At 64.8% G+C, this 57671-nt stretch carries 47 protein-coding genes (1 of these 47 running past the window's edge); 28 read left to right on the top strand and 19 right to left on the bottom strand.

Translation table 11 applies throughout. From position 1 onward, the window contains the following. The 3 genes from RIN79_RS02990 to RIN79_RS02980 all read left to right on the top strand — a co-directional run. Positions 1-196, top strand: partial view of a neutral zinc metallopeptidase gene (locus RIN79_RS02990; RefSeq protein WP_309083139.1) — the 3' end only. 701 nt of this gene lie to the left of the window's left edge; 196 of the gene's 897 nt are visible here — the last part of the coding sequence; its start codon lies beyond the left edge, outside the window; the stop codon is at positions 194-196. Between the two features lie 41 nt (positions 197-237). Continuing rightward, positions 238-765 carry a DUF2937 family protein gene (locus RIN79_RS02985; RefSeq protein ID WP_309083138.1) on the top strand — a complete coding sequence of 176 codons (528 nt, stop codon included), beginning with the start codon at positions 238-240 and terminating at the stop codon, positions 763-765. 74 nt (positions 766-839) lie between these two features. After that, a complete protein-coding gene (locus tag RIN79_RS02980; protein ID WP_309083137.1) occupies positions 840-2483 on the top strand; it encodes a pilus assembly protein in 1644 nt (547 codons plus the stop codon). Between the two features lie 129 nt (positions 2484-2612). On the opposite strand, the gene carA is transcribed toward RIN79_RS02980, so the two are convergent. After that, complete coding sequence (gene carA / locus RIN79_RS02975; RefSeq protein ID WP_309083136.1) at positions 2613-3815, bottom strand: glutamine-hydrolyzing carbamoyl-phosphate synthase small subunit; 1203 nt, start codon at positions 3813-3815, stop codon at positions 2613-2615. A 289-nt stretch (positions 3816-4104) separates the two neighbouring features. Between carA and RIN79_RS02970 the strand changes: the two genes are divergently transcribed. Genes RIN79_RS02970 through RIN79_RS02960 form a run of 3 tightly spaced genes read left to right on the top strand, consistent with a single transcriptional unit; the run spans position 4105 to position 6039 of the window. Continuing rightward, positions 4105-4554 (top strand): GatB/YqeY domain-containing protein, encoded by a 450-nt coding sequence (locus RIN79_RS02970; RefSeq protein WP_309083135.1) that lies wholly within the window; start codon positions 4105-4107, stop codon positions 4552-4554. 23 nt (positions 4555-4577) lie between these two features. Beyond that, positions 4578-5120: a GNAT family N-acetyltransferase gene (locus RIN79_RS02965; RefSeq protein WP_309083134.1), complete on the top strand. Its 543-nt coding sequence runs from the start codon at positions 4578-4580 to the stop codon at positions 5118-5120. Positions 5121-5142: 22 nt separating this feature from the next. Further along, positions 5143-6039, top strand: a complete 897-nt coding sequence (locus RIN79_RS02960) for an aminoglycoside phosphotransferase family protein (RefSeq protein ID WP_309083133.1) — start codon at positions 5143-5145, stop codon at positions 6037-6039. Positions 6040-6044: 5 nt separating this feature from the next. Here RIN79_RS02960 and RIN79_RS02955 read toward each other — a convergent pair whose 3' ends face one another. Further along, entirely contained in the window at positions 6045-6353 is a 309-nt protein-coding gene (locus RIN79_RS02955) for a type II toxin-antitoxin system RelE/ParE family toxin (protein ID WP_309083132.1), read from the bottom strand. After that, positions 6341-6568: a hypothetical protein gene (locus RIN79_RS02950; protein WP_309083131.1), complete on the bottom strand. Its 228-nt coding sequence runs from the start codon at positions 6566-6568 to the stop codon at positions 6341-6343. The genes RIN79_RS02955 and RIN79_RS02950 overlap by 13 nt, the downstream gene beginning before the upstream one ends. 128 nt (positions 6569-6696) lie before the next feature. Between RIN79_RS02950 and dnaG the strand changes: the two genes are divergently transcribed. The 5 genes from dnaG (at position 6697) to RIN79_RS02925 (ending at position 12417) form a co-directional block, all read left to right on the top strand. Beyond that, positions 6697-8616, top strand: a complete 1920-nt coding sequence (dnaG, locus tag RIN79_RS02945) for a DNA primase (protein ID WP_309083130.1) — start codon at positions 6697-6699, stop codon at positions 8614-8616. Positions 8617-8924: 308 nt separating this feature from the next. Beyond that, positions 8925-10934 (top strand): RNA polymerase sigma factor RpoD, encoded by a 2010-nt coding sequence (gene rpoD, locus RIN79_RS02940; RefSeq protein WP_309083129.1) that lies wholly within the window; start codon positions 8925-8927, stop codon positions 10932-10934. Between the two features lie 43 nt (positions 10935-10977). After that, on the top strand, positions 10978-11625 hold the full coding sequence (locus RIN79_RS02935; RefSeq protein WP_309083128.1) for a Uma2 family endonuclease: 648 nt from the start codon (positions 10978-10980) through the stop codon (positions 11623-11625). Between the two features lie 33 nt (positions 11626-11658). After that, positions 11659-12078, top strand: coding sequence for a secondary thiamine-phosphate synthase enzyme YjbQ (locus RIN79_RS02930; RefSeq protein WP_309083127.1), 420 nt, complete (start codon positions 11659-11661; stop codon positions 12076-12078). A gap of 57 nt (positions 12079-12135) precedes the next feature. Then, the gene (locus RIN79_RS02925; RefSeq protein ID WP_309083126.1) at positions 12136-12417 is read left to right on the top strand and encodes an HlyU family transcriptional regulator; all 282 of its coding nucleotides are present in this window, start codon (positions 12136-12138) and stop codon (positions 12415-12417) included. A gap of 41 nt (positions 12418-12458) precedes the next feature. On the opposite strand, the gene RIN79_RS02920 is transcribed toward RIN79_RS02925, so the two are convergent. Continuing rightward, positions 12459-13055 carry a TetR family transcriptional regulator gene (locus tag RIN79_RS02920; RefSeq protein WP_309083125.1) on the bottom strand — a complete coding sequence of 199 codons (597 nt, stop codon included), beginning with the start codon at positions 13053-13055 and terminating at the stop codon, positions 12459-12461. Positions 13056-13124: 69 nt separating this feature from the next. Between RIN79_RS02920 and RIN79_RS02915 the strand changes: the two genes are divergently transcribed. Continuing rightward, entirely contained in the window at positions 13125-13550 is a 426-nt protein-coding gene (locus RIN79_RS02915) for a VOC family protein (RefSeq protein WP_309083124.1), read from the top strand. Positions 13551-13598: 48 nt separating this feature from the next. Here the strand turns inward: RIN79_RS02915 and RIN79_RS02910 are convergent, their stop codons facing one another. The 6 genes from RIN79_RS02910 to RIN79_RS02885 all read right to left on the bottom strand — a co-directional run bounded on the left by RIN79_RS02910 (position 13599) and on the right by RIN79_RS02885 (position 18505). Then, positions 13599-14057 (bottom strand): peptidylprolyl isomerase, encoded by a 459-nt coding sequence (locus tag RIN79_RS02910; RefSeq protein ID WP_309083123.1) that lies wholly within the window; start codon positions 14055-14057, stop codon positions 13599-13601. Positions 14058-14274: 217 nt separating this feature from the next. Next, a complete protein-coding gene (locus tag RIN79_RS02905; RefSeq protein ID WP_309083122.1) occupies positions 14275-14691 on the bottom strand; it encodes a VOC family protein in 417 nt (138 codons plus the stop codon). A 134-nt stretch (positions 14692-14825) separates the two neighbouring features. Beyond that, positions 14826-16406: an MFS transporter gene (locus tag RIN79_RS02900; protein ID WP_375165863.1), complete on the bottom strand. Its 1581-nt coding sequence runs from the start codon at positions 16404-16406 to the stop codon at positions 14826-14828. A 170-nt stretch (positions 16407-16576) separates the two neighbouring features. Further along, positions 16577-17287 carry a thioredoxin family protein gene (locus tag RIN79_RS02895; RefSeq protein ID WP_309083120.1) on the bottom strand — a complete coding sequence of 237 codons (711 nt, stop codon included), beginning with the start codon at positions 17285-17287 and terminating at the stop codon, positions 16577-16579. A 111-nt stretch (positions 17288-17398) separates the two neighbouring features. Then, complete coding sequence (locus tag RIN79_RS02890) at positions 17399-17788, bottom strand: YciI family protein (RefSeq protein ID WP_309083119.1); 390 nt, start codon at positions 17786-17788, stop codon at positions 17399-17401. 96 nt (positions 17789-17884) lie between these two features. After that, positions 17885-18505: a glutathione S-transferase family protein gene (locus RIN79_RS02885; protein WP_309083118.1), complete on the bottom strand. Its 621-nt coding sequence runs from the start codon at positions 18503-18505 to the stop codon at positions 17885-17887. Between the two features lie 87 nt (positions 18506-18592). On the opposite strand from RIN79_RS02885, the gene RIN79_RS02880 reads away from it, so the two are divergent. Next, the gene (locus RIN79_RS02880) at positions 18593-19039 is read left to right on the top strand and encodes a MarR family transcriptional regulator (RefSeq protein WP_309083117.1); all 447 of its coding nucleotides are present in this window, start codon (positions 18593-18595) and stop codon (positions 19037-19039) included. A gap of 166 nt (positions 19040-19205) precedes the next feature. Here RIN79_RS02880 and RIN79_RS02875 read toward each other — a convergent pair whose 3' ends face one another. The 3 genes from RIN79_RS02875 to RIN79_RS02865 all read right to left on the bottom strand — a co-directional run bounded on the left by RIN79_RS02875 (position 19206) and on the right by RIN79_RS02865 (position 21325). Continuing rightward, positions 19206-19580 (bottom strand): YciI family protein, encoded by a 375-nt coding sequence (locus RIN79_RS02875; RefSeq protein WP_309083116.1) that lies wholly within the window; start codon positions 19578-19580, stop codon positions 19206-19208. Positions 19581-19667: 87 nt separating this feature from the next. After that, positions 19668-20939: an RNA polymerase sigma factor gene (locus RIN79_RS02870; protein WP_309083115.1), complete on the bottom strand. Its 1272-nt coding sequence runs from the start codon at positions 20937-20939 to the stop codon at positions 19668-19670. Then, entirely contained in the window at positions 20936-21325 is a 390-nt protein-coding gene (locus tag RIN79_RS02865; protein ID WP_309083114.1) for a YciI family protein, read from the bottom strand. The genes RIN79_RS02870 and RIN79_RS02865 overlap by 4 nt, the downstream gene beginning before the upstream one ends. Before the next feature lie 134 nt (positions 21326-21459). Here RIN79_RS02865 and pyrC point away from each other — a divergent pair, with 134 nt between their 5' ends. The 4 genes from pyrC (at position 21460) to RIN79_RS02845 (ending at position 24541) form a co-directional block, all read left to right on the top strand. Next, the gene (gene pyrC / locus RIN79_RS02860) at positions 21460-22500 is read left to right on the top strand and encodes a dihydroorotase (protein WP_309083319.1); all 1041 of its coding nucleotides are present in this window, start codon (positions 21460-21462) and stop codon (positions 22498-22500) included. A 116-nt stretch (positions 22501-22616) separates the two neighbouring features. After that, positions 22617-23321 carry an orotate phosphoribosyltransferase gene (locus RIN79_RS02855; protein WP_309083113.1) on the top strand — a complete coding sequence of 235 codons (705 nt, stop codon included), beginning with the start codon at positions 22617-22619 and terminating at the stop codon, positions 23319-23321. Positions 23322-23377: 56 nt separating this feature from the next. Further along, positions 23378-24244 carry an NAD(P)-dependent oxidoreductase gene (locus RIN79_RS02850; protein WP_309083112.1) on the top strand — a complete coding sequence of 289 codons (867 nt, stop codon included), beginning with the start codon at positions 23378-23380 and terminating at the stop codon, positions 24242-24244. A 72-nt stretch (positions 24245-24316) separates the two neighbouring features. After that, complete coding sequence (locus RIN79_RS02845) at positions 24317-24541, top strand: DUF378 domain-containing protein (RefSeq protein WP_309083111.1); 225 nt, start codon at positions 24317-24319, stop codon at positions 24539-24541. Between the two features lie 55 nt (positions 24542-24596). Here RIN79_RS02845 and RIN79_RS02840 read toward each other — a convergent pair whose 3' ends face one another. The 3 genes from RIN79_RS02840 to RIN79_RS02830 form a co-directional block, all read right to left on the bottom strand. Next, positions 24597-25538, bottom strand: a complete 942-nt coding sequence (locus tag RIN79_RS02840; protein ID WP_309083110.1) for a metallophosphoesterase — start codon at positions 25536-25538, stop codon at positions 24597-24599. Between the two features lie 150 nt (positions 25539-25688). Further along, a complete protein-coding gene (locus RIN79_RS02835; protein WP_309083109.1) occupies positions 25689-27470 on the bottom strand; it encodes an SLC13 family permease in 1782 nt (593 codons plus the stop codon). Between the two features lie 166 nt (positions 27471-27636). Next, the gene (locus RIN79_RS02830) at positions 27637-28194 is read right to left on the bottom strand and encodes a hypothetical protein (protein WP_309083108.1); all 558 of its coding nucleotides are present in this window, start codon (positions 28192-28194) and stop codon (positions 27637-27639) included. 124 nt (positions 28195-28318) lie between these two features. On the opposite strand from RIN79_RS02830, the gene RIN79_RS02825 reads away from it, so the two are divergent. Then, positions 28319-29302 (top strand): alpha/beta hydrolase, encoded by a 984-nt coding sequence (locus tag RIN79_RS02825; RefSeq protein WP_309083107.1) that lies wholly within the window; start codon positions 28319-28321, stop codon positions 29300-29302. 43 nt (positions 29303-29345) lie between these two features. Here the strand turns inward: RIN79_RS02825 and RIN79_RS02820 are convergent, their stop codons facing one another. The 3 genes from RIN79_RS02820 to RIN79_RS02810 all read right to left on the bottom strand — a co-directional run bounded on the left by RIN79_RS02820 (position 29346) and on the right by RIN79_RS02810 (position 31390). After that, entirely contained in the window at positions 29346-29552 is a 207-nt protein-coding gene (locus RIN79_RS02820; protein WP_309083106.1) for a sugar phosphorylase, read from the bottom strand. 93 nt (positions 29553-29645) lie between these two features. Next, positions 29646-30401, bottom strand: a complete 756-nt coding sequence (locus RIN79_RS02815) for a sulfite exporter TauE/SafE family protein (protein ID WP_309083105.1) — start codon at positions 30399-30401, stop codon at positions 29646-29648. 326 nt (positions 30402-30727) lie between these two features. Further along, the gene (locus RIN79_RS02810; protein ID WP_309083104.1) at positions 30728-31390 is read right to left on the bottom strand and encodes a Pycsar system effector family protein; all 663 of its coding nucleotides are present in this window, start codon (positions 31388-31390) and stop codon (positions 30728-30730) included. Positions 31391-31434: 44 nt separating this feature from the next. On the opposite strand from RIN79_RS02810, the gene RIN79_RS02805 reads away from it, so the two are divergent. The 10 genes from RIN79_RS02805 to RIN79_RS02760 all read left to right on the top strand — a co-directional run. Beyond that, the gene (locus RIN79_RS02805) at positions 31435-35106 is read left to right on the top strand and encodes a tetratricopeptide repeat protein (RefSeq protein ID WP_309083103.1); all 3672 of its coding nucleotides are present in this window, start codon (positions 31435-31437) and stop codon (positions 35104-35106) included. Then, positions 35106-36953 (top strand): adenylate/guanylate cyclase domain-containing protein, encoded by a 1848-nt coding sequence (locus RIN79_RS02800; protein ID WP_309083102.1) that lies wholly within the window; start codon positions 35106-35108, stop codon positions 36951-36953. The genes RIN79_RS02805 and RIN79_RS02800 overlap by 1 nt, the downstream gene beginning before the upstream one ends. Positions 36954-37180: 227 nt before the next feature. Continuing rightward, positions 37181-38197, top strand: a complete 1017-nt coding sequence (locus RIN79_RS02795) for an ABC transporter substrate-binding protein (RefSeq protein WP_309083101.1) — start codon at positions 37181-37183, stop codon at positions 38195-38197. 50 nt (positions 38198-38247) lie between these two features. Beyond that, positions 38248-39000: an ABC transporter ATP-binding protein gene (locus RIN79_RS02790; RefSeq protein WP_309083100.1), complete on the top strand. Its 753-nt coding sequence runs from the start codon at positions 38248-38250 to the stop codon at positions 38998-39000. Position 39001: 1 nt separating this feature from the next. Further along, on the top strand, positions 39002-39817 hold the full coding sequence (locus RIN79_RS02785) for an ABC transporter permease (RefSeq protein ID WP_309083099.1): 816 nt from the start codon (positions 39002-39004) through the stop codon (positions 39815-39817). A 13-nt stretch (positions 39818-39830) separates the two neighbouring features. Further along, complete coding sequence (locus tag RIN79_RS02780) at positions 39831-40550, top strand: GntR family transcriptional regulator (RefSeq protein ID WP_309083098.1); 720 nt, start codon at positions 39831-39833, stop codon at positions 40548-40550. Beyond that, complete coding sequence (locus RIN79_RS02775) at positions 40547-41461, top strand: Ldh family oxidoreductase (RefSeq protein ID WP_309083097.1); 915 nt, start codon at positions 40547-40549, stop codon at positions 41459-41461. The genes RIN79_RS02780 and RIN79_RS02775 overlap by 4 nt, the downstream gene beginning before the upstream one ends. After that, positions 41458-42786: an acyl-CoA thioesterase/BAAT N-terminal domain-containing protein gene (locus tag RIN79_RS02770; protein ID WP_309083096.1), complete on the top strand. Its 1329-nt coding sequence runs from the start codon at positions 41458-41460 to the stop codon at positions 42784-42786. Before RIN79_RS02775 ends, RIN79_RS02770 begins: the two co-directional genes overlap by 4 nt. Before the next feature lie 22 nt (positions 42787-42808). Beyond that, complete coding sequence (locus tag RIN79_RS02765; protein WP_309083095.1) at positions 42809-43699, top strand: DUF1684 domain-containing protein; 891 nt, start codon at positions 42809-42811, stop codon at positions 43697-43699. Between the two features lie 426 nt (positions 43700-44125). Beyond that, positions 44126-57671: DUF6923 family protein (locus RIN79_RS02760; protein ID WP_309083094.1), on the top strand; the 13546-nt coding region annotated here is incomplete at its 3' end.

The following is a 57671-nucleotide window of genomic DNA, read 5'->3' as shown; positions in this document are numbered from 1 at the left end:
TGAGCAGGGCGACCTCGAGGAAGCCCTCAACGCCGCCTTCCAGATCGGCGATGACACGCTGCAGCGCCGTACGCAGGGCTATGTGGTGCCGGACAGCTTCAATCACGGCACGTCGGAGCAGCGGCAGACGTGGTTCCGGCGCGGCTACGAAGGCGGCGATGTCGCCGACTGCGACACGTTCAGCGGACCCGTTTGACGCCTGCCGCGTTATCGCCGGAGGAGAGATCCGGAGGCAGGATGATCAGACCCGGCACAATCATTGCCCTCGTGCTGTCGCTCGCCGGCGGCATGACCGCCTCGCAGGCGCCGGAGCTGGCGCAGCAGTACCGCCAGCGGCTGGAGGGCGCGCGGCAGGAGTTGACCCAGGTGGTCGCCGATTTCGACGCCGACGCTGCGCGCAACGATATGGGTCGGGACGATGCGCTGGCGCTGCAGGACAGGTCGGAGGAGCCGTTCATCCGCGACCGGTCGCAGTCGATGCGCCGGGTCATCGCAAGGGCGGAGCATCTCGACCGGCAGGCCGAACGGCTTGCCGAGCTGCCGCCGGCGCTGCGGCCGGTGCTGGTCCTCGTCGATCCGGACGGGCAGGTGTTTTCCGGCGCGTTGCGCGACTTCGAGCCGGCCGTGCCGCTCACCTCGCACGGGCTGATCTGGACGGCGGTGGGGCTGCTGTTCGGGCTTGGCCTCTACCGGCTCGTAACGTTCCCCTTCCGCTACCGCAGGGCTCACCGTGCGCAGCGGCTCTCGGGCCGGCAATTAGATTAAAATCGATGGATCGTGCTAAACGGCCCTTAATCGGCGCGTGCTAGGGTCGCTCCGCAATTGGGGGTTGCGGGGCAATGCGTTCCTTGAACAGGGTCTGCCGGGCATTGGCCGGCTTGTGGCACGACCGCGGCGGCAATTTCGCCATGATAACGGCATTGGCTGCCGTGCCGATGGTGGGCGCGGCGGGGCTTGCCGTGGACTACGCGAATCTGAGCCGCACGCGGACGGAATTGCAGAACGCGCTCGACGCCGCGGCGCTGGCGGTGGCGCAGCGCGGCGATGACATTTCCGACGCTGAGGCGCGCAGCATCGCCGGCGCGTTCCTGACTGGCAATCTCACGCCCGCCTACCGGAACCTGGAGGTGGCACGCAACGGCACATCGGTAACGTTGAGGGCTGAGGCGCCGACGCCGCTTTCCTTCGGCGGACTGTTCGGCTGGAGCGAAATGGCAATCAGCGCTTCATCGACTGCCGACATGGCCTTTGCCAATTATGAAATCGCGCTTGTGCTCGACACCACGCGCTCGATGCGGGAGAACGGCAAGCTCCAGGCCATGAAGGACGCGGTGAACGGGCTAATCGACGACCTGTCGGCGCGTGTCACAGATCGGGAGCGGCTGAAATTCGCCCTGGTGCCCTTTGCCACATTCGTCAATGTCGGACCGCAATTCGGGCCGAAATTCGACTCTGACGGCAAGATCAAGCCGGGGACCGGCGCGGAGTGGCTGGATTTGGAGGGCGAGAGCCCTATCCGGTTCGATGGCGCCCGAGGCCTCAGCCGCTTCGAGATCGCCCATGAACTCAGGCAGGACTGGAAGGGCTGCGTAGAGACGCGCTGGCAGCCCGACGCCGGCAAGCCGGCCCATGATGTTTCCGATACGCCGGCCGAGGGGAGCGACTCCTCCAGCCTCTTTGTCCCGGCTTTCGCGCCCGACGAGCCAGACTCGTATGGCAACAGCTATATAAGCTATTCTTCCGATCCCCTGCGGGACCCGACCAAATGGGACGTCACAGCGAAGAAGCTCGACAAGTACGGGCTTAAAAACGCTGCCGCCGAGATGAGGAAGAGGCGGACGACGGACCTCCGTGGTGTCGCCAATATCGGGCCTCAGGGATGGACGAAGCCCACGACCAACTATTCGAGCGGCAGGGGCCCTTCGCACTCATGCGGAACCCAACCGATCACGCCGCTTTCGAACGACTATGCCGACCTGAAGCGGAAGGTGAACGCCTTCGTGGCGGACGGCAACACCAACATCATGGAAGGTGTGGCCTGGGGCATGCGTGTGCTCTCGCCGCAAGAGCCGTTCACCGAAGGCAGAGAACCGGCTCCCGATGTCGAGAAGATCATGATCGTGTTGACTGATGGCGCCAACAATCTGGGCGTGACCGGCAGTTCGAACGTCTTCCGCTCCGCCTATTCGAGCTTCGGCTACCTGATCGACAACCGCCTGACCACACGGCGCTCGACGCGCGACGTCACGGAGGCCATGAACCAGAAGACGCGCCAGGCCTGCGAGAATGCCAAGGGCGAGAACAACGACGAGATCATTGTCTATACGATCCGGTTGGAAGAGCCGGACGTGGCGACGGGCACGCTTTTGCGCGACTGCGCGACGAGCCCCGGACATTACTTTGATTCTCCCTCGCGAAGTCAGCTCGATGAGGTCTTCAAGAGAATCCGTGACGGAATCACCAAGCTGCGCCTTTCGTCTTGAGCGTGGTGTAATTTGGGGCGGCTCAGGGCCGCCCGCTTTTTTTGGGTGAGTTTCAGTTGGCGCAGCCGAAACTGGCGTTCTCCGCACCCCCTGCGGCCAACTTCACCGGATGGGTGACGAGACCGGCCTTCACGCCCGCTCCGCCAGCGCCGGCTCACCCTTCCTCTGGCGGATCAGATTGACGAAGCGGCGGAAGAGATAGTGCGAGTCCTGCGGGCCTGGCGAGGCTTCCGGGTGGTGCTGCACCGAAAAGACGGGCCGCCCGACCAGGCTGATGCCGCAATTGGAGCCGTCGAAGAGAGAGACATGGGTTTCCTCCACGCCGCTGGGCAGAGTGTCGCTGTCCACCGAGAAACCGTGATTCATGGAGACGATTTCCACCTTGCCGGTCGTGAAATCCTTGACCGGATGGTTTGCGCCGTGATGGCCCTGGTGCATCTTCACGGTCTTGGCGCCCAGCGCCAGCGCCAGCATCTGGTGGCCGAGGCAGATGCCGAAGATCGGCGTTTCGGTCTTGAGCAGGTCGCGGATCATGGGAACGGCATATTCGCCGGTCGCCGCCGGATCGCCCGGCCCGTTGGAAAGGAACACGCCGTCCGGCCGCATGGCCAGGATGTCCTCCGCCTCGGTCTTGGCGGGAACGACGGTGACCTTCGCGCCGAGGCTCGCCAGCATGCGCAGGATGTTGCGCTTCACGCCGTAATCCACGGTGACGATGTGGTAGGGCGTTTCGGCCGCCGCGCCATGGCCCTCGTTCCAGATCCATGGCGTTTCCGTCCAGACGGAGGACTGGCCCGAGGTGACGTCCTTGGCCAGATCGAGCCCGACCAGCCCGTGCCAGCTGCGCGCCTGTTCCTTCAACGCCTCCACATCGAAGCGGCCGTCGGGCGCGTGGGCGATGACGGCGTTGGCCGCGCCCTTGTCGCGCAAGAGGGCGGTGAGAGCGCGCGTGTCGATGCCCGCCAGGGCCACTATGCCGCGGCGCTTCAGCCACTGATCGAGATCCTCGTGGGCCCGGTAGTTAGAAGGCGATGTGATGTCGGCCTTGAAGATGGCGCCGACCGCGCCCGCGCGCGCGGCGGGATTCAAATCCTCTATATCCTCGGCGTTGGCGCCGACATTGCCGATATGCGGAAAGGTGAAGGTGACGATCTGCCCGGCATAGGAGGGGTCGGTGAGGATCTCCTGGTAGCCGGTCAGCGCCGTGTTGAAGCACACCTCGCCGACGGCAGAGCCGGTCGCGCCGAGCCCGCGGCCCTCGATGACCGTGCCGTCGGCCAGGACCAGAAGTGCCGTCGGCCTGGCTTCGCTCCAGGGCGCGGTGGTTGCCATGATCGTCTCCATTCTCGTCTACAGGCTTGAAAAAAGACCCGCTTGGGGCCATATCGCGCGGCGAAATGCCGACCGTGACGGCCATGCCGCAACTTTCGCCCGCCAGGCACATTTAATGTTCATGCAGGGCGCGGACAATAGAGGATGGCCGGGACCGGGTCAATTGCCCGTCCGACAAGCTCACGCGATAGTTTATCGCAGGTTTTCCAGCTACTTAGCGGAAAAGAAAGGGTTTGCCTCGCAGGAGGGTCGGCGCTATTGTCGCGCACGCGACGGGAGATAAAAAGCCATGCGCGAGAAAATCGCTCAGGCGCTGAAAGACGCAGTCAAACAACAGGATAAGCGGCGAATCTCAACGCTGCGACTGATCCAGACAGCCATCAAGGATCGCGACATCGCCAATCGCGGGGCGGGCAAGGACCCGGTCAGCGACGACGAGATACTCGAGATCCTTCTGCGGATGATGAAGCAGCGCAAGGAATCGGCCAGAAGCTTCGAGGAAGGCAACCGCCTGGAACTCGCCGAGCAGGAACGGCAGGAAATCGGCATCATCGCCGAGTTCCTGCCCAAGCCGCTGGGCGAGGACGACATGAAGAAGGTCTGTGCCCAGGTGGTGCACGAGGTCGGGGCCGGCGGTCTGCGCGACATGGGCCGCTGCATCAACGAATTGAAGAAAAAATTCCCCGGCCAGATGGATCTCGGCAAGGCGAGCGGCATCGTCAAGACGCTGCTGCAGTAGGGGGCGGCGCTCCGCTGGGGCCGATGCAGCTCGAATTCCGCGAAGCCGACCTGAGCCGATGGGCCGATTTCGAGCGACTCTTCGAGGCGCGCGGCGGCCCCAAATATTGCTGGTGCATGGCGTGGCGGGCGGAGAAGGCCGAAACCGGCCTGCGCGGGCCCGAGCGCAAGGCGGCGATGCGCCGCCGCGTCGAAGCCCGCGTGCCGATCGGCATCCTCGGTTATCTCGAAGGAGAGCCGATCGCCTGGTGCTCCATTGCCCCGCGCCCGACCTTCCGGGGGCTCGGCGGGCCGGAAATTCCCGGCGAACGGCCGGAGGAGGTCTGGTCGATCACCTGCTTTTTCGCAAGGCGCGACCTGCGCAAGCAGGGCATCACCAGGAGCCTTGTCGAAGCGGCCGTGGAGCATGCTCGCGGCAAGGGCGCCAAGGTGGTCGAGGCGTATCCCGTCGACCCCGATTCGCCCAGCTACCGGTTCATGGGTTACGTGTCGTCCTTCGAAGCGGCCGGCTTTCGCCATGTCGGCCGTGCGGGTACGCGCAGGCATGTGATGCGCCTCGAGCTTTGATCATCCACGCGAGATGCCCGGGTTGGCGGACGAACCAATTGAGATCGACATTCCCCTCGTGCGCCGGCTCATCGCGGCGCAGTTTCCGCGATGGGCGGATCTTCCGGTAAGGCCCGTCGCGCATGGCGGCTGGGACAACCGAACCTTCCATTTGGGCGACCAGATGACGGTGCGTCTGCCGAGCGCGGCGCAATATGCCCTGCAGGTGGAGAAGGAGCAGCGCTGGCTGCCGAAGCTCGCGCCGCAGCTCCCGCTGCCCATTCCCACGCCGCTGGCCTTGGGCGGGCCGGGGGAGGGGTTTCCCTGGCGATGGTCCGTGTATCAGTGGATCGAGGGAGACCCGGCCCGGAAGGAGCGCATTCCAGACCTGAACGAGTTTGCCGGCACGCTGGCCGGTTTTCTCAACGCGCTGAGGCGGATCGACGCCGAGGGCGGACCGGCGCCCGGGCCGCACAACTTCTTCCGCGGCGCGTCGCCCGCCGTCTATGACGACGAGACGCGGCGGGCGCTCGATCTGCTCAAAGGCAGGATCGATACGGCCGCCGCCACCGAGGTCTGGGAGCGGGCGCTGGCCTCGCAGTGGGAGCAGGCGCCGGTTTGGTTCCACGGCGACGTCGCCTGGGGCAATCTTCTCCTGCACGACGGGCGGCTCTCGGCCGTGATCGACTTCGGCACGTCCGGCGTGGGGGATCCCGCTTGCGACCTCGCCATCGCCTGGACGCTGCTCGAGGGGGAGAGCCGGGAGGTTTTCCGCGACGCGCTTTCGCTCGACCGGGACACCTGGGCGCGCGGCCGCGGCTGGACGCTCTGGAAGGCCTTGATCCTCGTGGCAGGCATCGGAGGTGCCGTTCCGGCAGAGGTGGAGAAGGCCTGGAAAACCTTGGACGAAGTTCTGGCCGACCACGCAAGATCGGGATGAGATTTCTATTGCAAGCGCTCAGTCTGGTTCCAAAGGGCGCCGGGATATATGTCGGATGTGCAGAATCTCAATGATGTCGATTTGACACGGTAGAAAATTTTGTAAGGGTATCGGCCAACAAACAGCACCCGCACATCCGGAATGTCATTCCTGACGCCGGCATTCGGCCGCTCCGAAAGCAGGGCTACTGCCGCTTCCAGCTTCAACAGCACGTTACGTGCGCCGATGCGAGAGCGACCTTCTAAGTAGTCGAGAATGCACTCCCGGTTGTGAAAAGCCCGCCTCGTATAGCGGACCTTCATCAATTGAAGCATTTTGCTGCTGCTGAAATCAGGTCGTCCGCGGCAAAATCGCCGCGCTCGGTCTCTTCGACCGCTTGGATCAACACTTCGCGCTCTTCTTCACTCACGCGGTAGGTGTCGGTTCGGCGTGCCTCGATCACGCGAGCATAGTCGGCCAAGTCTTCAACATCCTCCTCGGCCCAATGCTCCGCCCGTTCGAGGATGGACTTCAGTATCACCTGGTTCATGGCTGCATCCTATCACACACTTGAAATGGGGACCAATGCCGACTGTGAAAAGCGGGTAAAGTCCCCTTTTGCCATCGTGGGAGACAATCTTCTCCTATATAGGCAAGCGGCAACCCAAGTGGCCGGCCATGCGCTTTCCCAATAGTTTTCTCGACGAGATCCGCGACCGCGTGTCCATCAGCCAGGTGGTGGGGACGCGCGTCACTTTCGACAAGCGCAAGAGCAACCCCGGCCGGGGCGACTTCTGGGCCTGCTGCCCGTTTCATGGGGAGAAGACGCCGAGCTTTCACTGCGAGGATCGCAAGGGGCGGTACCACTGTTTCGGCTGTGGCGTCTCGGGGGACCATTTCCGCTTTCTAACCGAGCTCGACGGGATGAGCTTTCCCGAAGCGGTGGAGCGCGTGGCCGAGATGGCCGGCGTGCCCATGCCGGCGCGCGATCCGGAGGTGGAAAAGCGGGAGAAGGAGCGCGCCAGCCTCACCGATGTGATGGAAATGGCAACCCGCTTCTTCCAGGATTGCCTGCAGGGACCGCAGGGCGCCGAGGCGCGGGCATATTTGCGCGGGCGCGGCATCACCTCGGCCACGCAGCAGTCCTTCCGGCTGGGCTTCTCGCCCGACAGCCGCAACGCCTTGAAGGAGTTTCTGGCCGCCAAAGGCGTCGGCAAGGAGCAGATGGAGGCTTGCGGGCTCGTCGTCAGCGGGCCGGACATCCCCGTCTCATACGACCGGTTCCGCGGGCGCGTGATGTTTCCCATCGAGGATGCGCGCGGCCGCATCATCGCCTTCGGGGGAAGGGCGCTTTCATCGGACGCGCCGGCGAAATACCTCAACTCGCCGGACACGGAGCTCTTCCACAAGGGCAATGTGCTCTACAACCACGCGCGGGCGAAAAGGGCCGCCAAGGACGCTCCGGTAATCGCGGTCGAAGGCTACATGGACGTGATCGCGCTCGCCCAGGCGGGCGTGGAGAACGTGGTCGCGCCGCTCGGCACAGCGCTTACCGAAAACCAGCTCGAACTGCTGTGGCGCATGGCAGGCGAACCGGTGCTCTGCTTCGACGGCGACAGCGCCGGACTGCGAGCCGCGTTCCGGGCGGCGGATCTGGCGCTGCCCATGGTACAGCCGGGCCGCTCGCTGCGCTTCGCCCTCCTGCCCGAGGGCAAGGATCCGGACGATCTCGTGCGCCAGGAGGGGCGCGAGGCATTCGACGCGCTCGTCGCCGCGGCGCGGCCGCTCGCCGACCTCCTCTGGATGCGCGAGACGTCGGGCCGCGTCTTCGACACGCCGGAACGGCGCGCCGAGCTTGAACAGACTTTTAGGGAACTGGCGGGCCGCATCCGCGACGAGAGCGTGCGCCGGCACTATGCACAGGAGCTGCGCGAGCGGGTCCTCGCCTTTTTCGGCGCCACGCGGACGGGCGGACGGCCGCAGCGCGGCGGCGGCTTTGCCGGTCAGGGCGCTCCGGGCAGGCCGGGCGCTGCCGCAGGCAGGCTGGCCGTCTCTGAAAGCCTGTCCCGCTCGGCACTGGTGAAACGTACGGCCGGGATGATGCCGCTGCGCGAGGCGGTGATCCTGGTGGCGCTCGTCAACCATCCGGCGCTGATCGACGAGCATTTCGACGCGGTCGAAAAGCTCTCGTTGAAAAGCCCGGAGCTTGGCCGACTGCGCGCGGCGCTTCTGGACGCCGTCGCCCATGGCGTGGTCCATGACCGGGAGGCGCTGGCGCGAATGCTCGCGGCGGCGGGGTTCGGCGACGTGCTGGAGCGCGCCGAAATGTTGGTAAGGCGGGCGAACCAGTGGCCGGCCCTGCCCGACGCCGCCTTCGAGGATGCGCGCGAGGCGTTTCTGCAGGCACTCCACTTGCACCAGAGCGCCGGCTCACTACATAGGGAACTCAAAGCGGCCGAGCAGGCGCTTGCCAACGAGCCGACCGAGGAAAACTATCGGCATCTCGTGGAGATACAGGCGGAGCTGCGCAACCTGCAGGCGACCGAAGCGCTGATTGAGGGGTTCGGCCTCCTCTCCGGGCGCGGCGGACGGAGCTGAACCGTCCCGAAAGCCAAGCGATTCGCGATGACACTGATTCGCTTTTTTAGGGCGAATCATGCCAGAGCTGCTTGACCTGGGCGCGATTTAAAGGAATCAGGGTCGATTCGACTGGATCCCGCGGGTCGGGCCATACGGAAGCAGCAAAACACCACAGGGCATGGACAGGCGGCAAGACCGCCATAAATGTCAGGGTTAATCGGGCTTTAACGCGGCCGCGCATAAGGCCCGACCACGCGCAAGGCGGTAAAAAACCGGCAGCAAGAACATCTAAGCTCGCTCAACGGGCGGTTGGAAAAGGCAAAGGCATGGCGACAAAGGAAAAGGAAGAGGTCGAAATCGAACGCGAGGGTGCGGACGGCCCCCTGCTCGACCTTTCCGACGACGCAGTCAAGAAGATGATCAAGCTCGCCAAGAAGCGCGGCTTCGTCACCATGGACGAGCTGAATGCCGTTCTGCCCTCGGGTGAAGTGAGCTCCGAGCAGATCGAAGACACGATGGCCATGCTTTCCGACATGGGCATCAATGTCGTCGAGGACGAGGAGGCGGCCGAGGAGCAGGAGGCCGACAGCCCCGACGAGGAGAGCACCGATCTGGCCGAGCCCACCGGCAGCATGGTCGCGACCGTCGCCAAGAAGGAGCCGACGGACCGCACTGACGATCCCGTGCGCATGTATCTGCGCGAGATGGGTTCGGTAGAGCTCCTGTCGCGCGAGGGCGAGATCGCCATCGCCAAGCGCATCGAGGCCGGCCGCGAGACGATGATCGCGGGGCTGTGCGAAAGCCCGCTCACCTTCCAGGCGCTGATCATCTGGCGCGACGAGCTCAATGAGGGCAAGATCCTCCTGCGCGAGATCATCGACCTCGAAGCCACCTATGCCGGTCCTGAGGGCAAGCAGGCGCCCGTGGTCGCGCGGCCAGACGAAGACGCCAAGCCCGCGGCCGAGGAAAAAGTCTTCCGGCGCGTGCGCGACGATGACGACGACATCACCAATGTCGGCGGCGACGCGCGGCCCGAGGAGGACGACGAGGAAGAGGACGAGACGAATCTTTCGCTCGCCGCCATGGAAGCGGAGCTGAAGCCCGGCGTCATGCAGACGCTCGACTTCATCGCCGATACCTATGCGAAGCTGCGCAAGCTGCAGGACCAGGAGGTGGAAAGCCGCATCTCCGACGCTGACAAGCTTTCCGCTGGCCAGGAGCGCCGCTCCAAACAGCTCAAGGATGAACTGATCAAGTCGGTGAAGTCGCTTTCGCTCAACAATGCGCGCATCGAAACGCTGGTCGAGCAGCTCTACGACATCAACAAGCGGCTGGTGCAGAACGAGGGCCGGCTGTTCCGTCTTGCCGAGAGCTATGGCGTCCGCCGCGAGGATTTCCTCAACGCCTATCAAGGCCATGAGCTCGACGCGAACTGGGCGGGCACGGTGGCCCAGCTGCCCGGGCCGGGCTGGAAAGAATTCGCCAGGAGCGAGGCAGACACGATCGACGCGCTGCGCTCGGAAATCCAAAACCTGGCGCAGGAAACCGGCATCTCGATCGGCGAGTTCCGCCGCATCGTCAACCAGGTGCAGAAGGGCGAGCGCGAAGCAGCGATCGCCAAGAAGGAGATGGTCGAGGCCAATCTGCGCCTCGTCATCTCCATCGCCAAGAAGTACACGAACCGCGGCCTGCAATTCCTTGATCTTATTCAGGAAGGCAATATCGGCCTGATGAAGGCGGTGGACAAGTTCGAGTACCGCCGCGGCTACAAGTTCTCCACCTATGCCACGTGGTGGATCAGGCAGGCGATCACCCGTTCGATAGCCGACCAGGCGCGCACCATCCGCATTCCCGTGCACATGATCGAGACCATCAACAAGATCGTGCGCACGAGCCGGCAGATGCTGCACGAGATCGGCCGCGAGCCGACGCCGGAGGAACTGGCGGAAAAACTGGCCATGCCGCTCGAGAAAGTGCGCAAGGTGCTGAAGATCGCCAAGGAGCCGATCAGCCTCGAAACGCCGGTGGGCGACGAGGAGGATTCGCATCTGGGCGATTTCATCGAGGACAAGAGCGCCGTGCTGCCGATCGATGCGGCGATCCAGGCGAACCTGCGCGAGACGACGACGCGCGTGCTCGCCTCGCTCACCCCGCGCGAGGAGCGCGTGCTCAGGATGCGCTTCGGCATCGGCATGAACACCGACCACACGCTCGAAGAGGTGGGCCAGCAGTTCTCGGTGACGCGCGAGCGTATCCGGCAGATCGAGGCCAAGGCGCTGCGCAAGCTCAAGCATCCGAGCCGCAGCCGGAAGCTGAGGAGCTTCCTCGACAGCTGAATCGCTGCGGTCGAGCTTGCATTCAAAGCCGTCGGAACCAGTCTTGGTTTCGGCGGCTTTGTGCTATGGTGGCGCCATGAACGAGCGTTTTGTCCATTCCTTCTCAAATCAGCCAGCAACGACGCAGGCCGCCGAAGGCATGCTGCGGCGTGCCTGGACCATTACCGAGATCGAGGCGATGCAGAGAGCGGGCATCATCGACGAGGATGAGCGTTTCGAACTGATCGGCGGGGAGGTGGTGCCGATGCAAGCCAAGGGCGGGCGGCATGAAATCGTCAAGGTCGAGCTCAATTGGCATTTTCAGACCACGGCTTCCCGGGAGCTTTGGGTCGCCCCCGAAACCACTCTGCGTCTGGATGAAAGGACCTTTCTCGAACCGGATTTCTGCGTCTATCCCCGTTCAGTTTTTCCCGGCGATCTGCGCGGGCATCATGTTCTGCTCGCCATCGAAGTCGCGGATACCAGCCTTGCCTATGACCGGGGCCGCAAGATCGGCGTCTATGCCGCTTTTGGCATTCCCGAAGTCTGGGTGATCGACGCGAATACGCTCGTCACGCGCGTACATCGGCAACTGGGCGCCGAGGGTTTTCGCACCGTGTTCGAAGCCCAGCCCTCGGAGGAGATCGTGGCGCAGCGGGCGGACTCAGTCGCCATGTGTCTTGAACGTCTTGGCCTCAAGCCGCTGTCATAGGCGAACCAAGATCATCTGCGTCACCGACAGATCATGCCGCAGATCATCCTGACCATATCGACCTCCGGCCCGGGCCTCTACGAATTCACCGAAGATGCCCAGCGCTTCGTCCGCGGGCAAAAGGTGGAGGAGGGGCTGCTGACCGTGTTCGTGCGGCATACGTCCTGTTCGCTCATTGTCCAGGAAAACGCCGACCCCGATGTGAAGCGCGACCTCAACGCCTTCTTCCGCCGGCTGGTACCGCCCTCCGACAGCCCTTCCATGAACTGGGTGGTGCATCGGGTGGAGGGGCCGGACGACATGCCCGCGCATATAAAGGCGGCGCTCACCCAGACCTCGATCGGCATTCCCGTTTTCGGCGGCCGGGTGATGCTCGGTACCTGGCAAGGCATCTACCTTTTCGAACATCGGGACCGGCCGCACCGGCGCGAGGTGGTGCTGCATCTTTCCTAGCGGCTGGCTGTCGGCCTATATCCGCGCTAGGTTCCGGCGAAAGCGAGGGAGAGCGCCATGTCATTTCTGAAACGGCTGTTCGGCGGCAGCAAAGCGGGAGAGGCGCAGGCCGTCGGAAAGCCCGAGGAGCACAAGGGTTTCACCATCCGCGCCACTCCTTTCCAGCAGGAGGGTCAGTTCCAGACCTGCGGCGTCATCTCCAAGGATGTGGGCGGCGAGGTGAAGGAGCACAGGTTCGTGCGCGCCGACCGTTTCCCCAGCGCCGATCTCGCCGCCGAACACGCAATCCGCAAGGCCCGGCAGATCATCGACGAACAGGGCGAGGCGGTCTTCCGGTAGGAGCCCGATCAGTAGGGCATAGGGAGAGACCTATTCCCCAGCTAAGCTGCTGCCGCCAATCCCCGGATCAGCCCGGCTAGTGCATCGCGAAAGCTTTTCGCGTCGGCTCCGGCCTCGATGGCAAGGGCTGCGCGGTCGAAGGCGGCGCCGAGAAGGGCGGTGAGGGCATCGAGCGGCAGGGGGCGGAGGGCGCCGGCCTCTATCGCCGCCTCTAGTCCCTCGCGCAAGGTGCGGTTCCCGTGCCGGCCGTCAATCTCGTCCATCGCCGCACGGCCAAGCACGGCCGGGCCGTCAAGCAGGAGGAGCCGCGCGCGGCCGGGTGCGGCCATTGCCGCGAGGAATGCCCCGCCGCCGGCGATAAGCGCGTCGAGAGGAGCAAGATCGCCGCCCGCCTTGGCCTCGACCTCCTGCGCAACCCGCTCTGCCTCCCGCTCCACCACAGCGCGGAACAGCGCCTGCTTGTCGGCAAAGTGGTGGTAGAGCGCCCCGCGGGTCACCCCGGCCGCGTGAACGATCTCCGGCGTGCCGGTCTCCGCATAAGATTTTTCCACGAACAGCTGTCGCGCGGCTTCTATGAGCCTGTCGCGGGTCTCTTCGGAACGCTCGCGGTTGGAGCGGCGTGTTTTCGCCTCTTGCATACATTCAGCCTGTATGTTATTAACCTACATGCAGACTGTATGTGATATTTAGCGAAGAGGAAAGCACAAATGAAAACGACCAGCTACTATCCCGTGATCATGACCGATGCGGTCGCCGCCACCGCGGCCTTCTATTGCGACCATTTCGGCTTCGAAGCGAAGTTCGAGAGCGAATGGTATGTGCATCTGCAGTCGCGCGAGAGCGGGAATGTCACCCTTGCCGTGCTCGAAGGAAGCCACGCCACCATCCCGGAACAAGGGCGAGGACGAGTGTCGGGCCTGATCCTCAATTTCGAAGTGGAAGATGTCGACGCCGAGTTCGCGCGGGTGAGCCAGGCCGGGCTGCCGATCCTCCAGGAACTGCGCGACGAGGCGTTCGGCCAGCGGCATTTCATCACTGCCGACCCCAATGGCGTTCTGATCGATGTGATCAAGCCGATCCCGCCTTCGGCGGAGTTCATGGCGCAGTACAGCGCCGACGCATTGCCGCAATAGTGGGAACGGCAGGCGGCGCACTCATTGCGCTGCCTGCCCTCCGGGAGCTTAGGCGTCGAATTTCAGCGAAGACTCGGAGCCGACGATCTCGACGAGTTCCAGGTCGAAGACCAGATCCTGGCCCGCCAGGGGATGGTTTGCATCCACTGTCACCTGCTGGTCGTCGACATCGACGACGGTCAGCGGGATCTGCTTGCCGTCGCGCGTGGTCGCCGTCAGCCGGGCGCCGACCCGCAGATCGAGGTCGTCCGGCAAGGCCTCGCGCGGCACCGACTGCACCTGCCGCTCGTCGCGCATGCCATAGGCATCGTCGGCGGGTACGGTGACGGTGGATTTCTCGCCGACCTCCATCCCTTCCACCTGCCTCTCGAAACCCGGGATGACCTGACCGCCGCCTACCTGGAATTCCAGCGGCTCCCGGCCCTCGGAGGAGTCGAACTCCGTGCCGTCCGTCAGCCGTCCGCGATAGTGGACGCGCACGATGTCGCCGGTCTTGGCTTGTGTCATGGATCTCTCCTTTGCCGATTTCCGATTTCAGCGGCGCAACCTGGGCGCAACGCCGAATGGCCGCGCAGACGCTGCGCCGTCCTCAAGCGACAAGGTTAGGGCGGAGAGGGGACGCGTAAACCCTTGCCGAAGCGTTTTTGGGCGGAAAGGGACAGATCGGGAAGAGAACCGCCGGCGGGCAGCCGGCGGTGCGTGGGCCTTTCTCTGCTCGTGCAGCCTACTTGCCGACGATGGCCCAGTTGAAGCCGAAGGAATCGCGCAGGGCGCCGTAGCGATCGCCCCAGAACATCTTTTCCAGCGGCATAGTCACCTCTATTCCTTCCGTCTGAGTCGCCCGGTTCCACCAGAAATCGACGTCGTCGACGCAAAGTGTGAGCGTGACGCCGGCCGGCTGTTGCTGACCGTGGCCATATTCAGGATAGGGATCGCTCATCATCAGCGAGCCGCCATTGATGTAGAGGTGGAGATACATCGTGCGGCCCTGCTCATCGACCGGATGGCGGGCGACTTCCTTGGCGCCGAAGGCTTTTTCATAAAGAGCGGCCGCCTTCGTGGCGCCGTTGGGCATGATATAGGCGATAACGCCTCCGCGAGGCTCGCCGGTTTCCCCAGCTGCGATTTGGATCGCTGACATTCGGTTCTCTCCTCTTGTTCAGGCTACTCTCAAGGTGCCCGTCTCAGGACGGGGGACGAGGAGGAAATCCGACATGGGACGGTGATTTTTGTTATGTGCGGCCGCGCCGGGGGGAGCGGCGCGGCCGCAAAGCCTCATTCCGCAGGGGCAGGAATGGGCTTGTCCGTACCGTTCTCGGCATCGGGTGTGTTTGATCCGCGGAAGATGCCGAGGACAAGGACCGCGGTTAGAATGGCGATCACGGCGCTGCCCAGCGAGGCCAGCACCAGGCCATTGGTGAAGGCCTCGCGGGCGGTGACGAGCAGCGTCTCGCCGAGGACGGCCGGCAGTTCCGTTGCCACCGCAAGGGCGCCGCCCAGCGTATCGCGGGCCGTGTCGGCCATCCCGGCAGGAATGCCGGCCAAGGCGTCGGCCTCCATGGAGCGGCGGTAAAGCGCGGTGACGATACTGCCAAGTACCGCCACGCCGAGGGCGCCGCCGAGTTCGGCGCCCGTTTCCGACATGGCGGCGGCCGCGCCCGCGCGCTCCGGCGGCACAGAGCCGACGATGAGGTCGGTCGTCAGGGTGAAGACCGGCGCCAGCCCAAGCGAGAAGAGAGTGAAGGTCAGCACCATGGCCGTGACGCTCTGGACCTCGGCCGCCCAGCTCTGCGCGAGGAAGCCGAGCGCGGCGATGAACAGGCCGCAGGCCATGATCACCGGCGGCCGCGCCCGGGTCGTGAGCTTCTGCGTGAGGGTCGAGCCGATGATGAAGGCAAGGCTCGAGGGCAGGGAGACCAGCCCGGCCTTCAGCGGCGAGAGGCCCAGAACCAATTGCAGATACTGCGCCACAAAGAAGAAGGAGCCGAAGGCGACGAAGACCGTGAAGAGGTTTGTGGCGAGCGCCGCACTGAAGGCGGGACGGCGGAACAGCCGGACATCGATCAGCGGATCCTTGAGCGTCTTCTGACGGCGGAAGAAGACATAGCCGATAAGGAGACCGGCGATGATGTAGAGGAACGGCTCAACGCCTATTCCGTATTCGGCGAGGCGCTTGATGCCGAAGATCACGGCGAGAACGGCGGCGATGGAAAGGGCGGCGCTGCGGATGTCCAGCCTGCCGGCGTCCGGGTCGCGGAATTCGGGCAGGAGGAACGGCGCCACCGCGAGCAGGAGCAGCATGACTGGAACGGCGATCAGGAACACCGAACCCCACCAGAAATAGGCAAGCAGAACCCCGCCCACCACCGGCCCAATCGCGCCGCCGGCGGAAAAGGCCGAGATCCAGACGCCGATAGCAAAGGTGCGCTCCTGCGGGTCATGGAACATGTTGCGCAGGAGCGAGAGCGTGGAGGGAGCCAGCGTGGCGGCCGACAGGCCGAGAACGGCGCGGGCGAGGATCAGCATTTCGGCGGAGCTTGCGAAGGCAGCGAAGATGGAGGCAAGTCCGAAGGCCGTCGCGCCGATCAGAAGCAGCTTGCGGCGGCCGATGCGATCGCCCAGCGTGCCCATGGTGATGAGCGCGCCGGCAACGAAGAAGCCGTAGATGTCGACGATCCACAGGAGCTGGGAGCTCGTGGGTCTGAGATCCGCGCTCAAGGCCGGCACGGCCAGGTTGAGCACCGTCATATCCATGGAATAGAGGAGGCAGGGCAGCGCCAGGACGGCAAGGCCGATCCATTCGCGCCGTCCCGCGCGGGGAGTGTCGGGAGCCTTGTTCATTACAGGTCCTTTCAAGTCTCTCGTCAATTCTTGAGTCCGTCCGAGCCGTCGTACGATCTCAAGTTAAGTTCAGGTCAAGGGTGTTCCCGGATCGGCAGGCCCATCGCGGCCCTGCAGATGTGCGAAGGCTGGAACCGGCCCTTTCTTCGCTGCACTAATGCCACAGGCCTGCTGCCAACCTTCTGTCAGGAGCTGAGCTCGTCATCCGGGTACTCGTCGTGCCGGTGCACCCAGTCGAGCGGGCTTTTCTCGTTGCGGCCGACGGGCGTCATGTCGAGATACATGAGCGCGCCAAGCAATTCCTCGCCGCCGCGGGCGAAGGTCGAATAGGTGTGGTACACCGATCCTTCCCGGTCCTTGTAGAAAACGCTCAAGCCCGGCAGGTCCGTTACGCCCGGATTGATAGTTTCGTAATTATAGACCGCTTCGCCCTTCTCCAACTGCTCCCTAGTGTAGGAGACGCTAAAGTCATAGTTGAAATCGGTGTTGCCGGACGACACCCATGGGAACCGCCAGCCCATTCGCTTGCGGTAAGCCTCGATCTTCTCGATCGGGGCGCGGGAGATGGCGACGAAGGTCACATCCTTGTGGACAAGGTGCTGGCGCGCTCCATCCACGTGATCGGCCTCGAAGGAGCAGCCGGCACAGCCCGCCTCCCATTCAGGCGGGAACATGAAATGCTGGACGATGAGCTGGCTGCGCCCGTCGAAGAGATCAGCGAGGGTTTTGCGGCCCTCGGGCGCATCGAAGACGTATTCCTTCTCGATCCTCACCCAGGGCAGGGCGCGGCGGGCCTCCGCGATCTCGTCGCGCAACCGCGAAAGCTGCTTCTCCCTGACGAGAAGCGCCTTGCGCGCCGCGATCCACTCCTCGCGAAATACGATCTCATGCTGCATTTTTCCTACTCCTCTTCCGTTCGATGATCGCAGACGGATCCACAGGAAGACGAATGCGGAAGCGTTCGTCCGACATTTTCCGCAAAGGATTTTGAGAGGCTCTCAAGGCTCCTAGTCGGGAATGTCCTGGACGGGGCGCACCTCCACGCTGCTGCCGGTCTCGAGCATCGGCACGTTCGAAGCGAGAGCAAGCGCCTCCGCCCGGTCCTTCGCCTCCACGAGGAAAAAGCCCAGCAACTGCTCCTTGGTCTCGCTGAATGGGCCATCCGTGCTGACCACCTTCCCGCTCCGCTTACGCAGCACGGTGGCGCTGGACGACCATTCCAGTCCGTGGGACGCCACGAAATTGCCGTCCCGCTTCAGGACCTCGTCATACTCCCGCCCAGCCCGGACACACTCCCGGAGCTCCTCCATCGGACGGGATTTCATCGCCGCCTCGTCGGCATAGACCAAAAACAGAAAGCGCATCGAATTTTCCTCCTTCGGCCGGTCGTCACGCATGGTCCTTTCCCTGGTGCGCGTGCATAGCCGAAGGACGGGCGGGCGGCAGGCGCTCCGACATTTTCTTTGACGCGGGGCCCCGTCCGCGCCCGGCCGCTATGCCGCCGCCATGACCGGGAACGGCTCGCGCCAGGCGGGCAAGGCATTGAGCCGGTCGTGCCAGCGTTCGATTTCGGGGAAATCCTTCACAGGGATGTGCGCTGGCTCGGCGTAGGGCAGGGTGACACCCAACGCAAAGTCGGCGACCGTCAGGGTCTCTCCGAGCAGATATTCACGGCCGCGCAAATGATCGTTGAGAACTGCGGCGAAGCTGCGCCAATAGGTGGTCGCCTCCTGCACCGCGCGTGCGTCGGGCTCGCCGAGCCCGAATCTCGGCTTGACTATGTACTGGAAATAGAGCGTGCCGCCGTGATGGGAGAAATGCTGGCCGTCCCAGTTCAGCCAGCGCAGCACCTCGATCTGGCGCTCGTCCTGCGGCCAGAGGTCGGAGTTCGCCGCACGGGCGAGGAAGCACATGATCGCGTTGGATTCCCAGAGGGTCCTGCCGTTCGCCTCGAGCACGGGAAGCTTCCGATTGGGGTTCATGGCGGTGAATTCGGGCGTCATGTGCCCGCCGCGGCTAAGATCGACATGCACGAACTCGACCGGCGAGTTCAGGTGCCGCGCCACCGCGCATACCTTCCGCGGGTTGAGAGTCTCGCCATAATACAGCTTCATCGGCTTTCTCCATTCCGAAAGTCGCCGATAGGCGGTACGCCCATAGGCAGCCTTGACAACTTACGTTGATATCAACATAATAAATCCATGTCAAACAGCGACAATCTTGCTCCTGACATTACCGGACGCGTGCGTGACACCTGCCTGTGCCTGCATGTGCAGCGGGCGGCGCGCGCCATGGCGCGACGGTATGACGAGGCGCTGAAGCCGCTCGGCATCACGAACTGGCAGTTCTCTCTCATGATGTCGCTCAACCGGCCCGATCCTCCGGCGATGGGGGCCGTCGCGACGGTACTCGGGACGGATCGCACCACGCTCACCGCCAGCCTGAAGCCGCTCGAACGCCGCGGGCTCGTGCTCGTTTCCACGGACAGGAAGGACCGTCGGAGCCGCCGACTGCAGCTAACCCCCGCCGGACAGGCGCTGCTCGCAGCCGCTCTCCCCCTTTGGGAACGCGCGCAGGCCGCGACCGAAGAACTGGTGCCTGCCTCCGACATCGACCGCCTGCGCGCCGACCTCCGCGCGCTTTCGTGACGTAGCGGCCGGTTGCAGGTGTCCCCCGAGATGATGGGAACGCCGGCCGCTGCCTCGAGTCGGGCGACCGTTCTACGAGGCAAGTGAATGCCACTTCGCCAGGGGAGGCGGCTATCCTGCCACCTGGCGCTGCCGCCGCCATGAGTCGGCGCCGGCAGAAATCCGGTCACTTGAGCCGCAGCAAGTGTCGGTCGCCGGGCCTGCCCGCGGCGCGGATCTCCATGCGGCCATAGGCGGCCATCGGCACTTTGGAGGCGAGCGCAATGGCTTCCTGCCGGTCGGCCGCTTCGATCAGCAGAAATCCCAGCAATTGCTCCTTGGTCTCGGAATAAGGCCCGTCCGTCGCCACCACCTTTCCGCCGCGCGTGACGATGGTGGTCGCGCGGGAGGGCGGCTCCAGCGCGTGGGCGAGGATCAGTTTCCCTTGCCGCTCGAGCACGTCGTCATATTCGGCGGAGGCCTGAACGAGCTGGTTGAATTCCTCCCTCGGCAATGCCAAGAGCGCGGCTTCCTCGCCATAAACCAGGCATACGTAGCGCATAGTCGTCTCCCTTCTCCGGAACGCTGCGTACCAAGGACGTCCGTTCGAGAACCCTCTCCGACATTTTTTCGTCCCGCAGAGAAGAAATCAGGCCGATTTTGCCTGCACCTTCGCCTTGCCCTCCGCCATCAGGCGGTCGATATGCTGGCGGATATGCGCCGCCTCGGCGGGCGTGCGGGCGAGCGAGATCGCCTTGTCGAAGGCGGTGCGGGCTTCCGCTTCGCGGCCAAGTTCCATCAGAAGCGCGCCGCGCACGCCGTGGAAATAGAAATAGTTCGACAGGCGGTCTTCCAGCGGATCGACGAGCAGTAAGGCCGCCTCGGGACCTTGCAGCTTGAACACCGCTACGGCACGGTTGAGCCGGACGACCGGCGAGGGCTGCAGACGCTCCAGCATCTGGTAGAGCAGATTGATCTCCTGCCAGTCCGTGTCCTCCGGCTTTGCCGCGCGTGCATGCAGGGCCGCGATTGCCGCTTGCACCTGATACGGGCCGGGCTTGCGGTGGCGCATGGCCTTGTCAACGAGGGCGAGCCCTTCCGTGATCTTGTCGCGGTTCCAGAGGCTGCGATCCTGATCCTCGAGGAGGACGATATTGCCTTCCGTATCGAGCCGGGCGGCGGTACGGGCGTGCTGAAGGAGCATGAGGGCAAGCAGCCCCATGATCTCCGGCTCCGCCGGGAAAAGGCGCAGAAGGAGGCGGGCAAGCCTGATCGCCTCCTCGCAGAGCGGCTCGCGCACATGCACATCGCCGCCGCTCGCCGAATAACCCTCGTTGAAGACGAGGTAGATCATGGCGGCGACAGCGGCGAGGCGCTCGGACCGCTCCACCGCGTCGGGGGCGGCGAAGGGGACATTGGCCTCCGAGACACGCCGCTTGGCGCGGGTAATGCGCTGCTCCATCGCCTTCTCATTGACGAGGAAGGCGCTGGCGATCTCACGGACAGAGAGGCCGGACACAATACGCAGCGCCAGGGCCACCTGCTGGGTCGCCGGCAGATCCGGATGGCAGCAGATGAACATCAGCCGCAGGATGTCGTCCCGGTAATGGGAATCGTCGAGCCGCTCGGCCATGTCGGCTTCCGCATCGCCGAGATCGGAGATCGCCTCGTCGGCCGGAAGCGCCGTGTTGCGGCTGTCTCGGCGCACCCCGTCGAGCGCCGCATTGCGGCCGACGAAGATGAGCCAAGCTGCCGGATCGCGCGGCGGACCCTTCACCGGCCAGGTCTTCATGGCGCGCAGGCACGCTTCCTGGAACGCCTCCTCGGCCCGGTCGAGATCGCGGAAATAACGAAGGAGCGCGCCCATTGCCTGCGGGCGGGCGCCCGTCAATGCGGTCTCGATCCAGGCCAGGTCGGTCATGATGCAATTTTCACCTTTTCAGGAAGCGTGCCTTCTTCGAAGATCTGCACAGGACGAATTTCGAACGTGCAGCTCTCGCCCTCCTTCATGCGCTTGGCGAAATCGATGACCTCGTCGAGATCCTTGCAGTCGACAAGGTAGAAGCCAAGGAGCTGCTCCTTGGTCTCGGCGAAAGGGCCGTCGAGGACAAGCTGCTCATCGCCGGCCGTGCGGATGGTGGTGGCGCCGGTGGTGGGCACGAGCCGGATGGCCGGCCCCATCTTGCCGCCGTGCTCAACGAAATCCTTCTGGACACGCTTGCGCTTGGCCAGCACAGCGTCGTCCTCGGCCTTCGACCAGGACATCACAACATCCTCGTCGTGGTAACAGAGAATGGCGTAAAGCATGCAGGTTCACCTCGTTCGGTTGTAAGACGCGTGAGAATGCCCCAATCCGACAGAGGCGGCGAGGATTTTTGCAAGGGCACAAAGGAGGTTTCTCCTTGCGCCCGGTTCGAAACCGGCTATGTCTCGGCCTCGACATGAAAACCCTCACCATCAGGCAGCCGGACGACTGGCACCTCCACTTGCGCGACGGCGCGGTGCTGCGGGCCGTTCTTCCCCACACGGCCGCACATTTTGCCCGCGCCATCGTCATGCCCAACCTGGTCCCGCCGGTGGTTACGACCAGAGACGCGGCGGCCTATCGCGAGCGCATCATGGCGGCGGTGCCGGAGGGGAGCGGATTCACGCCACTGATGACGCTCTACCTTACCGAAACCAGCCAAGCCGATGATATCGAATCGGGTTTCCGCGACGGGCTGGTGACGGCGGTAAAGCTCTATCCGGCGGGAGCGACCACCAATTCGCAGAGCGGGGTCACCAATATCGAGGCCGTCTATCCGGTGCTGGAGCGGATGGCGGCGATCGGAATGCCGCTTTGCGTCCATGGCGAGGTGACGGACCCCGCCATCGACATCTTCGACCGGGAGGCGGTGTTCATCGAGCGCGTGCTGGAGCCGCTGCGCCGGCGGCTTCCGGAGCTACGCATCGTGATGGAGCATGTGACCACCAGCGACGGAATGGATTTCGTCCGGTCGCAGGGCGAGAATGTCGGGGCGACAATCACCACGCACCACCTCATCATCAACCGCAACGCAATCCTGGCCGGCGGCATCCGCCCGCACTACTACTGCCTCCCGGTCGCCAAGCGCGAGACGCACCGGCTGGCCTTGCGGGCGGCCGCAATCTCCGGCGAGGGACGCTTCTTCCTCGGCACCGATTCGGCGCCGCACGTGGACCCGCTGAAGGAATGCGCCTGCGGCTGCGCGGGTATCTTCAACGCGCCAAACACATTGGCGTGCCTGGCGCATGTGTTCGAGGAGGAGGGGGCGCTCGAGCGGCTGGAGGCCTTCGTCTCGCTCAACGGCCCGGCCTTTTACCGCCTACCGCCCAATGAGAGGCGCATCACCCTCAGGCGATATGATGAGCCGGTGGAGAATGAGCGGAAGATGTCGGTGGGGGAGGAGACTCTTACGGTGTTCGACCCGATGTTCCCGATCCACTGGAAGGTGGAAGAATAGGTCTTCCTGGCAGGGGTGCTACCCGGCTGGGGCAAGTTACAACGCTGGCGCATACCCGAGCGCCCGCGAAGCAGAACACTCGAAGCCGAGCGGCTAAACTAGCACGGAGCACGCCAATGTTCGCCAACAGTTTTCCCGACAAGGCCCTGATTGCCGAGACAGTCGCAAAGATGCTGCTGGAAATCGAGGCGGTGCATATCCGCGCCAACCAGCCTTTCACCTTCACCTCCGGCATCGCAAGCCCCGTTTATATCGACTGCCGCAAGCTCATTTCCTACCCGCGCATCCGCTCCGCCGTGATCGATTTCGGGGCCTCGGTGATCCTGCGGGAGGCGGGTTTCGAGCAGTTCGATGCGGTGGCGGGCGGCGAGACGGCCGGCATTCCTTTCGCCGCCTGGCTCTCGGACCGGCTCGGCCTTCCGATGCTCTATGTGCGCAAGAAGCCGAAGGGGTTCGGGCGCAACGCGCAGATCGAGGGCAATCTTCCCGACGGCGCGCGCGTGCTGCTGGTCGAGGACCTCACCACGGATGGCGGCAGCAAAATCAAATTCGCGGAAGCCATCCGCAATGCGGGGGCCTCGGTGACCGACACCTTCGCCGTCTTCTACTACGACATCTTTCCGGAAACGCCGGACCGGCTGAAGGCAGCCGGCATGCGGCTCCACTACCTTACCACCTGGTGGGACGTCCTTGCCGCCTGCCGCAAGACCAACCGCTTCGGGACGGAAGCGCTCGACCAGGCGGAAGCCTTCCTCAAAGAGCCGCTGAAGTGGTCCGCGGCCCATGGCGGCATTTCCGAGCTGGCGCGCTGGGAAGGTTGACGTTCACGTAAGAGGCGTCTTACCCTCTTCGGAGTGGTCGCGCTCTGGAGGAAGATATGTCGCTTGCGGGCAAGACGCTTTTCATCTCCGGCGGGAGCCGCGGGATCGGCCTTGCGATAGCACTCCGGGCCGCGCGCGACGGCGCCAATGTCACAATCGCCGCAAAGACCGACAAGCCGCACCCGAAGCTGCCCGGGACCATCCATACGGCGGCCCGGGAGATCGAGGCGGCGGGCGGGAGGGCGCTGGCGGTCGTCTGCGACATCCGCGAGGAGGCGCAGGTAGAAGCCGCAGTGGCAGAGACGGTGAAAGCTTTCGGCGGCATCGACATATGCGTGAACAATGCCAGCGCCATCCACCTCACCGGCACGCTTCAGACGGAGATGAAGCGCTTCGACCTGATGCACCAGGTGAACACGCGCGGCACTTTCCTCGTCTCCAGGACCTGCATCCCGCATCTCAAAAAGGCGGAGAACCCGCACATCCTCAATCTCGCGCCGCCGCTCGACATGAAGGCGAAATGGTTCAAGAGCCACGTCGCCTACACGATGGCCAAGTTCGGAATGTCCATGTGCACCCTCGGCATGAGCGCCGAGTTCGCCGCCGAAGGGATCGCCGTGAATTCGCTGTGGCCGCTGACAGCCATCGACACTGCAGCCATACGCAACCTTCTCGGCGGCGCGGCGATGGCCAGCATCAGCCGCTCGCCCGAGATCGTCGCCGACGCGGCCTACGAGATTTTCAACCGGCCGGCGCGGGAATGCACAGGCAATTTCTTCATTGACGAGGTGGTGCTGCGGCAGGCGGGCGTCACCGACTTTTCCAGATACGCCCCTGGTGTTGATGGTCCGCTCGCCGGCGACTTTTTCGTGCCGGACGAGATCTTCGCCAGTACCCCTACGAAGGTGCGGCCGCTCGCCTGAGCCCCGACTGTTACATTCGGGAACAATGATGTTACTACCGGGTTCGGGTGCATCCAAAGCGGGAGTATCCCCATGCATGCACTGAACGTCATCACCCTTCTCCTCATTATCGTAGGCGGGCTCAACTGGCTGCTCGTCGGCCTCTTCCAGTTCGACCTGGTGGCGGCGATCTTCGGCGGCCAAGACGCGATGCTTGCCCGGATCGTGTACGTCCTGGTCGGGCTTTCCGCCCTCTGGCAGCTGATGCCGCTGTTCAAGTCGTTCAACCGCGACGAGGCCGTGGCCCAGCGGCACTGAAACGAAAGGGGCCGGCGGGTTCGCCGCCGGCCCCTGAGTCCAGCCGACGCAAGCGTCAGGTGCCGCGCGCGGCGATCTTCAAGCTGCGGCTCTGCTCGCGGCCAAAGCCGATCACTTCGATCCGATCCTCGTGGATCTCCACGACCGAATACGCCGTCTCCGCCGGGGTTTCGACCATCCCGCGGAAATTGACGAAATGCTTGCCGCCGATCTCGCCGTAGTTGCCGGCATGGTTGTGGCCGTTGAAGAAGGCCACGACATGGTCGTGGCTCGTCAGCAGCTCGACGATGCGCTCACTGTCCCAAAGATTGTGCATGTTCTTAGGGTAGACGGGATAGTGGCTGAGCACGATCACCCGCTCACCGGCAAGCTTTGCCTTGTCGAGCGTGTCCCCTAGCCAAGCGAACTGCTCGTCGCTCAACGAACCGTTCCAGCTTTGGGCGTTTTCCGCGCCGGCCTCCTTGAGCCTGGCCAGGCGCTCAGCAGCGATCTCCAGGCGCGGATCGCCGTTCGGCGGCGCGAAGAGGCTGACGTCATTGCCATCGAGCACGATGAAGCGATAGCCGCCGCCGGCAAAATCGTAATAGGCCTTGGACATTCCCACGGTGCGGACCACGGAGCGCAGATAGTCCTGGCCGACCTCGAAGTCGTGATTTCCCAGCACGAAGAACCGGTCGTGGCGCAGCGTATCGTAAAGGGGCAGGACGTCGCCGAAACTGTCCCAGTGGCGGTCGATGATGTCGCCGAGCGTGGCGACGAACCGCAGGTCCTGCTTGTTCAGGGTATCGATGGCGTCAGTCAGCTTCCAAAGGCTGTTGGCATAAAAGCGGGTGCCGCCGGGTTTGGGCGGGAAGGGCGCATATTGCGGGTCGGCGATGATGCCGAAACGAAACAGCGGATCGCCTTGAGCCCTGGCGGCGTTCAGGGAAAAGCCGGCGAAGGGGGCGACAAGGCCTGCCGCCGCGGCGGTCTTGATGAGGGCGCGTCGTGTGGGCATGTCCGATTCTCCTCGTCAGAATTGGAATGCCGCTCGTCTAGAAGGGCGCCGTGACATGCAGGTGAAGCGCACGTGAAGCCTGGGTGACATCGCGGCGGGCGGGGAGCTTGGCCGTGGAAAGGTGGCGCAAGCGCAGGGCGGGCGCCGGCCCTATCGCAGCGGCCAGACCAGCATGAGGGCCGGAACCGCGACCAGGATGACGATGAAGGAGAGGGGCAGGCCCAACCGCGGATAGTCAGAGAATCGATAGCCGCCCGGTCCCATGACCAAGGTGTTGCATTGATGGCCGATGGGAGTGAGGAAATCGCAGCCTGCGCCGATGGCGACGCCCATGAGGAAGGCTTCAGGCCGGTAGCCGAGGGTCGTGGCGAAGCCTGCCGCGATCGGCGCCATGACGAGCACCGTCGCGGCATTGTTGAGGAAGGGCGTGACCGCCATGGCGGCGACGATGATCAGCGCCAGCGCGCCGTAGGACGGCAGGACGGCGCCCACTTCGGCCAGCGCTGAGGCGATGACGTCGGTGGCGCCCGTCGTGCGCAGTGAGTCGCTGAGCGGGATGAGCGTTGCGAGCATGACGAGGATCGGCCCGTCGACCGCGCCATAGACATTGCGGATCGGGATGACGCGGAACAGCACCATCATCACCGCGGCGGCGAAGAAGGCGAGCGGCACCGGAACGACGCCCAAGGCTGTCGCTCCCATCGCCGCGATCAGGATCAGGACAGGCACGATGCCACGCCTCACGCTGCCGAGGAGCAGCGGGCGCTCCGCGAGCGGCAGCAGCCCGAAATCGCGCAGGAATTCAGGCAGGGAGTGCTGGTTGCCCTGCAACATGACCACGTCGCCGAGGCGCAGGGTGATGGTGCCGACGCGCTGATTGAGACGCTCACCCTGGCGGCTCACCGCCAGGAGATTCACGTTGTAGCGGTCGTAGAGCATCAGGCTCTGGGCCGACCAGCCGACAAGGCTCGAATTCTCGCCCACAACGGCTTCGATGGCGGTCACCTCGGCGCCAGCCCCGCCCTGGCTCGCCACGTCACGGTTGCTTGTCATGCTGAGCTTGGCCTGCGCCACCAGCCGGTCCAGCGCCTCATGCTCGCCTTCCAGGAGAAGGATGTCGCCCTCGTGCAGCACCGCGTCGGGGAGGGGCGCGATCCGCACGCCACTGGCGCGCAAGACGGAGGTGATCGCCACGTCGCCCGCCGTTATTTTCAAAAGATCGGCGATCGTCTTTTCGAGAACGGTGGAGTCCTTCGCGACCTTCGCCTCAGCCACGTAGTTCTTGATGACGATCGCCTCCTGCAGCGACGAATCCCGTCGCTCGCGGGGCGGCACGAGCCAGTAAAACAGCACGAGGAAGACGGCGCCCGCAAGAGTGAGGGCAAGGCCCACCGGAGTGAAGTCGAACATGGTGAAAGCGGTGCCGGTCAACTCCTCGCGAAGGCGCGAGACGAGGATGTTCGGAGACGTGCCGATCTGCGTCATCAGCCCTCCCAGGAGCGAGGCGAACGCCATCGGCATCAGGAATGCGGAAGGGGTGGTGTTGGACCGGCGTGCGAACTGGAAGGCCACGGGAATCATGATGGCCAGGGCGCCGATATTCTTCAGGAAGGCGGAGAGGAAGGCCACCGTGAGCACCAGAAGCGCGATCTGTGCGCGGACCGTGGTGACGGTCGGCGCGTAGCGCTGGATCGCCAGTTCCAAGATGCCCGTGCGGGCCACGCCGGCGCTGACGAGCAGCGCGCTGCCGACAGTGATGACGATGTCGTCGCTGAAGCCGCTGAAGGCCTCCTTCGTCGGCACGATGCCGACCGCCACCGCCGCAAGCAGGGCGAGCGCTCCGATCAGGTCGTAGCGGAAACGGCCCCAGACGAAGGCCGCCATGGCCAAGCCGATAACGGTGAAGGAGAGGATTTGAGGCAGAGTGAACATAGGGCTCGGGCGGTGCGGATATGGAGCGAAGCATGTGTCATGATATTGCCGCGCCGACAATGTCGGCGCGGCGGCGAGTACCCCGAATCTTCGGGACGCGTGTGGGTCGATTCTCCTGCCGCGCCGGGCGGAGCGGCAGAAGGCCTAGCCGCCGATCATCCTACCTCTACCGGTCCCGGCCATTGGCATTGCCGTTGCCGCGGTCGTTGGATGCACCCGGTGCGGCGCCGGCATTGTTGTTCTCACCGGAACGGCCCGGGTCCATGTCGCTCGCTTCGCTTACGCCGCCCTCGGCGCCGTCGCCTGGCCCGGCGTTGATGTTGTCGTTTCCGCGGGTGTCGGGCGAGCCGGCGAGGCCAGCGCCAGAGGCTGGGGAGGTTCCGACAACGGATGCACCGGTCGGGGTGGTGAGGGCGGAAGGAGCCGATACCGCGGCGGGTTGTCCGGAGTTGCCTGTCCCGGGGGCTTCAATGAGGTCCAGGGCGCGCTCCACGGACGAGGTTGTCAGCGGCGGGCACTGATCGAGTGCGCTGGGCGTGAGGATCCGTTCCCGGTTGATGGCCACGCAGCAGAGCTCGCGATTGGCTTCCGTGAGCGGATTGCACTGGGCCGTGGTCATCTCCGGCCGCGCTTGTTGCGCAAGCGCTGGGAAGACCAGAGTGGCGGACAGGAGCGCCGCGAAGGAGACGACGCTCCGCAGGGCAGGCGAAATGGGGGCACGCATCGCGTTTCCTCTTGAACTATTCAGGCTCCGCCTAATTCTTGCCAAATTCGAAAAGTTCCCGCACCCGCCGCGAAAAGCCGGAACGGCTGGGCGGAGAGGCGGGTTCATTGTCGAAGGAGCCTCCATGACCAGGTCCGCCGACCCTTTCAACGCGCAGCGGAACGCGAACAGGCGGAGTGTCTATGTCGCCGGCCTGCTGACGCTTGCGGCGGCAACTGCGGTGACGCAGATGCGAAGCCGCGCCGCCCTGCGTCAAAACCGGCCCTTGGGCAGGTTCATCGATGCGGACGGCGTGCGGCTTCACGTCGTGGAGAAAGGACGCGGAGACCCGCTGGTCCTGTTGCATGGCAACAGCTCCTTCACGGCGGATTTCCTCACCAGTGGGCTGGTGGACCTCGCCGCGCGGAAGTATCGCGTCCTCGTCTTCGACCGGCCCGGCTACGGCCATAGTGCGCGCCTGCCCGGAGGACGGATCGATCCCGAACTACAGGCAGGGATCATCCATGCAGCCCTGCGGCGGCTCGGCGCCGAGCGGCCGATCGTGCTCGGCCATTCCTGGGGTACGCTGGTGGCGCTGGCGATGGCGCTCGACTTTCCCGGCAAGATTCACGGCTTGGTGCTCGAGGCGGGGTACCTCTACCCGCAGCCGAGGCTCGACCTTTTCCTGCTGTCGCAACTCGCCATGCCGGTTTTAGGAGACGCGGCGCGGCACAGTTTCGCCCCGCTCGTGGGGAGGATGTTCTGGAAGGGGCTGCTGCGGCAGCTATTCGCGCCGCAGCCGGTGCCCCGACATTTCAGACAATTCCCCGCATGGATGGTGCTGCGGCCGGAGCAGATGCGAACGAGCGCCGACGAACTCGCCGGTCTCCTGGAGGCCTCGGCAAGGCTGAGCCGCCGCTATCGGGAGCTCGGCCTCCCGCTCGTTATTCTTTCGGGGCGCGGCGACCGCCTCGTCGATCCGCGCTTCCATTCTGAGCGGCTGCATGCAGAGCTGCCCCGCTCCGAATACCGGGCCTACCCAGAGATGGGCCACATGCTCCACCACCTGCTCCCGGAAGAGGTGATGCGCGCCGTTGACGACCTAGCGCGGCGGCCGACCGGCCGCTGAAACGATCCGGATTTCGCCTGCCCGCCGACAGCCCCGCGGCAGTTTACCAGCGGATCACCACGACCTGTTCCGATCCGTTCGCGAGTTCCACCGCCTCACGCCCATCCGCTTCCGCGTTCATGGTCTTGGCTCCGTCGACGACTTCTACCTCCGATATATTGACCGCGAACGCCTCATCGACCTCAGCCACGCAAACCAATGTGTCGGGGGCGAGGTCTTGCAGCTTGTTCATCAAATCGCGAACTTTCATGAAAGACTCCTTTGGCGGAAGAACCCTGCCGGCTGGATGCGGTTCCACCACCGCCCCGGTGGCCGCCGCGTCCCTGCTGGGTCCTCCAACGGCTTATGCAAAAGCAAAGTAGTAGGCGGCGAGAAGCAGGCCGACGGCGATTACAAACAGCCGCACGACGATTTGCGGCAGGCGCTTTGCCGTCCAGACGCCGACATACCCCCCGAGGGCCACGCCCGGCACCATGACCAAGACGTGCAGCCAACTCACCACGCCACCGAGCGTGAAGATGACGATCGCGACGGCGGCGATCACGATGGAAAGCAGGTTTTTAAGCGCGTTCAGCCGGTGATAGTCGCCCTTTTCGGTGAGGCCAAGCGTCGCCAGCATCATGATGCCGAGGCCGGCGCCGAAGAAGCCGCCATAGATCGAGGTCAGGAACTGGACGATGGGTCCGGCGATAGGATTCGACGGATTGTCGTTCGCCGCCTGCTTCGAGCCAGGCTTGAGCCACGGACCGGCGGCAAACAGCGCAGTCGCGGCGATCAGGAGCCACGGCACCAGCGCCCGGAAGGACGGATTGTCCAGGGAAAGCAGGATCAACGACCCCCCGACAGCGCCTAACGCCGACACCAACATCAGGACGGGCGCCTTGCGCCAGATTGTCTTGATGTCCGTCCAATAGGCGAGCGTGGAGGTGACGTAGCCCGGAAACTGGGTAAGCGAGGAGGTGGCGTTGGCGGAGATCGGCGGCACACCGCCGAGCGTCATCGCACCGAAGGTGATGAAGGTGCCGCCGCCCGCGACGGCGTTCACGACACCCGACAAGAAGGCCGCGATGAAAAACAAGCTGGCCGTTAAAACCGACATGAAAGGATCTCGCTCAAGGGTGCAGGGTGGCCTTGGGCCACCCGAGGGATTAGGAAAGTTTCGCTGGGCAAGTCCTACTTGGCTACCGGCGGTCTGCAAAGGCCTTCGTCAGCCGTGGAGCCGCGGCAGCGCAGAACGCTGTGTTCGGCGCGGGCGGCCATTTCGCCGGCGATACAGAGCGACTCGCCTCGGCGGTGCTTTCATCGGCATCTCCGCGATCGCAGCGATAGGCGCATTCGTCAGTCTGCTCCGTGCGGCCGGCGCCACGTCTTTCGCACCGTCGCCGCCGAACGGGATCGACTGTAGGTCATGCCGGCGGGTGACCGTCAACTGATGAGCAGCAGAAGCACCCAGAGCAGCACCGTCACGACAAGGCCACGAAAGGCGATGGTGACATAACGGTATTTCGAGCGGGCGATGGTGGCGAGATTGTCCGCGTTGCCGAGGTACTCGTTGAGTACGAAATCCGGGTCTCTCGCCGCCAAAGCCTCCTGAAACTTCTGCCGGTGCGCGGACCACGTACCCCAGAAAAGGGAAGTTGAGGAAGTCCGCAACTTGCGCGGCAGCACCACGAAGATGGCGGAGACGAGGGAAACCACCGCCGCGATGGCAAGCAGGATCGAAACGGCTACAGCGATGGGATCGTCGACCGGCTTGTCCTGAAGATAATACTGCATGCGGAAGGCTTCCTTGCCTTCCACCGAGGTGATCATCACCGCGAGCAGAAGAGTGAAAATATAGGCTGCCTTCTGATCTGCGAGCCTGATCTGGTCGTAGAAGACATCGTTCGCCTTCTTCGCCAGATCGAGATAGGCGGCCGGCGCCTCCAGCTTCGGTGCCGGAAGGGCCTCGACCACTTCGGTTGCTTTTAGTCTGCGGCGCTTGACGCTTTCCATGTGCCCCCGCCGTAAAAACGTCTGGTTAAGTAGCCATTGCCGTAAATCCACATCCACTGCAAACACAATCTTGACTTTGTACTTCGGCTGCATGAATAGAAAACCCTATTGGGGGCGTCTCTCAGGTTAAAATAAAAATGCGCAGATTCTACGCCGCTCTGCTGGCGGTAGCGTGGCTTGACCATGCGGTTCCGGTGGAGGCGGAGGTCGTTGCGCGCGGTGCGCCGGCGGCGGGCGCGGTAATAGCGCGCAAGACGGGCGAGGAGGTCCGGTTCTTCGACGTTTCGAACTGGCGAGGCGTCGATATCGGCCAGGACGTGCTGGCGGGCGATACGCTGCGCACAAATGCCACCGGGCAACTCGCTATTCTCTTCTCCGACCGGACGCAAATGCGCATGGGGCGCAACACCGTCCTCGTGGTGAAGCAGATCGGCGCGCCTTCCGAGACGGTCTTTGATCTGCAAGCGGGCGTCATCTGGGGCAGGGCGCAGCGCGGCGGCATCGGCCTGACGGTTGAGACGCCTGCGGCCGCGGCGGCCGTGCGCGGCACCGACTGGACCTTGACGGTGGAAGCGGACGGCCGCACGTCCCTCATCGTGCTGGAGGGCCTGGTGGAGCTCTCGAACGAGCTCGGGTCCGTCAGCGTGGCGGCAGGCGAGGCGGCGGTTGCGGCGATCGGGCAGGCACCCACCAAGGTTGTCATCGTCGATCCCAAGGATCGCGATCAGATGCTTTTCCATCTCTCGCTGCGCAACTCCTTCACCTTCCTGCCGGCCTCGCCGCTTCCCATGAGCAACCTGCGCAACGAGCGTGCCCGTATCGTGGCCGCTCCCCCAGCGCAGCGGAGTGCCGAGGATTGGACCACGCTTGCGGAGGCGGCGCTGGTTCACGACAGCCAGCAGGCCGCGCTCGACGCCATCGCCGGCGCGCGCAGACGCGGTCCCACGCCGCAGCAGGCGGCGCGCCTCGATCTGGTGGAGGCGATGGTCACCGGCGCGAGGCAAAACTATGCCGAAGCCGCGCGGCTCTTCGAGCGCGCGGAGCGCCACCTCGACCCGGAGAGGCGGGCGGTCGCCGCATATGGCGGCTACTACGCCCGCGCGCTCGCCGATCCAGACAGCGTCGAGGCGCCGCCCTCCACGCCCGATGGAGGGCCAGCCGCCGCGATGGCCGAGGCGTGGACCGCTGGCTTCCTTTACGACATCCAGACCGCCACGGAGGTGCTGCAGCGGGGGGAGCGGCGTTTTCCGCGCGATCCGCTGCTGCCGGCCATGCGCGCGCAGCTGGCAATGCTGATCGACGATCGCCAACAGACGACGGAGGCGATCGAGCGTGCCCTGCTGCTTGACCCCGACAATGCGGAAGCGCTGAAGGCGCGGGCACGGTTCAGGGCCAATTTCCAGGGCGATATCGAAGGCGCCTATGCTGACCTTTCCCGGGCGGCTGAGCTGATGCCGGGCTCCACCGACCTCTGGAACGACATGGGCCTGGTGCAATCGGCCCGTGGCGCCGCGCGGGAGGCGGAAGCGGCGTTCCGGCGCGCGGCCGAGCTTGACCCCAACGATCCCGTCGCGCATGCCAACCTGGCGATTTTCCTTCTCGACCAGGATCGGCTGGAGGAGGCGAAACGCGAGATCGACACAGCGCTCGCCCTCGACCCGGCATTCGAGATCGGGCTTGTTGCGCGCGGGCGCTACTACCTTCAGCGCGGCGACCGTGAGAGGGCGCTGCAGGATCTGTTGGCCGGAAGCACGGCCAACCCCGGCTATGCGCAGGCGCTTCTTCTGCTCGCCGCTGCACATTACGAGTCGGGCGACACCGATCCCGGCAATCAGGCGATCGAGAATGCCGACCGGCTCGACCCCAACGATCCGGTGACCTCGTCCTTCCGCACGGCGATCGCGATTGATGATTACGATGCGGATGCGGCGGTGGAGAGCGCCCAGGAGGCGCTCCGCCGGTCGCGGGCCCGGGGAGGGGACTATGCTCCGCTCAGCGCCAACCGCGACGCCGGTTCGACGCTCAACGACGCCTTCCGCACTGCGGGCCTCGACGCCTGGGGCCGGTACTATGGCGATGCTGTTTTCGATCCCTTTGCGGGTGCGAGCTTCATCGACCAGACCATTTCCGGCAGCGCCGACCCGTTTGTGGACGACATGACCTTCGGCGGGAATCCGGTGGATGCGACGGCAAACAGCACCGCCTTTTCTTCCTTCTTCCAGGGCCTGATGCTCTCGCCCGAGATGCTCGCCGGTCGCTCGCGCGGCGCCAATCTCTTCCGCCGGCCATTCATCGAAGGGGCGATCGAAGGCGGATTCATCGAGGGCAGCGGCGGCTGGACCGGCGGCGGCGAGGTGCAGACCTATGCAGCCGAGCCCTTCCCCTGGAGCTTCTACGGGATCATCGATGCCGAGAAGGCCTCCTATTTCCGCGAGGCGATCACGCCGGGAGCGGCTGTGCCCTATGTGGGCTTCAATCTGGAATCGGAGACGTTCAGCGGCACGGGTTATTTCACGGCCAGGCCAACGCCCTACGACCGCGTCGCCGCCTATGTTGACGTGCGCAAAGCCGAAAACAACCTTGCGGATACGGTCGTTCTTTTCAATCTGCCGGGCCTCTTGGTCGACGGAGCTGCCTATGACCGGTCAGTCGACACGTCGCTCACCCGCGTCGGTGCTGGCTGGAGCCATACTTTCGGCTACCGCAATGTGCTGAATGCGGCGGCATTCTATTCGGGGATTTCCCAGACTAGCGCGCAGGAGGGGCTACTCTTCGTCGGCACCATTCCTGTTGGCCTCCAGACTGAAGACGCGACCATGGAGCAGCAGTCCTTTGTCGCCGCGGTCAGCCATTCGATCGGCGTGGAAAACGTCTCCTGGCGTTACGGAATCGAGGCTGGCATGCTCGACCAGTCGCGCACCGAGGAGAGCTTCTCCGTCACAATCTTGGATCCGCCCACGCTTTCGACCGCGGCTGCGGATGCCGAACTCGCCTTCGGCCGCGCCTATGTGGATGCAATCTACGAATTCACGCCCACCTTCCAGGCCGAAGCCGGGATCTTCGTCACCGCGCTGGGAGATCCCATCGACAAGGTCCGGCTGGAGCCGCGCATCGGCTTTGCCTGGGCGCCGATAGAAGGCCATTGGCTGCGCGCGGCTTACCAGCGCCAGACGGAAAGCGTGAACGAGACCACGCTTTCTCCCGTGGGCGTGCTCGGTCTGCAGCCGAACCAGCTTCCGCTCGACATCGGCGGCTATACCGACACGCTTGCATTCCGCTGGGACGCGGAGTGGACGGATCGTTTCTTCACCTCGGTCGACTACCAGCACCAGTGGGCGCGCGACATCGCCATCCAGCCGCCCGACGAGATCACGACCGTGAGCTATGCGAAGGGCCGTCTCGACCGCGTGAGCGCAACCGCGAACCTGCGGCTCGGCTTCGGGCTCGGAGCTTTCGCCACCGCTGCCCTGACCGATTCGGAAGATCTGGACCCGACGAGCCCGACCTACGGCTCGGCACTCCCCTTCATTCCTGAGACGGCCGCGCGACTGGGGCTCACCTGGGTGCATCCGTCAAACATCAAGGTGACCCTCGCCGCCACCTATGTTGGCGAACGCTTCGGCAACGAGTTCGGCGACGTGCTCGACGACTACTGGACCGCGGATGCCTTCCTCACCTGGGAGCCGCTCGACAAGCGCTTTGCGCTGGAACTGGCCGGCTATAATCTCCTTGATGAAGACTTCCAGGTGGCAAGCGGTGTGCCGGGCTGGGGCCGCACCTTCACCGGTTCCCTGAAGGTGCGCTTCTGATGCTCCGGCGGTCCTGGTGGAACCAGCCATCGGGCGAACAAGGTGCAGAACATCGGCGCTACTTCCTGGCGGCTGCCGCCCTCGCCATTGCGGGGATCGTCACGGCGCTTTCCTTCTCGACGCCTTGGCGACTCGCCGACGCGCGAAGCTTCGATTTCCTTTCCACGATCTCGCTGCCGAAGCCGGACGGGGAAAGCCCGATTGTCATCGCCATCGACGAGCCGGCTCTCGCGGAGATCGGTTTGCGATGGCCCTGGCCGCGCGAGCTTCACGGCAGGCTGGTCGAGGCGCTGCGAAGCGCGGGCGCGCGAGCCATCGGCCTCGACATCATCTTCGCCGAACCTTCGGATCCGGAGAGCGACCGCGCATTGGCCGCGGCGCTTGGACCGGACACCGTGCTCGCCGCTGACGAGGCGCTGATCGAAACGCCGCACGCCGACCAACTGGTCGAGGTGAAACCTCTGCTGGAACTCCTTGCGACCGGGGCTGCGGCAGGCATCGCGACCATTGCGCTTGATGGCGACGGCGTCCTGCGCAAGATCCCGCACTACCGGGACAGTTTTGCCGCGAGCCTGCTCCAGGCGGCAGGCAAGGGTCTCCCCGAACGGCCTTCCGGCGCATTGATGCAGGTCTTTGGGCCGCAGCGCACCTTCCCTACCGTTTCCTACTATCAGGCGCTCGATCCGGCAGCCTTTCTGCCCGAGGGGTTCTTCCGCGGGAGGACGGTGATCATCGGCTTCAGCACGCAGTCAGCTGCATCGGTCGATTCTGGAGGTCCCGATTCCTACGCCACTTCTGACACGCTGCGCAGCAACCGGCTTCTTTCAGGCGCCGAGGTGCAGGCGACGATCTACGACAATCTCGCGCGCGGGCTCTTCATCCTGCCCGCCCCTTCCTGGGCGGGGATGTTCTCCGTTTTTGCGGGGGTGCTTGTGGCGGCCGGCATCGCCTGGAGGGGGACCGGCTGGCATACGGTCGTTTGGGGGGTCGCCGCCTGCTTTGCCTTCTTCGGCTTGAGTGGAGTGCTTCTCCATTTCGGGCGGGTCTTCGTCGCGCCGCTGGCTCCGTCAATGGGTTTCCTCGGCCTGGCGATTGCGCAAAGCGCCTATGACTACGCGGCTGAGCGGCGGCTGCGGCGCGGCATCGCCCGTGCATTCTCGCAATATGTCTCGCCCGTCCTGGTCGATCGTCTGGCGCGCGATCCTTCGCTGCTGAAACTCGGCGGGGAAACCCGCACGCTCACCATCCTCTTTTGCGATGTGCGCGGCTTCACGGCGATCGCCGAATCCATGAAGGACGATCCGGAGCGGCTGACATCGCTCATCAATCGCCTGCTCAACCCGCTCTCCAATGTCATCATCGAGGCCGGCGGCACGATCGACAAATATATGGGCGATTGCGTCATGGCCTTCTGGAACGCGCCCCTGGAGGATCCGGACCATGCGCTGCACGCGGTGCAGGCGGCGCTCGACATGATCGCCGCGCTCGAAAAGCTGAACGGGGAGCTTGCCGAGGAGGCGCGGGCTGCAGGTATCTCGCCGGTAGCGTTTAAGCTCGGCATCGGCATCAACACCGGATCGGTGGTCGTCGGCAACATGGGTTCTCACATGCGGTTCGACTATTCGGCGCTCGGAGATGCCGTGAACCTCGCCTCGCGGCTGGAGGGCGAGACGAAGACTTTTTTTGTCCCCGTCCTGATTGGGCCGGACACGGCGCGTTTGGTGGCGTCTCATTTTTCGCTGACCGAGTTGGGCGAGGTGCGGGTGAAAGGCAAATCGGAATCTGTGGCCGTCTCTACGCTTACTGCCCTGCTGCCTGCTGCCGACAAGGTAGAGCGGGTAGCGTGAAGCTCACTAGGGAAGACCAGCGTCGGCGCGCTTGCCCGTCATTGAGAAGGCTCCGTACACCGGGCAGCATTGAGCTTTCTGGCGTATCACGTTGCGCCTTTGATACATCAGCTATAAAAGTCTTCCTGTTTTGACGATCGGCTCGGCACAATCTTCGCTTCGCGGGAGAGGGGAGGGATCGTAGATTGCGATAGCGGAAGCCAAATTGGCGTATGGGAGTCTCGCGCATGCTTTCAGTCAACCGTCGTGATTTTCTAGCAGCCGCGGCTGCCGCCACTTTGACACTCTCACTCGCCCTGCCGGCCGGGGCCCAGGAAAAGCCGCAGATCGAATTCCTCTATTCGCCCTTTGCCGACTACGCTCCATTCTTTGTCGCCAAGGAGCTGGGCTATTTCGATGAATTCGGCCTCGATGTGACGCTTTCGCCCAAGAGCGGCACGGCGGAAACCATACAGCTGCTGGCCTCGGGCAATGTCGTGTCGGGGGCAGCCACCTGGGGCGCGGGACTGTTCAATTCCATCCATAGCGGCGCCACCGTGACGATCGTCGCCACGCTGGCCAAGATGCCGGATACCGTACCGTCCCCGTCGCCGTTCATGGTGTCGGAGCAGGCGTGGCAGGCTGGCATCCGCGAGGTCAAGGACTTGAAAGGCAAGCGCGTCGGCATTCCGGGACCGGGCGGATTCGGTCTCTATTCGGTCGCCAAGGCGCTTGAGAAGGGCGGGCTCACCGTCGACGACGTGGAGGCTGTCTACCTGCCGCCGCCGGCTACCGCGGCCGCTTTCGCCAATGGTGGTCTGGAAGCCGGCTGGAGCATCGAGCCTTTCGCGTTGCAGCTCGAGAAGGAAGGTCTCGGGCGCCGGCTCGTGGAAGACCACACCTTCGGCACGGAGCTCGGCTTCATCGCCTTCAACAACGAGTTCGCGAAGGAGAACGAGGACACGGTCGTCAACTTCCTCGCTGCTTTCCTGAAGGCCGCGCGCCAGCTCGACAACGGCGGCTGGAAGGACGACAGGATCCTGGACATCGTTTCCAAGTACACAGGCACGGAAAAGGAGATCCTCAAGGGCATCGCCTACACCATCCGCTCGGAAGACGGTTCCATCGACCTTGCCTCGGTTCGCGAGCAGGAAGAGTTCTTCCGCGCGCAGGGCGCGCTCGAATATGAGGGTCCGATCGACATCGACTCCGTCTACCGAAAAGATCTGCTGGAAAAGGCAAACGCCCGTCTCGCAGGACAATGAATCTGGCCCACTCACAAATCGGCCGGAACGCGGTTCCGGCCGAGCCCGGCTTGGCGATCGAGGTGCGCAACCTCGTCAAGGCGTTCTACGACGTATCCGGTGATCGCATCACGCTCGCGGCTGCCGACGTGAACTTCACTGTCAGGCGCGGCGAGTTCGTCTGCATCGTCGGCCCGAGCGGCTGCGGCAAGACGACGGTGCTGCGGATTCTCGCTGGCCTCGAGCAGTTGCTGAGCGGCGAGGTGCGGATCGACAGCACCGTGCCGCCGGCGATGGTGTTTCAGGAAGCGTCCGTCCTTCCCTGGCTGACGGTGGCGCAGAATGTCGCCTTCCCGCTCAGCCTCAAGGGCGTGTCGAGGCAGAAGCAGCGCGAGCGTGTCGACGAACTGCTCCAGCTGACCGGTTTGACAGAATTCGCTGACGCGCGTCCTCACCAGCTGTCGGGCGGCATGAAGCAGCGCGTTTCGGTAGCGCGTGCGCTGGTCGACGACCGCGACGTCCTTCTGATGGATGAACCCTTCGGAGCGCTCGACGAACAGACGCGTTTCACGCTGCAACAGGAACTTCTCAGCATCTGGGAGCGCACCGGCAAGACCGTCGTGTTCATCACGCACAGCGTGGACGAAGCGCTGACTCTGGCGGACCGGGTGCTGGTGATGTCGCCGCGCCCCGGCACCATCATCGCCGACTTGGCCGTCCCCTTCGAGCGCCCGCGCGACGTTGTCGAACTGCGCCGAGACAAGCGGTTCTGGGACCTTACCTACGAGGTCTGGCGGCTGCTGGCGACATCACCGGAGCGTTGAGATGACGACCCCCCATCTTTCTCTCTCGCCAGAAGAGATCGAGCGCCTGAAGGCGCCGGCGCGGCGCGACCATATCTATCGCATCCTGTCCTATTTCAGCCCGTTGCTGCTGCTCCTGGTCTGGGAAGCCGCGGCGCAGGCGGCGCTGATCGACCGCCGCTTCTTCCCGCCGCCGAGCGCCATCGCGGGCACCGGCTGGCAGATGATCGTCAGCCTGGAGCTTTTCGAGCATATCGGCGCCACCCTGCGCCGCGTCGCGGTCGGCTATGCCATGGGCGCAGTACCCGGGGTCCTGCTTGGCCTTTTCCTCGGCCTGTCGGCGCCTGTCCGGCGTGTTCTGGGGCCGATCTTCGCGGCGCTCTATCCGGTGCCCAAGATTGCCATCCTCCCGCTCATCCTGCTGATCTTTGGCGTCGGCGACGCGTCGAAATTCGTGGTCATCGCCATCGGCGTCTTTTTCCTGATGTTCTACAACACGCTCGGCGGCGTGATGCAGATCCCCCAGATCTATCTCGATGTCGCGCGGAACGCGGGAGCGACCAAGTTCCAGACCTTCCGCCGCGTGGCGCTGCCGTCGGCGCTGCCAAGCATCTTCACCGGGCTGAAGCTTGCGGCCGGTTCATCCTACATCATCATCGCGGCGGCGGAGTTCCTCGGCGCCCGCAGCGGCGTCGGCTTCTTCATCTGGGCATCCTGGCAGACATTCGCCGTGTCGCGCATGTTCGTCGGCATCGTGGTGATTTCCGTGATGGGCTATCTCACCATCCTTGCGCTCGAGGCGCTGGAGCGGCGTTTCGTGCCGTGGGCGAAGCATTGAGGGATTGCGGCTCATGACCGTCGATGCCGGCCCGGCCACCACCGCCCCTGCATCCGTCTCGGAGCGCATCTACCTGGCGCTCCGCCAGCAGATCATGCGCTGCGAGATCGCCCCGGGGACGACACTCGACGCAGCCTCGATCGCCCGCCGATACGAGGTCTCGAAGACGCCAGTGCGCGATGCGATGCAGAAGCTCGCCGCCGAGGGACTGGTGACGATCCTGCCGCGCAGCGGCTACCGTGTCGCCCCCATCACCTTCCAGGCCGTGCACGAGATCCTTGATCTGCGCGCGGCGATCGGACCGCATGCGGCCAGACAGGCTGCGCGCTATGCCACGGCGGCGGATATCGCCGCGCTGCGCCGGATCGTCTCGGAATACGCCGCGCCGCTCGATATCGGCGCCATGCAGCAGGTGGCGCGCCGCTTTCACCTCGCCATCGCCCGCTGCAGCCGCAACAAGCGCATCGTCGCTCTCTCGGAAAACCTGTTCGATGAACTCGAACGCCTCCTGCGCTTCGCCATCGATTTTACCGTGAAAACAGAGGAGCACTCTGACGAGCACACGGCGCTGGTCGATGCAATCGAGGCCGGCGATGGTGACAAGGCCGCTGAGATCGAGGCGGCCCACATCAGAAGCAGTCGCGAATTCCTGATCGAGCGCCTGATGACGCTGGGCTATCTCTCGCAAGGCGAGATCCAGCTTGGCAGTCCGGCGCGGCGTGCGGGCTCATGATCGCCATTGCTGAAGCCATAGACGGTCTTTCGGCCGCCCTGGGTGGCGGCCAAGCGGCGAGGCTTGCGGCGTTGGCCTTGATCGAGGCTGACGCGCTCGACCTGCCGCGCTTTGGCATTGCCATGCTCGATGAATGGACCGCCGATGCTGCCCCGCTGCCGACGAGCGAGAGCCGGCAAGCCATAGACTGGGTCGACTGCTCCTCCTGCTTTGCGCCGCTCGCGGTCGCCGGCGCCACGCTGGCCCTGACAGACACCGCCCGGCAGTTCGGCATCGCTGCCATCTTCCTGCGCGGCGTCAGGGGCTTCGGCCGGCTCGCCCCCTACGTTCGCCATCTCGCCGATGCCGGGCTCCTCGGAATCGCCGGTGCGGAGGGCCCGCCTTTCGTCGCCCCGCACGGCGGCGCCCGACCGGTGATCGGCACCAACCCGTTCGCGCTTGCCCTGGGCCGTGGCGATGCGCGCGTCGTGGTCGACGCAGCCAGCAGCACAGCCACCATGGCCGATATTCGCAACGCGCGCGATTCCGGCACGCCATTGCCGGAGGGGATCGCGCTGGACGGCGAAGGACGGCCGACGACCGTTGCCGCCGAGGTTGCGGCGTTGCTGCCGCGCGGAGGCCAGGTCGGTACGCTGCTCGGGCTCGTGGTCGAGCTTATGGCCGGTGTCGCCGGCGGAGGTAGAGGAGATCCGAGAGCTCGCGGCGTGTTCATCATTGCCCTCGATCCGGCCAGGTCCGATGAACGCATCGACTGGCAGGCCAGGCTTGCTGCGTTGCAGGCCGACTGGATCGAGGGCGGCGGTCACTGGCCGCAGGGCGGCAGTGTGTCGCCCGAAGCCGTGCTGGACAGCGCCTCTGCCAAGCGCCTCCACACCTATCTCGCCCGAATGACAGGCGAGGCACGCCAATGATGCGCTTCAAGGTAGATCCCGTCAACGGCCTGATCGACGAGCCGCGCCGGCTTGTCGTCTCCGGCCTGTCTCCCGACGAGCTTGTCGCCATCTCCGCCCGCACAAAGCGCGCTGGCGGCGTGATCTGGATGAGCCAGGCGACCTTCATGGCTGACGCGCGGGGCGAGATCGACCTGAGCCGCGACGCCCCGGTCGGCGGCGACTACGCCGAGGTCTCGGCCATGGGCCTGATCTGGAGCCAGCAACCGGTCGACAGCGCGAGCGCCGAGCTCTTTGCCGACGATGTCATGGAGCCTTTGTGCACGAAGCTGACGGCCGAGACCGCTCGTGGCAGCCGGATTGAGGCCGAACTCCGCCAGCGCTTTGCTGCCGAGGGTGTGGAGCGGCGGGAGATCCGCGAAGACGGACTGGTGGGCACGCTCTTCGCTCCGGCCGGGCAAGGTCCGCATCCGGTCGTGGTGGTGCTCAACGGCTCGGGCGGCGGCATCAACGAGCCGCGCGCCGCGCTCCTCGCCTCGCGCGGCTTTCAGGCCTTTGCGCTCGCCTATTTCAAGGCGCCGGGCCTGTCGCCCTTCATCACCGAGACCCCGCTCGAATACCTTGAGACCGGCCTGCGCTGGGTGCGCCGGGAGCTCCAGCCGAAGGACGGCTTCGTTGCGGTGAGCGGCCAGTCGCGCGGCGGCGAGCTCGCGCTCCTGCTGGGCGCGACCTTTCCGGATCTGGTGTCCGCGGTAATCGCATTCGTTCCCGGCGCCATGGTCCATGGGGCGCAGGGCGCCGGCGATCCGGCGCGCGGCGGCTGGAAAGGCGCTGCCTGGACCAGAGGCGGAATTCCGCTGCCGCATCTGTGGCAGGATAATAGCGCCGTGCATTGGCACCCCTGGGCGGGCGATGCGCCGCCCAGCCGGCACCACTCGGTCTTCTTCGAGGGGCTGAAGGACACGGCGCTGGCAGCGCGGGCGCGCATCCCGGTCGAAAACATCGCGGGGCCGGTGCTTCTGATCTCGGGGCGCGATGATCGAGCGTGGCCCTCCAGCCTCTATTCCCGCATGGTGGTTTCGGCGCTGCGCCGCCACAACCATGCTCACCTCGTGCGCCATCTCGACTTCGACGATGCCGGGCATGCCATCAACCTGCCAATCGTGCCCTCGACGCAGCTCACCCGCGTCCATCCGGTCTCCAAGGTTCCCTACACCAACGGCGGAACACCCTCAGGCAACGCGAGAGCCAATGAGGGCTCCTGGCGCGGCATGCTCGCTTTCCTCGATGAGATCACCAGTCAAAGCACATCGAGCCAGAGCTCTCATGCGCAAGCACACACCTGAACCATCCGAAAGGGACACGAACATGCCCACAAGAGAACATTTGGAAGGCCAGTGGCGTGAATGGCGCCACGCCCATGTCGCTAGGATGTTCCGTCCGTATGGCTGGACCTCGCTTGTTGCCCAGTACTGGTTGGAAGCAGGCGGCAGGGATGTCACCTTCGAGATGCTTCCCGGCACCTGGTCGGTAGAAGACGGACGGATCATGTTCACCCCGCCTGCCTCGGGACCGAACCTTTCGGTGAACGGCGAGTATCCCACGGCGCCGATCGAGATCATCCCAGGCCGCAATCAGACCTATGGCCACGGCAGGAGCGTGCCGGTCTATTTCGGCGTGATGGAGGTCGAGACGATCCTGCGCAGCAACCATGAGGGCCAGCCCCTTTACGGCATTCGCGTGCGCGACCCGCTGAAGGCGATGCGCCCGGAGGATGCCGGCGTCACCGCTTTCGACTATGATCCCGCCTGGCGCATCCCCGGCTTCTACACGCCGACTGAACTCACCGACTTCGAGGCCGAAACCGTGGAAGCTGGCGTGCGCGAATCGACGCCGCGCATTGGCACCTTCACGTTCGAGCACAAGGGCAGGAGCTACACCCTCGTGCTGATCGGCAAGCAGACTGCGACGGGCATTCAGCCCGTCGCGCATATTCGTGATCGGACCAGCGGGCCGATCACCTATGGCGCCGGCCGTGTCATCGAGCTGCAGTTCGCCGACGAGAAAAATACCCGCATCGACTGGATCGACTTCAACTACGCGGTCGCGCTGCCATGCGCATTCACGAATTTCGTCACATGTCCGGTTGCACCTCCCGAGAACCACCTCGATTTCGAGGTGCTCGCGGGTGAGAAGCGCCCCGCGAAGGATGTGGCGAGGACGATGACCTACAAGGCTGGAGAAAACAGCGCTTCCTGACGCAGAACGAAGTTCCGAGCCTCGCCACCTGCATTGAACGCCGGATGCCGAAACGTATTCGGCCGCAAGTTGCAGGTATCTACCAATGGTTTCATTGTCGTCGCCTACGTCAAAAGTAGAGCGAAACAGCTATTGCAACTTCGACACGTAAAAAGCCGTAAAGTTTGATGGTATTTCTGCAACAATCCTCCGGTTGGGAATAAAAAAGTCTCTGAAAGCTGCATTTTGTGAAATCCACCATCCTTTTCTGAAAGACTTATTTCTGTCCCCGGTGCCTTCATGAGGGTGCGGAGTTGTTCGGCTTTGGGGACTCTGCCTGGGCGGAATGCGGCTCGCCGGATCTAATTGGTTCGGTGCACGCCAGGCAGAGATCAAAAGAATTACGCCCCTAGAGCACCGAATGACTGACATTCGAGGGGGCTTTTCATGCGGACTCCAGTTTCGCTGCGCGATGTCGTGCGCCGTCTTGCCAGGCAGGGTCTGAGCCTTGCGGGAGCGTTCGTCGTTTCCCTGTTTATCCTGGCAGGATGGAGCTCGGGAGCCCTGGCGCAATTCGCCTGCAATGAAACCCTCTATCTCGAACAGCGGCGGACTGGCTGGACGACCAACGTTCTCTATAGGATCAACCCGAACACCAATCCGTTTGTATATACCGCTTACGCTGGTAGGCCATCGTGGAACTACAACGGCATCGCGTTTCATCCTTCTACTGGCGAGTTGTTCGGCCTCTATTTCAATAGACAGGTGCGGCTCAGGGCCGATGGTACAATCGTAGACCTTGGACCCGTTGCCGGCCTGTCAAACACGACCTGGTACGTTTCCGGCGAGATTGGGACCAATGGACGCTTTTATACCACCAACGGCACCTATCTTTACCATTTCGACCCGCGGGCCGCGACTCCCACCGCTACTCCTATCAGGCTGAGCCGCGCGGTCGATGTCGCCGATCTGGCTTGGTATGGTGGTTATCTCTGGTCCGTGGAGAACAACACCCGATTCATCCGGATCCACCCTGGCACCGGTGCTGTTACTGATATCGGCTGGACGGGCGGCATCGGCGGCGTGGGCGCCATGTTCGGCGCCAGCAATGGCGTTTTTGGCAACAGGAACACCGGCGGCTTCTACAAGTTCAACACCGCCACCGGCGTTGCCACCCTGATTTCGAGCTCACCCGCCACGGAGAGCAATGACGGCGCGCACTGCGTGACGGCCGCGCTCAATTTCGAAACAAACCTCGCCATCACCAAGACCGATGGCGTCGCGACCTATTCGCCCGGCAAGCCCGTCACCTACACGATCCGGGTCAGCAATGCCGGTCCCTTCGGCGTTCAGGACGCGGTGGTGAGCGATCCCCTCCCGACAGGCATCACCAGCGCGAGCTGGACCTGCGGGGCGCCCACGGGCGGCGCGCGATGCGACAGGGCAAGCGGAACCGGCGCCATCAACACCACGGTAGACCTGCCGCCGGGCGCCACTCTCACCTTCCGGCTCACCCTTAACGTGCCCGCGACCCGCACCGGCAATCTGACCAACACGGCCAGGATAACCGCGCCTGCCGGATTCCCTGACCAAAACACGGCGAACAATGTCGCGACCGATACGGACACGATGCTGCCGGGCACGGCGACGGTCACCAAAACCCTGATCGCCGAGAGCATTACGCGCAACAACGTCGCCCAGCCGAGCGAAAGGCTCACCTATCGGATCACGATCCGCCACGCGAATGGCGGACCCATCACCAACTTCAATTTCAACGAGAACGTGCCGGCCTATGCGACGCTCACCGGCGTAAGGGGGGCGACCGGGTATACGACGCCGGTGGCTGGCGCAAGGGCGGTGGCCCTCACGGTGGCGTCGATCCCCGTGGGCGGAACCGCGATCGTCGATGTCGATCTCACCATGGCCCCGTCTTTCCCCGACTCTCTCACGAGCGTCACCAATCGGGTCAGCGGCGGCGACGTGCCGGCGACCTGCACGACCGCATGTACGGTGACGGTGCCGACGCCCGCCAATGCGCCGATCAACGCGGCCACGCTCTCCTGCTCCTCGGACGGCACGCTGCTAAATACCGGCCGGACCGTGAGCGGGGGCAACGACTTCTATTGGGCCTATGCGGCGACCACAACGAACGTGACCGGCGCTCCTCCCGCAGGTTTGGATTATGACCTGGCGCCCATCGTGACCACCAGGCCCGGCGGCTGGACAGGTCCCACCAGTTCGTCGAACTGGATCGCCCACAACAGCAGCGGCGCGCATACCGGCAATCTCGATATTTTCTACCGTTACCAGTTCTACCTGGATGCGAACACGGATCCGGCTTCGCTCGACGTGCAAATGGAGTTCTTTTCCGACAACGCCGTTTACCAAGTCTGGGTGAACGGTGTCGCGCAGAACATCCGCTCCAACTTCACGGACCCCTACACCTACGGCGGGTTCCTCGCCGGGAACCAAGCCTCCGGCAGCATGGAGGGCGAATGGGAGGCCGGCCTCAACACGATCATCGTCCACGTCAAGTCTGCCGCACCCAATCAAGGCTTCATGGCGCGGTTCGCCTCTACCGCGCTCTGCAAGCCGACCCTGACGCTGGTCAAGAATCTCATCAATGACAACGGCGGCACCGGCACGGAGACAGACTTTCTCCTGCGCGCAGAGGGCCCGACCACGACCATCGAGGGCCTGACGGGCGAGCCCCCGGTCACCAATGTCTCGGTTCCCGCAGGCAGCTACACGTTGAGCGAGGCGCCCGCGACCGAGGAGAGCGACATCTCCGGCTATGACACGAGCTATAGCTGCGCGATCAACGCCGGCACGCCCGCAGCGGGCGAGACAGTGACGCTGGAGAACGGCCAGAACGCCGTCTGCACGATCACCAACGACGACGCTCCGGCAAGGCTCACCCTCACGAAGGTGGTCGTCAATGACGATGGCGGAACGGCGCTGCCGACGGACTTCCTCCTCGCGGCTGACGGCCCGACGCCCGTCGTCGGGGGCGTGACCGGCAGCCCCGAGGTGACCAATGTCGAAGTTGCTCCCGGAACTTACTCGCTGTCGGAGACAATGGCGGATGGCAGCGCAGTTGCCGGCTACGCAGCGAGCTACAGCTGCGCAGTTGACGGCGGAACGCCGGTCGAGGGGGAAACGATATCCCTGGAACCGGGCGACAACGCGGTCTGCACGATCACCAATGATGACACCGGCGCCACCCTCACGCTGGTGAAGGAAGTCACCTTCGACAACGGCGGCACCGCCGAGCCGGCGGATTTCGTCCTGACGGCGACCGGTCCCGAGACTATCTCCGGTCCCGCCGGCAGCGCCGCGGTCACCCAGGCTTCGGTCACCCCGGGCACCTACACGCTGAGTGAAGAGAACCTGCCGGGCTACACGGCCGGCAACTACCGCTGCTCGATCAACGGCGCGGAAGAGGTCGAGGGCAATACCGTCACGCTCGCCTTCGGCGACCAGGCTGTCTGCACCATCCTCAACGACGACCAGCCGGCGTCGCTGACGCTGGTCAAAAACGTGGTGAACGACAATGGCGGCACGGCGCAGCCCGCCGACTTCACGCTGGTGGCCGAGGGGGTGTCGGGAACGCGCATCGAAGGCGCGAGCGGAGACCCGGCGGTCACCAATGTGTCGGTCCCGGCCGATACCTATACACTCTCGGAGACCGCGCTGGCGGGCTATACTGCCTCCGAATATAGCTGCGTCGTCGGTGGCGGAGCACCCGTCACCGGAAACACGGTCGCGCTCGGCGTCGGCCAGCAGGCAGTCTGCACGGTCACCAATGACGACCAGCCGGCTACGCTTACACTCAGGAAATCGCTCATCAACAACAATGGCGGCATCGCCACCCCCAGCGATTTCATTCTGACGGCAACGGGCGCGAGCACCATATCCGGCGCAACGGGTGACCCGGCGGTCACGGCCGCCTCCGTCTCGGCCGGCACCTATGCGCTGAGCGAGACCGGCCCGGCTGGCTACACCGCCGGCGCCTATCGCTGCGCGATCGACAACGGCGCGCCTGTGAGCGGCAACACACTGACCCTCGCGCCCGGCCAGGCGGCCGTCTGCGAGATCGCCAATGACGACATTCCGCCTTCGGTGAGGATCACCAAGGCGCTGGTCGGGGAGACCGGCTCGGCAGATCTCGAGCCTGAGATCGGCGAGCAGCTCACCTATCAGGTCACCCTCACCAACACCGGCGGCACCTATTCGAACTATCCGCTCGAGGACGTTCTCGACCCGAACGTTGCCTTCGTCAGCGCGTCGGACGGCGGCAGCTATGTAGCGGCCGACCATGAGGTGCAGTGGACGCTCACCGTGCCGGCCGCCGGCGACGGCACGACGCCCGGAACGCTCTCCGTCACGGTCGTCGTCGAGGTCGTCGGCCCGCTCGATCCGGGCGAGAAGGTGGTCAACATCGCCCAGAGGCCGATCGATCCGCCGACGGATTGCACAGTGCAGCCTACGCCACCCAACTGCGTCATTATCCCTCCGCCGGCCTATATCACCGGCACTAAGCAGCTGATTTCCGAGAGCTTCAGCGGGCCGGGCACGAAGAGCGGCGTCGGGGAACCGGGCGAGCAGCTCACCTACCGCATCACCCTGTCGAATGTGGGCAGCGCTACCTCGGCCTATGACCATCGCGACATCCTCGACCCCAACACGATCTACGTCTCGGATACCGCGGGCGGCGTGCTCAGCGGGGCCGCTCCCGGAACCGCGGGCGGGCAGGTAGACTGGACGGACCTGACGGTGCCTGCCGGCACGTCCTCCGCGCCCGGCATCACGACCATCGAGATCGTGGTCCAGGTGGTGGACCCGATCCCCGACGGCGTGGCGCGGCTGATCAACGTTGCCTTTGATCCGACCAAACCGCAGCCCGACTGCCGCGTGATCCCGACGCCGCCACAATGCTCGATCCTTCCCGTGCCGGAGATCGTTGCCAAGCAGAAGCAGCTCATCTCCGAAAGCGGTGTGCGGGCCGGCGTGGCCGAGCCCGGCGAGACGCTCACCTACCGCATCACGCTCACCAATACGGGCGGCGCGGCTGTCGATTTCCCGGTGCAGGACGTGCTCGACCCCAACACCACTTTCGTAAGCGCCGACAATGGCGGCACGCTTTCCGGCGCCACGCCGGCAGGCGGCGTGGTGGACTGGACAGTCGATATCGCCGAACACGACGGCACAAGTCCGGGCCGGCTCGAGCTCATCGTCGCAGTGCGGGTGAACGATCCGCTGCCCGCCGGAACGGTCCAGCTCCGCAACATCGTCAAGGAGCCGACGGAGACGGTGGACTGTACGGACACGCCCGAGCAGTGCGTGATCACGCCGACGGCGCCGCAGATCTCCAAGCGCAAGGAACTCATCGCGGAGAGCGGGACCGCGCTCGGCGTTGCCGAACCTGGCGAGACGCTCACCTACCGCATCACGCTGACCAACACGGGCGGTGCGGACCCGGCCTACCGGCTGCAGGATGTGCTCGACATCAACACTGGCTTCGTCACCGCCTCAGATAATGGGCAGCTCATGGGCGACCATGTGGCCTGGACGCTCGCCGTGCCCGCGCAAGTGGGCGACGTGCCGGGTAGGCGCGTGGTGGAAGTGACTGTTGCGGTCGACGACCCGCTGCCTGCGGGTGTGGTGCGGCTTATCAACATCGCCAAGACGCCCGAGGAGGTGGTGGACTGCACCGTGCAACCCACGCCGCCCAACTGCGTCATCACGCCGACCCGGCCGCAGATTGCCAGGGCAAAGCGGCTCGTCAGCGAGAGCGGCGTGCGCACGGGCGTGGCCGAGCCTGGCGAGACGCTCACTTATGAAATCACGCTCACGAATACGGGCGGCCCCGCGACCAACTATGCCGTCCAGGACGTGCTCGACTCCAACACCACGTTCGGTACGGCTTCCGATGCCGGCCTGCACACCGGCGGCACCCCTGCCGGAGGCACTGTGAACTGGACGGGGCTCGCCGTCCCGGCGCAAGCCGGCACCACCCCGGGAACGCGGGTTCTGACTGTATCGGTCACGGTGAACGATCCGCTTCCCGCCGGGACTCTACGCCTCATCAACATCGCCAAGACGCCCGAGGAGGTCGTGGACTGCTCCGTTCAGCCCACGCCGCCTAACTGCGTGATCACGCCGACCGGCCCGCAGATCGCGCGGTCGAAGGACATCGTGGGCGAGAGCGGACTGGTCGACGGCCTCGCCGAGCCGGGCGAGACCCTGACCTACCAGATTACGCTCACCAACACCGGCGGCACGGCCTACACGAACTACAGCCTCATCGACGACTACGACGCCAATGTGAGCGTGCTCAGCGCGGGCGGCGGGGCGGATGACGGCGACCGGCTCACCTGGACCGGGCTCACGGTCCCCGCGCAAGTGGGCAGCACGCCGGGGACGCTGGTCCTGGCCGTAGAGGTGCGCGTCGCCGATCCGATCCCGTCCGGCGTGACGGCAATCGGCAACGTCATCTACAGGCCGGGCGAAACGATCGACTGCACCGCGCAGCCCACGCCGCCCGAATGCGTGGAGATTCCGACGCCGGGGACGGCTGTGCCGGCGAAGGCGCTCACGGGGGAAAGCGGCCTTGCAGCCGGCGTGGCGGAGCCGGGGGAGACGCTCACCTATACCGTGACCTTGACCAACAGCGGAACTCAGCCCGCCCTCCACGACCTTTCCGACAATATCGATGACAACACCGCCTATGTGGCGGGGTCCGCCGTCGTGTCCGGCACGGCGCGCGAGCCCGTCGGTGCCGATCCGCTCGTCTGGGACGACATCCTCGTCCCCGCCGGCGATTCGGTTGCGGTGGTCTATCAAGTGCGGGTGGTCAACCCGATCCCTGCCGGGGTGACGGAGATCCGCAACGCGGCGACCGACGACTGCACAGCCAATCCGCAGGCCTGCGTGATCACCCCCACTCCCGGAACAGCGACGCCATCGAAGGCGCTGACGGCCGAGAGTGGCGCCATCAGTGGCGTGGCCGAGGCGGGCGAGACGCTCACCTATACGGTGACGCTCACCAATGCCACCAGTGCGACGGCGATCTACGATCTCACCGACAACATCGACGACAACACCGTCTATGTCGCCGGCTCGACCCAGGGCACAGCCAATGCCGGCGAGCCGGACCAGGCGGCCGATCCGCTCGTCTGGAACGACATCATCGTGCCAGCAAACAATTCGGTGACGGTCGTCTACCGCGTGACGGTCGATGACCCGATACCGTCCGGTGTGGCGGAGATCCGTAACGCCGCGACGCCGGACTGCACGGTCAATCCGGCCGCCTGCGTGGTGACCCCCACGCCGGGTACCGTGACGCCCTCAAAGGCGCTCACGGGCGAGGACGGGCTGGCTGCGGGCGTTGCCGAGCCGGGTGAGACGCTCACCTACACGGTGACGCTGACGAATGGCGGGGAGGGCGCAGCCCTCTACGACCTCACCGACAATATCGACAACAACACCACTTATGTCGCCAATTCGGCAACGGTGGCGGGCACGGCGCGCGAGCCTGTTGGCACCGACCCGCTCGCCTGGGATGACATCCTCGTGCCGGCGAATGGCACGGTCGCCGTCGTCTACCAGGTCACGGTGGCCGACCCGATCTCAGCGGGCGTGACGGAGATCCGTAACGCGGCGACCGACGACTGCACAGCTAATCCGCAGGCCTGCGTGATCATCCCCACTCCCGGAACAGCGACGCCGTCGAAGGCGCTGACGGGCGAGAACGGACTGATTGCCGGTGCGGCCGAGCCGGGCGAGATGCTCACCTATACGGTAACGCTCACCAACAGCGGTGCGGCTGCCGCCATCTACGACCTGTCCGACAATATCGACGAAAACACCACCTATGTGCCGGGATCGGCTACGGTCGGCGGCGCGGCGCGCGAGCCCGTGGGCAGCGACCCCCTCGTATGGGACGATATCATCGTGCCGGCGGGCGGCTCGGTGCCTGTCGTCTATCGCGTGACGGTGGCGGACCCGCTTCCCGCCGGCACGGCCGAGCTCCGCAATGTGGCGACGCCGGACTGCACCGCAAACCCGGCCGCCTGCGTGGTGACGCCGGTCCGCTATCCCGCCGACCTTGCGATCACCAAGACCGACGGCACCAACACCTATGCGCCGGGGGCGAACACCGTCTATACGATCGTCGTCTCCAACAACGGGCCGTCCGACGTTCAGAATGCGCTGGTGAACGACGCGCTGCCTTCCGGCATCACGAGCGGGAGCTGGACCTGCGGCAACGAGACCCTGGGGGCTACCTGCGGCGTGCCCAGTGGCACGGGCGCCATCGTCGACGCGCCTGTGGACCTGCCGGTGAACGCGTCCGTTACCTTCATGTTCACCGTCTCCGTGCCCTTCGGCAAGTCGGGCGAGATGATCAACACGGCGACCGTCACGAGCCCGCCGGAATCGCCGGATCCCGACCTCAGCAACAACACCGCCTATGACCGCGACGTCTTCCCGCTGGTCGACGACACCAAGCAACTGGTGCGCGAGACGGGAGGGCTCATCCCGGGTGTGGCTGAGCCGGGCGAGACGCTCACCTACCGTGTAACGCTCGACAACCTCGACACGATCGCGGCAGACTACGACCTCACCGACAATATCGATGACAACACTGCCTATGTGGCCGGGTCGGCAACGGTGGACGGGGTCCTTAGGAATCCGGATTCGGCTGGAGACCCGCTGGTCTGGAACGACATCCCCGTCCCGGTGGGCGATACGGTTGTGGTTGAGTACGACGTGATCGTCGCGAATCCGCTTCCGGCCGAAACGACGCAGATCCGGAACGCCGCCACCTCCAACTGCGCGGCCAATCCGGATGCCTGCGTCACCACTCCGACGCCGGGAACAGCGGTGCCGTCAAAGCAACTCACGGGCGAGGAGGGAGGTGTCATCCCGAACGTCGCCGAGCCGGGCGAGACGCTCACCTATACAGTGACGCTGTCGAACGGCGGCGCCGTAGCTGCGCTGTACGATTTGACTGACAATATCGACGACAACACCGACTATGTCGCCGGCACGACCTCGGGCACGGCCAATGCCGGCGAGCCGGACCAGGCCAGCGATCCGCTCATCTGGAATGACATCGTTGTGCCTGCGAACGGCTCCGTAACGGTCGTTTACAAGGTGACGGTGGACACAGCGCTTGCGGCGGACGTGACGGAGATCCGCAACGCCGCAACGCCGGATTGCACGGTCAATCCCGCCGCCTGCGTTGTCACGCCGACACCGGGGACGGCTATACCGTCGAAGCAGCTCACGGGAGAGAACGGGCTCATTGCTAATGTCGCCGAGCCCGGCGAGACGCTGACCTATACGGTCACGCTCACCAACAGCGGCACTGCGGCGGCGCTTTATGATTTGACGGACGACATCGACGGGAACACCGTCTATGTGCCGGGCTCAAGCACGGGCACCGCCAATGCCGGAGAGCCTGATCAGGCCAGTGATCCGCTCGTCTGGAACGACATCGTGGTGCCGGCGAACGGGTTCGTTACCGTTGAATACCAGGTGACGGTAGCGACCCCGATCCCCTCGGGTGCAACGGCGATCCGCAACGCGGCGACGCCGGATTGCGCGGCCAACCCGGCCGCCTGCGTGGTCACGCCGACGCCCGGGACGGCAACGCCCTCGAAAAGCCTCACGGGCGAAACCGGGGTTCTGCCCGGGGTGGCAGAGCCGGGCGAGACGCTCACCTACACGGTGACGCTCGCCAACGGCGGCGACGTCGACGCGCTCTATGATCTGACCGACAATATCGACGACAACACGGCCTATGTGCCCGGCACCACACAGGGAACAGCGAATGCCGGGGAGCCGGACCAGGCCGCCGATCCGCTCGTCTGGAACGACATCGTGGTGCCTGCGCGAGTCTCCCTGACGGTCGTCTACCAAGTGACTGTCGCGAACCCGATCCCGGCCGGCGTGACGGAGATCCGCAACGCGGCGACGGACGATTGCACGGCCAACCCGCAGGCTTGCGTGGTCACGCCGACGCCGGGCGCGGCGGTGCCGTCGAAGGCGCTCATCGCCGAGACGGGGTCCTTGGCCGGAGTCGCGGAGGCGGGCGAGACCCTCACCTACCGCGTGACCCTTACCAACAGCACCGGTGCTGCGGCACTCTACGACCTTACCGATAATATCGATAACAACACGACCTATCTGGCGAATTCGACCCGCGGCACGGCCGGTGCCGGCGAGCCGGACGAGGCCAGCGATCCGCTGGTGTGGAACGACATCCCTGTTCCCGCGAACGGGCAGGTCACGGTCGAGTATCAGGTAACGGTGCGGGATCCCATTCCGGCCGGGGTGACCGAGATCCGCAATGCGGCGACGCCGGATTGCGCGATCAGACCGGAGGCTTGCGTGGTCACTCCGACACCAGGCACTGCCGTGCCTTCCAAGGCGCTCACGGCCGAGGAGGGCGGGGTTCTGCCGGGCGTGGCCGAGCCGGGGGAGACGCTCACCTACACGGTGACGCTCGCCAACGGCGACGGTGCGGATACGCTTTACGACCTAACCGACAATATCGACGACAACACGGCTTACGTGGCGGGTTCCACCTCTGGCACGGCCAGTGCTGGCGAGCCGGATCAGGCCACCGATCCGCTCGTTTGGAACGACCTTCTCGTTCCAGCGAACAGCACGGTGACGGTCGTCTACCGCGTCACGGTCGCAGAGCCTATCCCTGCTGGGGTGACCGAGATCCGCAACGCGGCGACACCGGATTGCGCGATCAGACCGGAAGCTTGCGTGGTCACTCCGACACCAGGCACTGCCGTGCCTTCCAAGGCGCTCACGGCCGAGGACGGGGGTCTGCCGGGCGTGGCCGAGCCGGGTGAGACGCTCACCTACACGGTGACGCTGTCGAACACCGGGACACAGCCCGCGCTCTACGACCTGACCGACAATATCGATGATAACACCGCCTATGTGGCGAACTCCACATCGGGCTCGGCCAATGCCGGCGAGCCGGACCAGGCTACCGATCCGCTCGTTTGGAACGACCTTCTCGTTCCAGCGAACAGCACGGTGACGGTCGTCTACCGCGTCACGGTCGCAGACCCCATCCCCGCTGGGGTGACCGAGATCCGCAATGCGGCGACGCCGGATTGTGTAGCCAATCCGAACGCCTGCGTGGAAACGCCGACGCCCGGAACCGCAACGCCGACGAAACAGCTCACTGCCGAGGAGGGCGGAGCGGTCGCGAACGTGGCCGAGCCGGGCGAGACGCTGACCTACACGGTAACGCTGTCGAACACCGGGACACAGCCCGCGCTCTACAACCTGACCGACAACATCGATGACAACACCGCCTATGTGGCGGGTTCCACATCGGGCTCGGCCAATGCCGGCGAGCCGGACCAGGCCACCGATCCGCTCGTTTGGAACGACTTGGTCGTGCCGGCCGGCGGCTCTGTGACGGTCGTCTACAAGGTCACTGTGGACGACCCCATCCCCGCCGGCGTGACGGAGATCCGCAACGCGGCGACGGAGGACTGCACGGCCAATCCGGATGCCTGCGTCATCACGCCGACGAAGCCCCAGATCGCAAAGGACAAGGAGCTTGTCGGGGAGAGCGGGACGCTTTCGGGCATCGCCGAGCCTGGCGAGACGCTGACGTATGAGATCACGCTGACCAATACGGGCGGTCCTGCGGACGACTTCCCGATCCAGGACATGCTCGACCCCAATACGACCTATGTGTTGGCGGACAATGGGGGCACGCATACGGGCGGCAGCCCGGCCGGCGGGATTGTCGACTGGGCCGTGGACGTGCCTGCAGCGGCTGATGCCAGCACGCCCGGCACTGTCGTGCTGACGGTCGAGGTGACGGTGGCCGATCCGCTGCCCGCGGGCGTGGTGCAGCTGGTCAACATCGCCAAGGAGCCGACGGAGGTGGTCGACTGCACGATCACGCCGATGCCGGAGAACTGCGTCATTACGCCGACGAAGCCTCAGATCGCGAAGGACAAGGAGCTTGTCGGGGAGAGCGGGACGCTTTCGGGCATCGCCGAGCCTGGCGAGACGCTGACCTATGAGATCACGCTGACCAATACGGGCGGTCCTGCTGACGACTTCCCGATCCAGGACATGCTCGACCCCAACACGACCTATGTGTCGGCGGACAATGGCGGCACGCATACGGGCGGCAGCCCGGCGGGCGGGATTGTCGACTGGGCCGTGGATGTGCCGGCGGCGGCTGATGCCAGCACGCCCGGCACTGTCGTGCTGACGGTCGAGGTGACGGTGGTCGATCCGCTGCCTGCGGGCGTGGTGCAGCTGGTCAACATCGCCAAGGAGCCGACGGAGGTGGTTGACTGCACGGTGACGCCGACGCCGGAGAACTGCGTCATCACACCGACGCCGGGAAGTGCGGTGCCGGTGAAGAACCTGACAGCGGAGAGCGGGCTTGTGGCGGATGTTGCCGAGCCGGGCGAGACGCTGACCTATACGGTGACGCTGACGAACAGCGGCACGGCGGCAGCCCTTTACGACCTGACCGACAACATCGACGAGAACATCACCTATGTTGCCGGCACCGCCATCGTCGACGGAACGGCGCGGGAGCCGGATACCGCCGACGATCCGCTGGTGTGGAACGACATCGTGGTTCCGGCGGGCGGAACAGTGGACGTCGTGTACCAGCTGACGGTTGTCGATCCGATCCCCGATGGGGTGACGGAGATCCGCAACGTCGCCTATAAAACGGGCGATCCGGAGCCGGATTGCACGGTAACACCGACGCCGCCGAACTGTGTGACGGTACCGGTTCCCGGCAAGGTCACCCCAGCCAAGGAACTTTCGGCGGAAAGCGGTGTGGTCGCTGACATCGCCGAGCCTGGCGAGACGCTCACCTATACGGTGACGCTCACCAATGACGGCGCCGCAACGACCTATGACCTGGCCGACAATATCGACGGCAACACCACCTATCTGGCCGGTACGGCGACCGTGGCCGGAAGGGCGCGGGAGCCGGACGTCATCGGCGATCCGCTGACCTGGAACGACATCGTCGTGCCGGCTGGTGGGACGGTGCAGGTGATCTACCAGGTGACGGTGGCCGACCCGCTGCCGCCCGGCGTTACGGAGATCCGCAACCTTGCCTATGACGGCAGCAAACCAGAGCCGAGCTGCGAGGACGTGCCGGCCCAGTGCGTCGTCATCGATGCACCGGCGCCCGAGGTCACGCTCGAGAAGGGGGGCGTGTTCCGGGACGAGAACGGCAATGGCGTGGCCGAGCCGGGCGAGGCGATCCTCTATACCTTCGAGGTGAGGAATGCTGGCAATGTGCCGCTTGACGAAGTGACGCCGAAAGATGCCGGCCCGACCTTCAACGGCGTGGACGGCACGGGCAGGCTCTCCGGCTTTGAACCGAATCCGGTTTCTCTCGATCCGGGGCAAGTGCAGGCCTTCACCGCCACCTATACGCTCACTCAGGCTGACATCGACAACGGGGCTGGCGTGGACGACGGCGTGGAGAACACGGCGACCGCGGTCGGCATGGCCTTCTCCGGAACAGTGAGCAGCCAGCCGGTGGAATCGGACGAGGCGGTTGCGCTGCTTGCCCTTCCCGCGGCCGTGAGCGACATCACGGTAACGAAGGTCGCCAATCTGCGCTTCATCCGCCGTGGTGAGGATGCTCCGTTCACGATCCGTGTGAGGAACAATGCGGGCTCTGCGGCGAGCGGTTTGACGGTGGTGGACACGATCCCGTCGGGCTTTCGCTTCGTCGAGGGCTCGGCGCGGATCGGCGATACCGAAGTGGCCCCGGTGATCGCCGGAAGGCAGATCCGGTTCGAGAACGTGTCTGTGGCAGGCAATGCCGAGATCGAGATCCGGCTGCGGCTGACGGCGCTCTCCTCGGCTGGTCCGGGCGAGCATGTCAATCTGGCGCATGTCGAGGATGCCTCTGGCAGCCGCGTCTCGGCGGAGGCGCGGGCGGTGGTGGAGATCATCG

The organism is Chelativorans sp. (genome assembly GCF_031180965.1).
Classification (GTDB): Bacteria; Pseudomonadota; Alphaproteobacteria; order Rhizobiales; family Rhizobiaceae; genus Chelativorans.
Note: the sequence above shows the minus strand (reverse complement) of the source record. Positions and strands in the feature narration are given on the sequence as shown.

Coding starts and splice junctions, on each gene's coding strand:
- dnaG (WP_309083130.1), top strand. CDS start 6,697: ATGCGCTTTCCCAATAGTTTTCTCGACGAGATCCGCGACCGCGTGTCC.
- RIN79_RS02905 (WP_309083122.1), bottom strand. CDS start 14,691: ATGTCAGCGATCCAAATCGCAGCTGGGGAAACCGGCGAGCCTCGCGGA.
- RIN79_RS02965 (WP_309083134.1), top strand. CDS start 4,578: ATGCAGCTCGAATTCCGCGAAGCCGACCTGAGCCGATGGGCCGATTTC.
- RIN79_RS02805 (WP_309083103.1), top strand. CDS start 31,435: ATGCGCAGATTCTACGCCGCTCTGCTGGCGGTAGCGTGGCTTGACCAT.
- RIN79_RS02955 (WP_309083132.1), bottom strand. CDS start 6,353: ATGCTTCAATTGATGAAGGTCCGCTATACGAGGCGGGCTTTTCACAAC.
- carA (WP_309083136.1), bottom strand. CDS start 3,815: ATGGCAACCACCGCGCCCTGGAGCGAAGCCAGGCCGACGGCACTTCTG.
- RIN79_RS02840 (WP_309083110.1), bottom strand. CDS start 25,538: ATGCCCACACGACGCGCCCTCATCAAGACCGCCGCGGCGGCAGGCCTT.
- RIN79_RS02770 (WP_309083096.1), top strand. CDS start 41,458: ATGATGCGCTTCAAGGTAGATCCCGTCAACGGCCTGATCGACGAGCCG.
- RIN79_RS02865 (WP_309083114.1), bottom strand. CDS start 21,325: ATGCTTTACGCCATTCTCTGTTACCACGACGAGGATGTTGTGATGTCC.
- RIN79_RS02915 (WP_309083124.1), top strand. CDS start 13,125: ATGAAAACGACCAGCTACTATCCCGTGATCATGACCGATGCGGTCGCC.
- RIN79_RS02950 (WP_309083131.1), bottom strand. CDS start 6,568: ATGAACCAGGTGATACTGAAGTCCATCCTCGAACGGGCGGAGCATTGG.
- RIN79_RS02930 (WP_309083127.1), top strand. CDS start 11,659: ATGCCGCAGATCATCCTGACCATATCGACCTCCGGCCCGGGCCTCTAC.
- RIN79_RS02835 (WP_309083109.1), bottom strand. CDS start 27,470: ATGTTCACTCTGCCTCAAATCCTCTCCTTCACCGTTATCGGCTTGGCC.
- RIN79_RS02780 (WP_309083098.1), top strand. CDS start 39,831: ATGACCGTCGATGCCGGCCCGGCCACCACCGCCCCTGCATCCGTCTCG.
- RIN79_RS02910 (WP_309083123.1), bottom strand. CDS start 14,057: ATGACACAAGCCAAGACCGGCGACATCGTGCGCGTCCACTATCGCGGA.
- RIN79_RS02885 (WP_309083118.1), bottom strand. CDS start 18,505: ATGAAGCTGTATTATGGCGAGACTCTCAACCCGCGGAAGGTATGCGCG.
- RIN79_RS02855 (WP_309083113.1), top strand. CDS start 22,617: ATGTTCGCCAACAGTTTTCCCGACAAGGCCCTGATTGCCGAGACAGTC.
- RIN79_RS02820 (WP_309083106.1), bottom strand. CDS start 29,552: ATGAAAGTTCGCGATTTGATGAACAAGCTGCAAGACCTCGCCCCCGAC.
- RIN79_RS02980 (WP_309083137.1), top strand. CDS start 840: ATGCGTTCCTTGAACAGGGTCTGCCGGGCATTGGCCGGCTTGTGGCAC.
- RIN79_RS02815 (WP_309083105.1), bottom strand. CDS start 30,401: ATGTCGGTTTTAACGGCCAGCTTGTTTTTCATCGCGGCCTTCTTGTCG.
- pyrC (WP_309083319.1), top strand. CDS start 21,460: ATGAAAACCCTCACCATCAGGCAGCCGGACGACTGGCACCTCCACTTG.
- RIN79_RS02875 (WP_309083116.1), bottom strand. CDS start 19,580: ATGCGCTACGTATGCCTGGTTTATGGCGAGGAAGCCGCGCTCTTGGCA.
- RIN79_RS02925 (WP_309083126.1), top strand. CDS start 12,136: ATGTCATTTCTGAAACGGCTGTTCGGCGGCAGCAAAGCGGGAGAGGCG.
- RIN79_RS02845 (WP_309083111.1), top strand. CDS start 24,317: ATGCATGCACTGAACGTCATCACCCTTCTCCTCATTATCGTAGGCGGG.
- RIN79_RS02810 (WP_309083104.1), bottom strand. CDS start 31,390: ATGCAGCCGAAGTACAAAGTCAAGATTGTGTTTGCAGTGGATGTGGAT.
- RIN79_RS02775 (WP_309083097.1), top strand. CDS start 40,547: ATGATCGCCATTGCTGAAGCCATAGACGGTCTTTCGGCCGCCCTGGGT.
- RIN79_RS02765 (WP_309083095.1), top strand. CDS start 42,809: ATGCCCACAAGAGAACATTTGGAAGGCCAGTGGCGTGAATGGCGCCAC.
- RIN79_RS02880 (WP_309083117.1), top strand. CDS start 18,593: ATGTCAAACAGCGACAATCTTGCTCCTGACATTACCGGACGCGTGCGT.
- RIN79_RS02970 (WP_309083135.1), top strand. CDS start 4,105: ATGCGCGAGAAAATCGCTCAGGCGCTGAAAGACGCAGTCAAACAACAG.
- RIN79_RS02920 (WP_309083125.1), bottom strand. CDS start 13,055: ATGCAAGAGGCGAAAACACGCCGCTCCAACCGCGAGCGTTCCGAAGAG.
- RIN79_RS02895 (WP_309083120.1), bottom strand. CDS start 17,287: ATGCAGCATGAGATCGTATTTCGCGAGGAGTGGATCGCGGCGCGCAAG.
- rpoD (WP_309083129.1), top strand. CDS start 8,925: ATGGCGACAAAGGAAAAGGAAGAGGTCGAAATCGAACGCGAGGGTGCG.
- RIN79_RS02800 (WP_309083102.1), top strand. CDS start 35,106: ATGCTCCGGCGGTCCTGGTGGAACCAGCCATCGGGCGAACAAGGTGCA.
- RIN79_RS02825 (WP_309083107.1), top strand. CDS start 28,319: ATGACCAGGTCCGCCGACCCTTTCAACGCGCAGCGGAACGCGAACAGG.
- RIN79_RS02890 (WP_309083119.1), bottom strand. CDS start 17,788: ATGCGTGACGACCGGCCGAAGGAGGAAAATTCGATGCGCTTTCTGTTT.
- RIN79_RS02870 (WP_309083115.1), bottom strand. CDS start 20,939: ATGACCGACCTGGCCTGGATCGAGACCGCATTGACGGGCGCCCGCCCG.
- RIN79_RS02785 (WP_309083099.1), top strand. CDS start 39,002: ATGACGACCCCCCATCTTTCTCTCTCGCCAGAAGAGATCGAGCGCCTG.
- RIN79_RS02850 (WP_309083112.1), top strand. CDS start 23,378: ATGTCGCTTGCGGGCAAGACGCTTTTCATCTCCGGCGGGAGCCGCGGG.
- RIN79_RS02985 (WP_309083138.1), top strand. CDS start 238: ATGATCAGACCCGGCACAATCATTGCCCTCGTGCTGTCGCTCGCCGGC.
- RIN79_RS02795 (WP_309083101.1), top strand. CDS start 37,181: ATGCTTTCAGTCAACCGTCGTGATTTTCTAGCAGCCGCGGCTGCCGCC.
- RIN79_RS02830 (WP_309083108.1), bottom strand. CDS start 28,194: ATGCGTGCCCCCATTTCGCCTGCCCTGCGGAGCGTCGTCTCCTTCGCG.